The 57,671-nt window shown below is 44.3% G+C and carries 46 protein-coding genes (1 of these 46 running past the window's edge); 30 read left to right on the top strand and 16 right to left on the bottom strand.

What is annotated here, in order from left to right:
• The 4 genes from WJR50_RS18715 to WJR50_RS18700 all read right to left on the bottom strand — a co-directional run.
• Positions 1-264: the start of a hypothetical protein gene (locus WJR50_RS18715; protein ID WP_341294838.1), read on the bottom strand. The gene continues 633 nt to the left of window position 1, outside the view; only the first 264 of its 897 coding nucleotides appear in the window; its start codon is at positions 262-264; its stop codon lies beyond the left edge, outside the window.
• A 121-nt stretch (positions 265-385) separates the two neighbouring features.
• A complete protein-coding gene (locus WJR50_RS18710; RefSeq protein WP_341294837.1) occupies positions 386-1,486 on the bottom strand; it encodes a formylglycine-generating enzyme family protein in 1,101 nt (366 codons plus the stop codon).
• Positions 1,487-1,696: 210 nt separating this feature from the next.
• Positions 1,697-2,386, bottom strand: coding sequence for a response regulator transcription factor (locus WJR50_RS18705; RefSeq protein ID WP_341294836.1), 690 nt, complete (start codon positions 2,384-2,386; stop codon positions 1,697-1,699).
• Positions 2,370-3,722: a sensor histidine kinase gene (locus WJR50_RS18700; protein WP_341294835.1), complete on the bottom strand. Its 1,353-nt coding sequence runs from the start codon at positions 3,720-3,722 to the stop codon at positions 2,370-2,372. The genes WJR50_RS18705 and WJR50_RS18700 overlap by 17 nt, the downstream gene beginning before the upstream one ends.
• Positions 3,723-3,853: 131 nt before the next feature.
• Between WJR50_RS18700 and WJR50_RS18695 the strand changes: the two genes are divergently transcribed.
• The 3 genes from WJR50_RS18695 (at position 3,854) to WJR50_RS18685 (ending at position 7,193) form a co-directional block, all read left to right on the top strand.
• Positions 3,854-5,068 (top strand): hypothetical protein, encoded by a 1,215-nt coding sequence (locus WJR50_RS18695; protein ID WP_341294834.1) that lies wholly within the window; start codon positions 3,854-3,856, stop codon positions 5,066-5,068.
• Between the two features lie 92 nt (positions 5,069-5,160).
• The gene (locus WJR50_RS18690) at positions 5,161-6,099 is read left to right on the top strand and encodes an aldo/keto reductase (RefSeq protein WP_341294833.1); all 939 of its coding nucleotides are present in this window, start codon (positions 5,161-5,163) and stop codon (positions 6,097-6,099) included.
• Positions 6,096-7,193, top strand: coding sequence for a Gfo/Idh/MocA family protein (locus tag WJR50_RS18685; protein WP_341294832.1), 1,098 nt, complete (start codon positions 6,096-6,098; stop codon positions 7,191-7,193). Before WJR50_RS18690 ends, WJR50_RS18685 begins: the two co-directional genes overlap by 4 nt.
• Before the next feature lie 117 nt (positions 7,194-7,310).
• On the opposite strand, the gene WJR50_RS18680 is transcribed toward WJR50_RS18685, so the two are convergent.
• The 4 genes from WJR50_RS18680 to WJR50_RS18665 form a co-directional block, all read right to left on the bottom strand.
• Entirely contained in the window at positions 7,311-8,999 is a 1,689-nt protein-coding gene (locus WJR50_RS18680) for an L-lactate permease (RefSeq protein ID WP_341294831.1), read from the bottom strand.
• A gap of 42 nt (positions 9,000-9,041) precedes the next feature.
• Complete coding sequence (locus WJR50_RS18675) at positions 9,042-11,942, bottom strand: FAD-binding and (Fe-S)-binding domain-containing protein (protein ID WP_341294830.1); 2,901 nt, start codon at positions 11,940-11,942, stop codon at positions 9,042-9,044.
• Between the two features lie 73 nt (positions 11,943-12,015).
• Positions 12,016-13,914 (bottom strand): malate synthase, encoded by a 1,899-nt coding sequence (locus tag WJR50_RS18670; protein ID WP_341294829.1) that lies wholly within the window; start codon positions 13,912-13,914, stop codon positions 12,016-12,018.
• 357 nt (positions 13,915-14,271) lie between these two features.
• The gene (locus WJR50_RS18665; protein WP_341294828.1) at positions 14,272-14,982 is read right to left on the bottom strand and encodes a hypothetical protein; all 711 of its coding nucleotides are present in this window, start codon (positions 14,980-14,982) and stop codon (positions 14,272-14,274) included.
• A gap of 97 nt (positions 14,983-15,079) precedes the next feature.
• On the opposite strand from WJR50_RS18665, the gene WJR50_RS18660 reads away from it, so the two are divergent.
• On the top strand, positions 15,080-15,358 hold the full coding sequence (locus WJR50_RS18660) for a type II toxin-antitoxin system RelE/ParE family toxin (RefSeq protein ID WP_341294827.1): 279 nt from the start codon (positions 15,080-15,082) through the stop codon (positions 15,356-15,358).
• A gap of 18 nt (positions 15,359-15,376) precedes the next feature.
• Positions 15,377-15,682 carry a HigA family addiction module antitoxin gene (locus tag WJR50_RS18655; RefSeq protein ID WP_341294826.1) on the top strand — a complete coding sequence of 102 codons (306 nt, stop codon included), beginning with the start codon at positions 15,377-15,379 and terminating at the stop codon, positions 15,680-15,682.
• A 46-nt stretch (positions 15,683-15,728) separates the two neighbouring features.
• On the opposite strand, the gene WJR50_RS18650 is transcribed toward WJR50_RS18655, so the two are convergent.
• Positions 15,729-16,631, bottom strand: a complete 903-nt coding sequence (locus tag WJR50_RS18650) for an NAD(P)/FAD-dependent oxidoreductase (protein ID WP_341294825.1) — start codon at positions 16,629-16,631, stop codon at positions 15,729-15,731.
• A 402-nt stretch (positions 16,632-17,033) separates the two neighbouring features.
• Between WJR50_RS18650 and WJR50_RS18645 the strand changes: the two genes are divergently transcribed.
• From WJR50_RS18645 to WJR50_RS18635, 3 genes are read left to right on the top strand one after another with little or no spacing between them, the layout of a single operon-like run.
• Entirely contained in the window at positions 17,034-17,789 is a 756-nt protein-coding gene (locus WJR50_RS18645) for a (Fe-S)-binding protein (RefSeq protein ID WP_341294824.1), read from the top strand.
• Positions 17,773-19,143, top strand: a complete 1,371-nt coding sequence (locus tag WJR50_RS18640; protein ID WP_341294823.1) for a lactate utilization protein B — start codon at positions 17,773-17,775, stop codon at positions 19,141-19,143. Before WJR50_RS18645 ends, WJR50_RS18640 begins: the two co-directional genes overlap by 17 nt.
• A complete protein-coding gene (locus WJR50_RS18635; protein ID WP_341294822.1) occupies positions 19,136-19,717 on the top strand; it encodes a LutC/YkgG family protein in 582 nt (193 codons plus the stop codon). Before WJR50_RS18640 ends, WJR50_RS18635 begins: the two co-directional genes overlap by 8 nt.
• A 60-nt stretch (positions 19,718-19,777) precedes the next feature.
• Here WJR50_RS18635 and WJR50_RS18630 read toward each other — a convergent pair whose 3' ends face one another.
• On the bottom strand, positions 19,778-21,256 hold the full coding sequence (locus tag WJR50_RS18630; protein WP_341294821.1) for an alpha-L-fucosidase: 1,479 nt from the start codon (positions 21,254-21,256) through the stop codon (positions 19,778-19,780).
• 327 nt (positions 21,257-21,583) lie between these two features.
• Between WJR50_RS18630 and hppD the strand changes: the two genes are divergently transcribed.
• The 10 genes from hppD (at position 21,584) to WJR50_RS18580 (ending at position 37,036) form a co-directional block, all read left to right on the top strand.
• Positions 21,584-22,717, top strand: a complete 1,134-nt coding sequence (hppD, locus tag WJR50_RS18625; RefSeq protein ID WP_341294820.1) for a 4-hydroxyphenylpyruvate dioxygenase — start codon at positions 21,584-21,586, stop codon at positions 22,715-22,717.
• A 69-nt stretch (positions 22,718-22,786) separates the two neighbouring features.
• Entirely contained in the window at positions 22,787-23,944 is a 1,158-nt protein-coding gene (locus WJR50_RS18620) for a homogentisate 1,2-dioxygenase (RefSeq protein ID WP_341294819.1), read from the top strand.
• A 93-nt stretch (positions 23,945-24,037) separates the two neighbouring features.
• The gene (locus WJR50_RS18615) at positions 24,038-25,303 is read left to right on the top strand and encodes a Glu/Leu/Phe/Val dehydrogenase dimerization domain-containing protein (protein WP_341294818.1); all 1,266 of its coding nucleotides are present in this window, start codon (positions 24,038-24,040) and stop codon (positions 25,301-25,303) included.
• A gap of 84 nt (positions 25,304-25,387) precedes the next feature.
• A complete protein-coding gene (locus tag WJR50_RS18610; protein ID WP_341294817.1) occupies positions 25,388-25,681 on the top strand; it encodes a type II toxin-antitoxin system HigB family toxin in 294 nt (97 codons plus the stop codon).
• A 4-nt stretch (positions 25,682-25,685) separates the two neighbouring features.
• Positions 25,686-26,042, top strand: coding sequence for a helix-turn-helix domain-containing protein (locus WJR50_RS18605; protein WP_341294816.1), 357 nt, complete (start codon positions 25,686-25,688; stop codon positions 26,040-26,042).
• 195 nt (positions 26,043-26,237) lie between these two features.
• Positions 26,238-27,482 carry a fumarylacetoacetase gene (gene fahA / locus WJR50_RS18600; RefSeq protein ID WP_341294815.1) on the top strand — a complete coding sequence of 415 codons (1,245 nt, stop codon included), beginning with the start codon at positions 26,238-26,240 and terminating at the stop codon, positions 27,480-27,482.
• Positions 27,479-28,384, top strand: a complete 906-nt coding sequence (locus tag WJR50_RS18595; protein ID WP_341294814.1) for a flavin reductase family protein — start codon at positions 27,479-27,481, stop codon at positions 28,382-28,384. The genes fahA and WJR50_RS18595 overlap by 4 nt, the downstream gene beginning before the upstream one ends.
• A 257-nt stretch (positions 28,385-28,641) precedes the next feature.
• Positions 28,642-31,683, top strand: a complete 3,042-nt coding sequence (locus tag WJR50_RS18590; protein WP_341294813.1) for a SusC/RagA family TonB-linked outer membrane protein — start codon at positions 28,642-28,644, stop codon at positions 31,681-31,683.
• 32 nt (positions 31,684-31,715) lie between these two features.
• A complete protein-coding gene (locus WJR50_RS18585) occupies positions 31,716-33,290 on the top strand; it encodes a RagB/SusD family nutrient uptake outer membrane protein (protein WP_341294812.1) in 1,575 nt (524 codons plus the stop codon).
• Positions 33,291-33,469: 179 nt separating this feature from the next.
• Complete coding sequence (locus WJR50_RS18580) at positions 33,470-37,036, top strand: VCBS repeat-containing protein (RefSeq protein ID WP_341294811.1); 3,567 nt, start codon at positions 33,470-33,472, stop codon at positions 37,034-37,036.
• Positions 37,037-37,110: 74 nt separating this feature from the next.
• On the opposite strand, the gene WJR50_RS18575 is transcribed toward WJR50_RS18580, so the two are convergent.
• The gene (locus WJR50_RS18575; RefSeq protein ID WP_341294810.1) at positions 37,111-38,301 is read right to left on the bottom strand and encodes a PQQ-dependent sugar dehydrogenase; all 1,191 of its coding nucleotides are present in this window, start codon (positions 38,299-38,301) and stop codon (positions 37,111-37,113) included.
• A gap of 282 nt (positions 38,302-38,583) precedes the next feature.
• Between WJR50_RS18575 and WJR50_RS18570 the strand changes: the two genes are divergently transcribed.
• Entirely contained in the window at positions 38,584-39,312 is a 729-nt protein-coding gene (locus WJR50_RS18570) for a hypothetical protein (RefSeq protein WP_341294809.1), read from the top strand.
• A gap of 73 nt (positions 39,313-39,385) precedes the next feature.
• Positions 39,386-39,790: a hypothetical protein gene (locus WJR50_RS18565; protein ID WP_341294808.1), complete on the top strand. Its 405-nt coding sequence runs from the start codon at positions 39,386-39,388 to the stop codon at positions 39,788-39,790.
• Here the strand turns inward: WJR50_RS18565 and WJR50_RS18560 are convergent.
• Positions 39,787-40,890 (bottom strand): endonuclease/exonuclease/phosphatase family protein, encoded by a 1,104-nt coding sequence (locus tag WJR50_RS18560; RefSeq protein WP_341294807.1) that lies wholly within the window; start codon positions 40,888-40,890, stop codon positions 39,787-39,789. The two genes, WJR50_RS18565 and WJR50_RS18560, sit on opposite strands and share 4 nt — an antisense overlap.
• A 156-nt stretch (positions 40,891-41,046) precedes the next feature.
• On the opposite strand from WJR50_RS18560, the gene WJR50_RS18555 reads away from it, so the two are divergent.
• Both WJR50_RS18555 and WJR50_RS18550 read left to right on the top strand, forming a co-directional pair.
• Complete coding sequence (locus WJR50_RS18555; RefSeq protein ID WP_341294806.1) at positions 41,047-43,182, top strand: prolyl oligopeptidase family serine peptidase; 2,136 nt, start codon at positions 41,047-41,049, stop codon at positions 43,180-43,182.
• Positions 43,183-43,272: 90 nt separating this feature from the next.
• Entirely contained in the window at positions 43,273-43,764 is a 492-nt protein-coding gene (locus tag WJR50_RS18550) for a GNAT family N-acetyltransferase (protein WP_341294805.1), read from the top strand.
• A 76-nt stretch (positions 43,765-43,840) separates the two neighbouring features.
• Here WJR50_RS18550 and WJR50_RS18545 read toward each other — a convergent pair whose 3' ends face one another.
• From WJR50_RS18545 to pheA, 3 genes are all read right to left on the bottom strand, one after another.
• Positions 43,841-44,146, bottom strand: a complete 306-nt coding sequence (locus WJR50_RS18545) for a DUF4286 family protein (RefSeq protein ID WP_341294804.1) — start codon at positions 44,144-44,146, stop codon at positions 43,841-43,843.
• A 79-nt stretch (positions 44,147-44,225) separates the two neighbouring features.
• Complete coding sequence (gene hemH / locus WJR50_RS18540) at positions 44,226-45,338, bottom strand: ferrochelatase (RefSeq protein WP_341294803.1); 1,113 nt, start codon at positions 45,336-45,338, stop codon at positions 44,226-44,228.
• Between the two features lie 60 nt (positions 45,339-45,398).
• Positions 45,399-46,472, bottom strand: a complete 1,074-nt coding sequence (pheA, locus tag WJR50_RS18535) for a prephenate dehydratase (RefSeq protein WP_341294901.1) — start codon at positions 46,470-46,472, stop codon at positions 45,399-45,401.
• A 325-nt stretch (positions 46,473-46,797) separates the two neighbouring features.
• Here pheA and glyA point away from each other — a divergent pair, with 325 nt between their 5' ends.
• From glyA to rpiB, 3 genes are all read left to right on the top strand, one after another.
• Positions 46,798-48,087 carry a serine hydroxymethyltransferase gene (gene glyA / locus WJR50_RS18530; RefSeq protein ID WP_341294802.1) on the top strand — a complete coding sequence of 430 codons (1,290 nt, stop codon included), beginning with the start codon at positions 46,798-46,800 and terminating at the stop codon, positions 48,085-48,087.
• A gap of 121 nt (positions 48,088-48,208) precedes the next feature.
• Entirely contained in the window at positions 48,209-49,039 is an 831-nt protein-coding gene (tatC, locus tag WJR50_RS18525) for a twin-arginine translocase subunit TatC (RefSeq protein ID WP_445223477.1), read from the top strand.
• 8 nt (positions 49,040-49,047) lie between these two features.
• A complete protein-coding gene (rpiB, locus tag WJR50_RS18520; protein WP_341294800.1) occupies positions 49,048-49,500 on the top strand; it encodes a ribose 5-phosphate isomerase B in 453 nt (150 codons plus the stop codon).
• Here rpiB and WJR50_RS18515 read toward each other — a convergent pair.
• The gene (locus tag WJR50_RS18515) at positions 49,497-50,921 is read right to left on the bottom strand and encodes a hypothetical protein (protein ID WP_341294799.1); all 1,425 of its coding nucleotides are present in this window, start codon (positions 50,919-50,921) and stop codon (positions 49,497-49,499) included. The two genes, rpiB and WJR50_RS18515, sit on opposite strands and share 4 nt — an antisense overlap.
• A 139-nt stretch (positions 50,922-51,060) precedes the next feature.
• Between WJR50_RS18515 and rbfA the strand changes: the two genes are divergently transcribed.
• The 5 genes from rbfA to gcvT all read left to right on the top strand — a co-directional run bounded on the left by rbfA (position 51,061) and on the right by gcvT (position 57,498).
• On the top strand, positions 51,061-51,453 hold the full coding sequence (rbfA, locus tag WJR50_RS18510; RefSeq protein ID WP_341294798.1) for a 30S ribosome-binding factor RbfA: 393 nt from the start codon (positions 51,061-51,063) through the stop codon (positions 51,451-51,453).
• A gap of 25 nt (positions 51,454-51,478) precedes the next feature.
• On the top strand, positions 51,479-52,711 hold the full coding sequence (locus WJR50_RS18505; protein ID WP_341294797.1) for an FtsX-like permease family protein: 1,233 nt from the start codon (positions 51,479-51,481) through the stop codon (positions 52,709-52,711).
• Between the two features lie 73 nt (positions 52,712-52,784).
• Complete coding sequence (locus WJR50_RS18500; protein WP_341294796.1) at positions 52,785-55,745, top strand: DEAD/DEAH box helicase; 2,961 nt, start codon at positions 52,785-52,787, stop codon at positions 55,743-55,745.
• A 7-nt stretch (positions 55,746-55,752) separates the two neighbouring features.
• Positions 55,753-56,328, top strand: coding sequence for a ribonuclease HII (rnhB, locus tag WJR50_RS18495; protein WP_341294795.1), 576 nt, complete (start codon positions 55,753-55,755; stop codon positions 56,326-56,328).
• 93 nt (positions 56,329-56,421) lie between these two features.
• Entirely contained in the window at positions 56,422-57,498 is a 1,077-nt protein-coding gene (gene gcvT / locus WJR50_RS18490; protein WP_341294794.1) for a glycine cleavage system aminomethyltransferase GcvT, read from the top strand.
• Positions 57,499-57,671 lie beyond the last annotated feature (173 nt).

Below are 57,671 nucleotides of genomic sequence, written 5' to 3'. Positions count from 1 at the left end.
TTCTATCGCAAAAGTATATATTTCTACATCAGTAGTAACATGAGTAGGAACCAGTAAAAAAAGCTCGGTATCACGAGGAAGAGCGCCGTGCCAGCCCAAAGGCACTTCACCACGAATGCCGTATGTAGGAGAATACAGTTTATCGCCTGCTTCATAAATCATACCCGGCCGCATTTTCTCATCATTCTGGGCCAAAACTGAGGTGTGGTGGAGCAGTATAAAAGCGGTGCAAAGGAGTGCCAGCTTAAGGTTGATTGCTTTCATAATAATTTAGGTTCACAGACTGTTTACCTGACCTTATCTAAAATAAGAAATATATGTTTACAGCATCCAAAAGCTACATATTTATACCAAGCTTTTTTTCTTTGCCCCTCAACTCAAGCTTCTACATCTGCGCATTGGCATCTTTGACACAGCGAAAGCCCAAGTGCTCCTGCCCTGAATCAATGGAAGTAGCCATACGGGCACTGGGACGATAGTTACTGCAATACTGCTCACTACACAAAAAAGAACCTCCTTTGATCACTCTCTTTTCGGCATAAGGCTCAGTAGGGTCATAACTGGACTCCGGGCCAGTCGGGTCTTTACAGGCTGCCATACCTGCCAGTTGGTTACGGGCATGCGTATCGGGGCGGTACCAGTCGGAACTCCACTCCCATACATTACCAATCATATCGTACAGGCCATAGCCATTAGGTTTGAAGCTCTTAATGGGGGCCGCTCCGGTAAAGCCATCCTGTCCGTTATTATTGTAAGGAAAATTCCCCTGAAAAAAGTTAGCCAGGTATTTGCCATCGGGCATCAGTTCATCACCCCAGGCGAAAGCTTCGCTACCCTTTCCGCCCCGGGCGGCATATTCCCATTCTGCTTCGGTTGGAAGGCGTTTACCCGCCCACTCAGCGTAAGCCTGGGCGTCTTCATAAGCAATATGTACTACCGGATAATTGTCTTTACCTTCAATGGTACTGCCTGGCCCACTCGGATGCTGCCAGTCGGCACCTGTCTGCCAGGCCCACCAGCGGGAGTAATCATCCAGAGGTACGGCCTGATGAGGGGGAGCAAAAATCAGCGAGCCAGGCTGCAAAGCTTCTTCAGGAGGACGAGGAGTTCCGGGAGGAAGTTGCTTCTTCAGCTCTTCCCAGTCTACCGGACGTTCAGCTATGGTTTTATAGCCAGTTGCTTCTACAAATTCTCTGAACTCGGCATTGGTCACTTCATGCGTATCCATCCAGAAGCCGGAAACCTCTACCAGGTACTCAGGACCTTCAACACGGGTGGCGGTTTCGTCTTCACTGCCCATCGTAAATTTACCTCCCGGTATCCACACCATGCCTTCGGGTTGCTCACCGGGTATAGGCTGACTATGATCAGATGAAGAGGATGTATTGGAAGTCGTTTTGGTTTGTTTTTCTGTAGTAGTAGTTTGAGAATCGCTGCTACAGGCAGCAGTAAAAAATAAAACTGCAAGCAGAGCAGATAATTTCATGAAGTTCATTCCCTCAGTATTCATAGGTCGTATAGCGTTATTCTAGGGCTGCGAAATGTATTTTTCAAAATTCAATGCGTTCAATCTAAGCATTATCCTCTGTTCAGAAAAGATTTTACTTGATGCATTTCGTCCGATTGAACAAGTTACTGACTAAAAACTATAGAGAAAGCGGCTAAGTTCATTCATAAAAAATTTGTGGGAAAGGGTTTAGCCGTTTTCTTCCAGGATAAATCCCTTGCCATGTACATTGATGATTTGCAGCTTAGGATCATGACGCAGGTACTTGCGTAGGCGAGCAATATGGACGTCCATGCTGCGGCGGTTGAAATAATCACTTTTTCCCCAAAGCTTTTTGAGCGTGATGCTTCTATCCAGCAGGCTGTTTTTTTTCTCAAATAGTAACCTCAGCAGTTTCATCTCTTTTTCGGTGAGCTGGGCTTTCTGATTTCCCCATACCAGACTCCGGCTTTGCCAGTGGATGCGATAGATGCCCAACTGATCTACCTCATTCACAGGTATTTTGGGATCGGACCTCCGGAGTACCGCGCGTATTCTGGCTACCAGTTCTTCTTCGTCAACCGGCTTTATAATATAGTCGTCAGCACCGATTTGGAAACCTTTGAGCTTATCCACCTTCATAGATTTGGCGGTAAGAAAAATGACTGGCATATCAGGCTGAGTAGATTTGATATGTCTGGCCAGGGCAAAACCATCCTGCTTGGGGAGCATCACATCTATGATGCAGAGGTCAAAAGCCTGCTGCTGAAATATTTTCTGAGCGACCATGCCATCCTCACAGAGCGTAACTTCTAACTCCTGCATTTGCAGGTACTCTCGCAAAGCATAACCCAGGGTAGGATTATCTTCTACCAAAAGAATATTAGGCTTTGTAGGCATGCACTTGCGGTTGAGGGTGGTACAGAGGAAAAGTAAACATAAAAGTAGTGCCTACACCCTTCTTGCTTTTGAGCTGTATTAAGCCTCCATGCAGCTCAGTTATGAGCTTCACATAGCTCAGGCCCAGCCCGAAGCCTTTGATATCATGTGCATCTCCCTGCGTCACCCGATAGAATTTATCAAAGATATGCTGCTGGTCAGCTTCGCTGATGCCTATGCCTTTGTCTTCTATACTTAATTTTATTTGCTCTCCGGCAAGCTGTGTTTTTATGAAAATCTGAGGAGTATCAGGGCTGTATTTCAACGCATTATCCAGAATGTTTTGCAGTAAGTTGAGCAGATGGCGAGGGTCAGCGTACACAAAAGCTGATGGAGCATTTAGCGCACAATTTATTTCTCCTCCTCTGCTTTTTACCTGATAAGCATATACCGGCAGGCTTTGGCGAATCAGCTCGTGTAAGTCAGTTTTTTCAAACTGTATGGGAAGCTTACCCTCTTCAAAAGAAGCGAAATCCAGTACGTGCTCTATTTTTTGCTTTAGCAGTTGGTTTTCTCTTTCTAATAAATTTAAAGGCTCAGCCAGCTTTTGGTAATGACCAGTCTGCTGATGCTTCTGTATAATCTTGAAAATCACCGAAGAAGCAAATACCGGAGTTTTCAGCTCATGAGCCAGATTGTTGATAAAATCGTTTTTCATCTGTGATACTCTTTTTTGCCTGCCCAATGCAAACAAGGTACTCATGAAGCTACCCATGAGCAGGAGCAGAAAGAGAAATGACAGCACCAGCAGCCATAAAGTCTGTTGAATCAGAAACCAGAATTCATTATGAAAGAATATACCAAAGCGGTACTGCCCTTCACCCAGGGCATTTCTCACACGATAGCCCGCCCTTTCAGAGTATTTTTGAAAATCTGAAAGCTCCTTGGCTTCTGCTGAAGAACTGATGATCAGGTCTTCTTTAACCGTGTGGTAGAAGGCAAAGTCGTAGCGCAGAGAAGAAAGATGAAATGCCTGAAGCACACTGTCCATCATATGCTGCACCCGTTCCCGGCTGCGGTCCACGAGCGTTTGAGGAAGAGGCTCTTGCTGCTGATAAGCCGTAAAAATCTCAATCAGGTCTTCACTGGTAGACTGGCTGTCTTCAATCTGATGATGCATATCCAGCAGCACATCCTGCATGGTATCTTGCAATTTACGCTCCTGTAGCCGCACCTCCACATTGATCCAGTAAGCCTGTATCATCAACAGACCAATCAGCGAAAGACTCACCAGCCAGGTCAAAGCCTGGTGATGATGCTGAGCCAGGCTAATCCATTTTTCTCTAAGGGATATCATCTATGTCGATTTAGCAATAACATCCTCTGATTGCAAGTTTTTAACATTCCATTAACCTATTTAACGCTTGTTTAGCACCCTTTAACCTCCCCTTATCCCAATGTTGTTCACATAATATTTAGCATTGTAACATGAAAAAGTTAATATGCTTTCTGCTTATGCTGATTTATGTGAATGGTGTTTATGCTCAAGAGAGGCTGAATGTCTTTTTAGATTGTGATGACTGTCCCGAGGATTTTATTCGTCAACGGATTGATTTTGTCAACTTTGTGCGGGATCGTAAGGTCGCTGATATTCATGTATTCATCACCCGGATTTCATCAGGAGGAGGAGGCTCTTCTTATGAGCTGAATTTTCTGAGCCTGGATGATGATCTCAAATCAAAAGTAAGCATCCGGGTAGATGCCCTGCCTACTCAAACTGAACTGGAGAAAAATGAACAGCTTCTGCATCATATCAACGCTGGCCTCACACCCTATGTATTTGATTACAGCACTTATGAGCTAAAGCTTGAGATGAAAGACAGGCAGGAGGCTGTAGATGAAAAGTTAATCACTGATCCCTGGAACTTCTGGGTATTTGAGATTGGAGGAGAAGTAGATTTTGCACAGGAATCTAACCAGGCAGAGTATGAACTAGAAGGAGAAATTGATATAGAAAGAACTACTGAGGAGTGGCGAATACGCAGTGAGTATAATATTGCTTACGAAGAAAGAAAAGTAAAGCGGCAGAGTGAAACTTTAATATCTTATCTGAAAGAGTCAGAAGGAGAAGCGTCAATTGTGAAAAGCCTGAATAACCATTGGTCAGCAGGAATATTTGGGCAAATGAGCAGCAGTACGTATAACAATGTTACCTTCGGTACCCGCTGGCAGGCAGCGGTAGAGTATAACCTCTTTCCTTACCAGATGTCGGCCACACGAGAGTTTACCTTCGCTTATATGGTGGGTCCGCAGTTTTTTAATTATGCTGACGAAACGATTTATAATAAAAATTCAGAGCAACGCTATTTACATTCACTGCGGATTATCTATGATACCCGCCAGCCCTGGGGCAGAATAGAAGCCGAACTGGAAGGGGCTAATTACTTTCATGACTGGCGTAAAAACCGTGCAGAACTTGAAGCAGGGATTGCGCTCAGGGTGTTTAAAGGTTTGTTCTTACGTTTGGAAATGGAAGGTGCCATTATTCGCGATCAGTTGTTTTTACCCAAAGGCGATGCCAGCCTGGAGGAAATCTTATTAGAGCGTCGTGCGCTTTCTACCGACTACGAATTGGGTTTTAGCGTGGGCGTAGCCTACACCTTCGGCTCTATCTATAATTCCATCGTCAATACCCGTTTGTAATAAGTTGTGGCTTAATTTAGGGTGAAAAGTATCTACTGATAATTTTTTTATATTAGAGGAAGTAATCAGTTGATATACACAACCTTAAAGAGATGGAAAATGCAGGCCCAGGCCTTTCGCGTAAAGATTTTTTGCGAACCTCCTCGCTTTCGCTGGCAGGGCTGTGCCTAATGCCGAGTCTGACTACTATTGAAGAGAAAGAGCGCATTTTTCGTACGATTCCTTCTACTGGCGAACGTATCCCGGCCATTGGTATGGGCTCCTGGCTCACTTTTGATGTAGGCAGCTCGGAAAGTGAATTAGCCCCCATGCGGGAGGTTTTAAGAACTTTTACTAAACTGGGTGGAGGCGTAATTGACAGTTCACCCATGTATGGCCGTTCTCAAAAGGTCATTGGCGAACTGGCAGAAGAGTTGGGCGTGAAGGATAAGCTCTGGGTAGCTACTAAGGTCTGGACCAATGGAGAACAGGCAGGAAAATCTCAAATTGACGAGTCAGTCAATCTATTCCACAAATGGCCGGCTTTGGAACAGGTACACAATATCCGTGATTTCAGGACACATATCCGTACCTTAAGAGATCTGAAAGAAAAAGGCAAGCTCAAATATGTGGGCGTTACCCATTATGTGGACTCCGCTCATGATGATCTGGCTGAACTGATACGTGCTGAACCTCTGGATTTTATACAGATCAATCTTTCTGTACGGGGCACCGCTGCCGAAGATGAGTTACTGCCTCTGGCCGCAGATAAAGGAGTAGCAGTAATTATCAACCAGCCTTTTGAAACCAAAGCGCTCTTTCGTACTGTTGAGGGCGTACCTTTGCCTCCCTGGGCTAAGGGCTGGGACATGCCCAATTGGGCTTCTTTCTTTTTAAAATATATTATTTCCAATCCGCATGTGACTTGTACCATTCCGGCTACTACGCAGGAAGCACATGTCAGAGAAAATATGGCGGCCGGATACGCTCCGTTGCCGGATGACGTTACGAGAAAAAAAATGACTACATACTATAACCAACATACACAATGATCAACCGCAGGAAATTTTTAGGACAAAGTTTAGCAGGAATGTCGGGGCTGGCACTCAGCACTTCCGCTTTTTCAAACATTATCATTCCCAACCAAAACAGAAAACTAGGTGTGGCTCTGGTAGGGCTGGGTTATTACAGTACAGATCTACTGGCTCCGGCATTGCAACAGACTGAGCATTGCGAACTAAGAGGTATTGTGACCGGAACGCCGGCCAAAGCAGAGCGATGGAAAGCCCAGTACAACATTCCCGACAAGAATATCTACAATTACGAAACGATGGATGAGGTAGCCAACAATCCCGATATAGATGTAATCTACATCGTGTTGCCGCCTTCCATGCATGCCGAATACAGCATTAAAGCAGCCAATGCTGGGAAGCACGTCTGGTGCGAAAAACCCATGGCGATGACGGTAGAAGAATGCCAGAGCATGATTGACGCCTGCAACAAAAACAAAACCAAGCTGAGCATCGGCTACCGCCTGCAGCACGAACCTAATACCCAGCAGATCATTCAGTTTACCAAAAACAAAACCTACGGAAAAGTAGAAACCGTAAGCGCCGCAGCCGGTTACCGTGAAGGCAGAACCGACCACTGGAAGCAGAAAAAAGAAATGGGAGGCGGTGCGATGTACGATATGGGCGTGTATCCTCTGAATGCTGCCCGATATTCTACCCAGATGGAACCCATTGCCGTCACTGCCCGTGCTTCCACTACCCGCCCTGAGATTTACCACGAAGTGGAGGAAACCATGGAGTTTGACCTGGAATTTCCCGGAGGTGTTACTGCGGACTGTATCACCAGCTTTGGCAAAAGCATGAACAGCCTGATGGTCAATTGCAGTGAAGGCTGGTACAAGTTAGAACCTTTTCAGGCGTATAGCGGCATACAGGGTGAAACCAGTGATGGCAAAAAGCTAAATGAAAAGTTACCCAATATGCAGCAGGCCAAGCAGATGGACGATGACGCCCTGGCGATACTCAACAACAAACCCATGCTGGTGCCCGGCGAAGAAGGCTTAAAAGACATCCGCGTTGTAGAAGCTATTTACAGATCAGTGGCTCAAAATAACGATAAAGTAGCAATTTCTTAAAAAATCAGCTATAGAAGGCGGCTTTCGGGCCGCCATTCTTATGCAATTTTTAAAGCCTCATGGTAGAGAAGTGCTGACATGTATCATCTGACAAGGGAAGCAAAGTTAAACCCTCAGTCAAAGCGGATGATTACCTCCAAAAAAACTTAAGAAAATCAGTCCCAAAAGTCCAACCACGATCACATAGTAAAGCGTAGGAATAATGGTTTTCCGAAGGATAAGTCCTTCCTTGCCCAGATAACCAACGGTGGCCGAGGCCGCTACTACATTGTGTATGGCAATCATATTTCCTGCCGCAGCCCCTACCGCCTGCAGCGCGACGATGAGGGTGGTAGGCATGGCCAACCTTTCTGCCACGCCAAACTGGAAGAAACTGAACATGAGATTGCTCACCGTATTGCTTCCTGCAATGAAGGCTCCCAAAGCTCCGATGGATGGCGCAAACAATGGGTATACCTGACCTACATGAGCGGCTACCCATTCTGCCATCACGATAGGCATACCCGGAATATCCAATGGGTTGATACCGGAATTGATATAGATGCGCACCATGGGTACAGTAAAGATCAAAACAAATCCCGCCCCCAGCACCATTCGCCCACTTTCTGACAAAGCGGCTTTGACGTCAGGCAGTTTCATGTGGTGCAGAAATAGCGTAATCAAGCCTACTACCAAAAGGATGGTTCCCGGCAGATACAAAGGCGTACTGCTGGCGGAAATACCTGTGCCCAGGATTTCTTCATAACTGATGGCTACGCTGGTCAGGAGGGTTTTGAAAGGCAGCTGGGGTAAGCGGCTCAACACCAGCAATCCGGCTGCAAAAAGATATGGTGCCCAGGCTCTTATAAGCGAAAATGAAGTATCCTCCTTTTCATCGTCCAGTTGGATATCCAGGGTACCCATCCATAACTTAGGCCAGCTTTTTCTTTCGGGAAAGTCCCAGCTTTCTTTGGGCAGCAGAAAGCCTCTTTTGGCAGCCGTCACTACAATAGCCATCCCTACCAGTGAACCCAGTAAAGAAGGGAACTCTGGTCCCAAGAAAATTCCGGTCAGCACATAAGGAATCGTGAAGGATAAGCCTCCAAACAGTGCGAAGGGAAATAAAGCAAGCCCTTCCTTCCAGCTTTTCTTTGCTCCGAAAAAGCGGGTCATCATGCAGATCATAAACAAAGGGATCAGCGTACCGGTGATCGCATGCAATATCGCTGCGTTGGTCGTGACCAACTGTATGTAATCCGAAAAGCTGAGGCTTGCTGCCTGCAGTTGTTCTTCTACATAAGCCCCTTCTAATCCTCCTCTCACCCCCACCAGTATGGGTGTACCCACTGCCCCAAAGGTGACCGGAGTGCTTTGCACCATCATACCCAGCATCACGGCAGCCATAGATGGAAAGCCCATGGCTACCAGGAGAGGCGCGGTGATCGCTGCTGGAGTGCCAAAACCTGCCGCCCCTTCAATAAATGACCCAAACAACCAGACGATGATGACTACCTGTACCCGCCGGTCCTGGCTGACACCGGCAAAGCCCTGCCGTATTACCCGGATAGCTCCGGAATAGTTGAGCAGGGTAAGCAGCAGGATAGCACCAAAGATGATGTAAAGAATGTCAAAGGTGATGAACAAACCCTGTATGGTGGAGGCTAAAATGCTGGTGAGGGGAAAATCCCAGGCCAGGTAGGCTACTACTGCGGTGAGCACAAAACCCAGCGGCATGCTGGTCCTGGCAGACAGGCGAAAACCTACCAAAAGTACGGCTACCACCAGGATGGGCAAAAGAGCAAGAAAGGACAATAAAGAAAGTGACATAGTCTGATCTGGATATGGTTAGTCTTTAACGAAGGCCTGAGGTTAACTTCCTGAATTTTCTACCTCTTCAGATGAAGAAACAGCCCTGATCACCTCAACCCAATGCTTGGGCTTGACGCCGGTAAAATGTTCAATCTGATGACGACAACTAAATCCGTTGGCTACCAGCGTAGTGCCTTTCTCCATAGACCTCACCGCAGGAAAAAGAATGCTCTCCCCAATTTTGGCAGAGATATCATAATGCTCTTTTTCGTAGCCGAAGGAACCAGCCATACCACAACAACCGGAAGGGATTTCTCCCACTTTTTGACCCGTATGCCCGCAGATGGATTTCATGGCTTTGGTGCTGTAAAGCGCTTTCTGATGACAGTGCCCGTGAATGAGCATATCACCGGCTACCGCTTCAAAACTTGTTTTTAAGTTTCCTGAGCCCATTTCTTTGGCCAGAAATACATCAATCATCATCACCTGAGCTTTGAGTTGCTTGGCCAGGACTTCATCTTCCAGCAGGTCGGGCAGGTCATCGTTGAGGGCGGAGGCGCAACTGGGTTCACATACCACGATGGTCAAACCCTGATCCAGATAAGGTTTCAGCTTTTCAATAGTTTTGGCCCCTTCCTTTTTGGCGTCTCTTAAAAAGCCGTGGGAGATTTTGGGGCGCTGGCAGCAACCGACATTGGCGAGTATCACCTCATAGCCGCAGGAATTGAGCAATTCCAGGGCAGAAATCCCGATCTGCGGTTCATGAAAATTCAGGTAAGTATCAGCAAAGAGAACGACTTTTTTACTGCTCTTGTACTTATGATTGTTATTTTCAAACCATTGATAAAAAGGTTTTTTGGCGTATTTGGGCAGCGTTCTCCGCTTGTCAAAACCCGCCAGACTTTGCATAGCAGACCTGAACACAGCCGATTGCTGGATCGCATTTACACCCTGGGAGAGCGTACCTGACAGAAGCGCTGCTGCTTTGGAAGAATCCCTGATCAGGCGGTCGCGTAAAGTGATGCCATGTTCATCGTAGTAGATTTGGGTTACATCGCTTTTCATCTTTGCCATATCCACATTGGAGGGGCATTCTGATTTACAGGCTTTGCAGGACAGGCACAAATCCAGCACCTGATGCAGACGTTTACTACTCAGCCCCTCCTGATCCAGTTGGCCGGACATCGCCAGGCGCATGGCGTTGGCCCTGCCCCGGGTGGAGTGTTCTTCATCACGGGTGGCTTTAAAACTGGGGCACATGGTGCCTCCCAGCATTTTCCGGCATTCCCCTACACCCGTACACATATGCACCGCTTCTCTGAAGCTGTTTTCAAAACGATACTGAAATTCAGTTTTTACGGGTTGATCAGCGTATTTTGTGCCATAACGAAGATTGTGTTCTATGGTCTGGGCCTCCACGATCTTACCGGGATTCATCACATTTTCCGGATCAAATAGTTTCTTGATATCCCGGAATGCCTGATAAAGTTGCGCACCAAAAAAGCGCTCATTGAAGGCGCTTCTTACCAACCCATCCCCATGCTCTCCGCTCCAGGAGCCGCCGTAGCTGACCACCAGTTCAAAGGTTTCGTTGGCAATGTTTTTCAGGTTTTCTATATCCTGCTCCTGCCTCAGATCCAGGATAGGCCTGACATGAATAACACCCACGCTGGCATGCGCATACATGGCCACTTTGGTATGATGTTTTTCACAAATCTTCAGCACCTTGTCAATGTATTCGGGCAGTACTGCTACCGGTATCCCGGCATCTTCAATAAAGGGCAGAGGCTTTTTTTCTCCTTTGATGCCCAGCATCAGCCCCAGACCCTTTTTTCGTACAATCCACACATCATCATACTCTTTTCCTTCCGGAAAAAGCGGATAGGCGTAGCCAATTTTCTTGCTTTTCAACACTTCAATCATCGCCTGAGGACGCTGCATCACATCTTCAAGGGTTTCTCCGAAGAATTCTACGATCAGGATAGCGGCAGGCTCTTTTTCAATGAAATGGCAGTGTTGTTGGGTCATGAGGTTTTCCTTGCTCAGCTTCAGCACAGTTTCATCTAAAATCTCAATGGCCGAAGGCTGGAAGGGAAGCATAGGCTGCACCGCCTGTATGGCTTCTGCCAGTTCAGAAAAATGCACTACGGCCACCGATTTGTATTTGGGCAGAGGCTCCAGATTGAGTTTAAGTTCCAGAGAGATTGCCAGCGTGCCTTCGCTACCGGTAATGAGTTTGGCAAGATTCCAACGGTCAGTGTATACAAATTCATCCAAGTTGTAGCCACCAACCCGGCGCATTACTTTGGGAAAACGTGCTTTGATTTCAGCCTCCTGCTGTTGAATGGTTTCCTGAAAGCCACGATAAATTTGCCCTTCCCTGTCGTTTTGCTGAGCTTTCTCCGCATAAGCTTCAGGACTTAGTTCGTGCAGGTACAGTTCGGTGTCATCGGCGAGCAAGACTCTGGCCGCAAGTACGTGGTCCACCGTTTTGCCAAAGAGAATACTTTTGGTGCCGGAAGAATTGTTGCCTACCATTCCCCCAACGTTAGCCCGGCTGGAAGTAGCCGGATCGGGCGCGAAGTGTAAGTTGTAAGCTAACAGCACCTCATTAAGCTCATCTCTGACCATGCCCGGCTGCACCCTAACCCATTTTTCTTCGGTATTGATCTCCAGAATTTTGTTCATGTACTTGGAGAAATCCAGCACCAGCGCATCAGCTACTGTTTGTCCGGCCAGGCTGGTTCCACCTCCTCTGGGCAAAAGCTTCATTTTATGTTTTGCCGCAATTTCTACCGCTTTTTTTACATCGTTTTCATTTTTGGGTAAGATGATGAGCAGGGGCTTGATCTGATAAATACTGGCATCGGTAGCGTACATGCCTAAGGAATATTCATCTTCCAGAATGTCTCCTTTGATGCACGCTTTTAACTGTGACAACACCGCTTGTTTGCCATCCATAGAGTAATTAGTTTAGGTTGTTCGCAATGATCCGCTATCAAAACGCTCAATGCCTTTTGAATATACTGATTCGCTACTTCTCAGGCAGCATAAAGTCAAGGTTTTCCGTAATACGGGTACCATCTTTTTCAAAGGCCTCCTTGTACTGCCTGATTCTCTGCTTGGCTACATCCAGATTCTGGTTGTTGAGATTGATATTCAGCAGGTCAATGAACCAGGGTAATTTTACTTCGCTGAGCGTATACACTTCCACAATTTCTCTTGAAATGGGCAGGGTAGTCGTTTTAGAAGAGTCGTACACATCTTTATCTCTGGCTTTCAGCAGTTTTTGATATTCTTCTTCCAGCAGCTTCTCAAATAAGTATTTGCTGAATACATCTCCTGCTTTAGTGCCAGTCTCAGAATCAACTTCAGTAAGTTTTGCTCCTTTATGAATCCACTCCCATAGGATGCTTACCCTGATTTCACCGGTAGCCATATCTTCCATCAGGTACAATACATCATCATTGCCAAAAAAATCTGCGGGCTTCAGTGCTGCTGCCTGCATTCCCTGTCCGAAGGCATTGCCGTATTGCAAAGCCACGCTGATCAGGTTGCGTGCTCCCCGAATGGTGGTTGGGGCGGGTTCCAGTAAGATCAGACCATCTGCTGCCTGCTGGTTGTAGGTAAGAGGAGAAAACTTTCTGCCTAACTGATTTGCCTCTCCCACTTTTTCCCATACCGGTCTGATGATGTGCACCATTTTCCAGTGGGCTACCCATTTGCCACTGGCACCTTCCCGCTGTTCGCGTTCGGCACCGGCCAGCGCTTTTTTCATGCTGGCCGAAACGCCTTCTTCCGATCCTACTGGGATATTTGGCTCCATGCCTCCCTGCCATAAAGCAAAATTTCCATTGAGATCAGGCGTATTGACAGCCCGGCGTACCCGATCTTCGTAATTGCGCATATATCCGTAAGTCATACCAATGGCTTCAATGTCAGGATTGATGAAGCTTGGGTCCCAGGCCATGGCATCGGCCACACTGTTGATATAATCCCAGCGGCCAGTATTGTATCCTACAAAATGCTTTCCCAGGGCCGCCCGGATTTCCATGAGCTGATAAGTGGCTTCCAATTGCTCCACCAGCACATACACTTTGATAGTTCCCTGCTCAAGACCGATATGCTCTTCCAGCGCATCCATCATCGCATTCCATACGGCTGCTTCTTCGGCAGTCTGGATTTTGGGTAAGTACAACACTATGGAAGAGTCTGCTTTTTGCAGTGCCGGATGATTATTTACTACGTATAGAGTCAGGTCTGCAATAGAAGCTGCCAGTGCATTACCTTCAACATCCCTGATGTGGCGGTCATCCAGGTGCAGGCCGCGGGCGCGGAATATTTTGGTGGTGAAATTGAGCTGCTCTTCCCAATCCGTAACAATGTCCTTGCCGAAGAAACTCTGTGCCCAGCGGTTCATTTCTGTGGCTACCTGTTGGGCAACTTTCAGGAACAGAGGGTCTTTACTAATGGCCAGCTTTAAATTCCGCTGATTGTCCAGCGACATGGTATGGGTTTGTCCCAGGGCATCTTCTCCATCAAACATCCAGCCATCGGCTCCGGAAAGCAGCGCATAGGCTACATTGCGAATGCTGCTCTCTAGTGGAGCATCAGGCTTTGCTGCAGGGCCGGTACCCTGTATCCACTGCCTTTGCAGATCAGGAGGAATTTCAGTGCCTTCAAACTTACCCTCACGGGCATCCTGCACTTTGATCTGAGTACGGGGAATCAAACGGTCGGGATCTAAGAAGCCAATCTTTTTTTTCTGTTGCTGCCGCGCTGTTCTTCTTTGGATACGGGAAGCCATGACTGCTTTGATATCACTGTTAAAGTGAGCCATGGAGGCAAGCGCAGAAAGTGCCTCAGGGGTATATACATCGCTATATGTTTCCTGAAGGTTGTCCCGAATGTTTAGGTGCTTGTTCGTCATCATTGATATTTAGGTTGTTATAGATTCCATTGCGCTTTGCAGTGAAAAAAATTAGTATTAGCTGAATCCTCGCATCAGATTGCGGCCTTTGACAAGCGGAATAAGGAGTTTAGTGAGCCAAAGTCGTCTTTGCTCAAGATATGCATTAGCAGCGATGAGAAAAAGCTGAATATCAAAATTCCTATCCGGTAGGCTAGCGAGATAGGTGATGACAGTAAGTATTAATTATAAGTTTTTATAAATTGTCTGGCGAAGGATTTTACTAAAAATTAAGGTTGTGGACGCTTTCTAATATTCTGTAGAGCGGCATTATAGCAATGTTTAAAAGCTACTTACATAAAAACAGAAATATGTAAGCTCTTACTTAAAGCCAAATACATAAACAGGGTATGGTCCAGACTCTTCTAATAGTTGAAAATATAATTGAGCTTTAATATTTGGTTTTATAGGAACAGGAGAAGGGGAATACGTCTCTTTAAGTGGAATACTATATTCTACGTCAATATTTCGTATAGACCCAGTACCATTTTGTATATTATCCACAGGTAATACAATATCTACCACATCTCTCTTTCTATCTATCTTTACTTTTAACGTATTCCAGTTTACATCATATATACTTTCTAAGTTAGCAGATGCAGGTCCCTGAAATATTGAATCGGGATATTTTACGCCAATTAACTTAAATCCGTAAGGATATCTGTTTTCTAAAATTTCAGTTGATCCATCGTATTTGAAATCAAAAACCTCCCCACTTCCACCATTGAACTCATAAATAATTTTATCTCCTTTTTTACTGTCATCTCCTGTATCAAAATAAACAAATACACTAAATACGAATGCTATTATTGCAGTTATTTGGAAATAAGGGCTAGAAAGAATTCTCTTTATTATATTCTCCTTTTCAAGACCTAGCGTTTGAGCTAAAAGTGTTGGATCAGCTTCGGATTTTATCTTTTTAAATAACTGCTTTTTATTTAAGGTATAGTATCCTTTTAGCTTTGCTCTTTTTGCTATAACTAACAGTTCGTTTCTGCTTTTGCTTCTTAAAGTATTTTCTATTTCACTCATTTACATAAAATAAGTTGGAATGCATAGCATTAAATTAATAAAAAGGAGTTATATATCTACTAGTTGATACTTGTAACGTTTCGTGTTACATTTGAAAATGATTGAAAGTATCAGACATAAGGGCTTAAAACGACTCTTTGAAAAAAATGATAGTTCAAAGTTGCCAGCTGAGCACTTACGAAAGATACGGATGATTTTAGGCATTATGCATAGGGCAAAATCATTGAATGATATCAATTATAGTGGTTCTGGTCTTCATAAATTGTCTAGTGATTTGGCTGGTTTCTTTGCAGTTAAGGTTTCAGGCAATTATAGAATAATATTTCGTTTTGAAGACGGTTCTTTTCATGATGTGGATTATGTAGATTATCATTAAAATTTAACATAAAAAATTATGCTGAAAATGGGAATGCACCCCGTGCATCCGGGGGAGATATTAAAGGAAATGTATATTGATCCTTTAAATTTGACTATTACAGATACGGCAAAAGCTTTAGGAGTGGCTCGTAAAAATCTATCAGCGATTGTAAACGGGAAAATGGGAATTAGTGCAGACATGGCAGTTCGCTTGTCAGAAGCATTTAACACTTCTGCAGAATTATGGGTTGGCTTACAGAAAGATTATGATCTATGGCACTCAGAACAAGCTATTGATCGGAAAAAAATAAAACATCTTTATCAGGAACAGGCCTTAGACTAAGCTTTCTTAAGATGTCTATACTGTAAGTCTCGACTGGACTTTGACCCTACACAAACTCCTCCTCGCACAGTTTATGATTCACTGCGGCTCCGGCAGTGGTGCCGCTGGCTACTGCGACAGAAACGGCACGCATACTGCAATTATCTCCGCAGGCAAAAACACCTTCCACAGTAGTTCTTTGCAAATTATCTACTTTGATCAGACCCTGCTCACTCAGTTCACAGCCCAGTTTTTCAATAATATCTGAGCTTTGTATAAAATCCGGCCGGGCATACATCGCCTCTACCGAAGCTTGAGACCCATCATGAAAAGTCACTGCCTGAATTTTCCCATCCTGATGTGCTATGCTTTTAATCTCTTTTTCAATCATCTCAATATGATGACCTCGGATGATTTGGGTTTGTTCCACGCTCAGGGTAGATTTCCCATTGGTAAAGAGGATGAGGTCTTCTGTCCAGTTGGAGATTAATTGCACAAAGTGAAATCCCATATCCCCATTGGCCAGGAGGCCGGTTTTCTTATGCCTTACCTCATAGCCGTGGCAGTATGGGCAATGCAAAATAGAAATGCCCCAGCACTCTGCAAATCCGGAAATATCAGGCATGATATCTTTGAGGCCGGTGGCAAAGATTAATTTTTTTGCAATAAAACTTTCTCCTGACTGTGTCTCAATCTCAAAACCCTCATCAGTTTTTTTGCCACTTACAGCCTGCCCTGCATAAAAGCTGACAGTATCATATGCCTGTACCTGCGCCCTGGCTGCACTTGCAATTGCTGCCGGCGTTTTTCCGTCCTGAGTGATAAAATTATGCGAATGAGGGGTTTGCCGGTTACAAGGCAATCCACTATCTATTATCAAAGTATTCCTCAGAGCCCTACCTAGACTCATTCCTGCTGAAAGTCCTGCGTAGCTACCTCCAATGATGATGACCTCAAATGTATTGCTCATATCCATTTTTTCTGTTTATGTATTTCAGCAAATGTAAAGATAAATTTATTTTTTGCAACATTGTTGCATTAATTATGAAGTGTGGTGCAAAAGCTTTAGTGAAAATTTTATCAACCTCTGGAGGCTTTTTCTAACAAATTGGAAGAAGTATGGTATATCTACTGAAAAGTAGCTGTTTAGCCATATCTGGGTAATATTGGCCTATGCAAAAGTATAATCTGCCAAAAGTAAAACTGTAAAAAGATAGTGCAGGACAGTGCTTTCATCCGTATTTTGTAGGTTGTGAAAAATTAGTTAGTGTTTATGGTATGATGCATATAGAGAAAATATTAGTGTATTATGTGATCCCTATCACTTGTGATAAGTGACTAACCTGCAACTTTTAACCTTCAACCTATTCTCATGCATATCGGCCTATTTGTTCCTTGTTATGTAGATCAGTTTTATCCTCAGGTAGCCATTGCTACCCTGGAGCTTCTGGAGAAGCTTGGTCATAAGGTAAGCGTACCCCCCGACCAGACTTGTTGCGGGCAACCCATGGCTAATTCCGGCTACGAAAGATACGCTAAGCAGACGATGGAAATGTTCGTTAAGAACTTCTCTGAGTTTGACTATGTGGTAGCGCCTTCCGGAAGTTGCGTATATCATGTCCGTAAGCACTTTGACACCATTGAGCAGACACTTGAGGTGCAAAAGATCAGAGAAAAAACGCTGGAAATCTGCGAATTTTTGGTCAACCATAATGCCCTTGACACATTGCAAAGCAGCTTCCCTTATCGGGTAGGCTTACACGAGAGTTGTCACGGACAGCGGGGCTTGCGCTTTGCTAAATCTTCCGAACTCGTAGGTGAGCCCTTTTCTATCATCCGCCAACTGTTGGAAAAGGTGGAAGGGATTGAACTCGTCAACCTGCAACGCTCTGATGAATGCTGTGGCTTTGGCGGTACTTTTGCCGTGGCCGAAGAAGCCGTATCCGTGAAAATGGGCAAAGACCGTATTCAGGACCATATCCTCAATGGCGCTCAGGTGATCACCGGCACCGATATGTCCTGCCTCATGCACATGGAAGGCATCATCAGAAGAAGAAAGCTGCCTTTACGGGTTATGCATATAAGCGAAATTTTAAATCATACAGAGCAACATGAGCCATCCGTCTGAAGCACAGAAGTTTGTAAAAAACGAAAACCGCGTTAACTGGCATGATCAGTCGCTCTGGCATGTCAGACAAAAACGAGATAAGACCGTCAACCTTTTTCCGGAATGGGAGCAACTGCGGGAAAAAGCGTCCCAGATCAAATCTCATTCCCTCTCCCGCCTTGACTATTACCTGGAAGAGTTTGAGAAAAACGCTACTGCCAATGGCATTAAAGTACATTGGGCCAGTGACGCTATTGAGCATAATAATATTGTGTATAAGCTTTTTCAGGAACATAGTGTCAAACGTATTGTCAAGAGTAAATCTATGCTGACCGAAGAGTGCCATCTCAATCCTTTTCTGGAAAAGCATGGCATAGAAGTAATTGACTCTGACCTGGGAGAAAGGATAGTGCAGTTGGCTAAGGAAACGCCCTCGCATATTGTGATGCCGGCCATCCATAAAAAGAAGATTGAAATAGATGAGCTTTTTCAGAAATATCTGCACACTCAACCCAGTAATGGGGATGCAGATTACCTGACTGCTGCTGCCCGTGAGCATCTGCGCCAAAAATTTATGAAAGCTGATGCCGCATTAACTGGGGTAAACTTTGGCATAGCTGAGACGGGAGAATTTGTAGTTTGTACCAACGAAGGCAATGCCGATATGGGCGTGCATTTGGCTCCTTTGCATATTGCCAGCATGGGCATAGAAAAAATGATTCCCCGCTACGAAGATTTGGGGGTATTTATCCGTTTACTGGCCCGCAGCGCTACCGGTCAGCACGTTACTACCTACACTTCTCAGTTTCGTAAGCCTCGCGAAGGTACGGAGTTACATATTATTTTGGTAGATAATGGCAGAACCGTACAGCTAGGCAGAGAAAAGTACAGGAGATCGTTGCACTGTATCCGATGTGGTGCCTGCATGAATACCTGTCCGGTCTACAGACGTAGTGGTGGACACTCTTATCAGTCGGTGGTACCCGGTCCGATAGGTTCTATTCTCTCTCCTGGCATTGACATGAAAAAACATGCTTCACTGCCTTTTGCCTCTTCGCTTTGCGGTTCATGTTCAGATGTGTGTCCGGTCAAGATTGATATTCATAAACAGCTGTACTCCTGGCGACAGGATATTACCAGAGAGACCAATGAGGAGCCTGCCAAGAAATTCTCCATGAAAATGGCCGGATGGCTATTTACGCATCCTAATCTTTATAAGAAAGCCGGGAAATTCGGGAGAAAAGTTTTAAATATACTGCCCCGCTGGATGGTCTACAATTCGCTCAACACCTGGGGCAAACAACGGGAACTCCCTGAGCCGCCCAAGCAGAGTTTTCAGGAATGGTATCAGCAAAACAGACAAAAAAATGGGTAAAGCAGATATTCTCAAAGCGGTAAAAAAGAACAAACCGGAAGAGCTTCCTCTTCCATCTCTGGACTTTCCGACTTCCAATGGGCAGGATTTGAAATCCCTTTATCAGGAAAGGTTGACTGCCGGAGGTGGAGAGGTAGTCTCTGCTAAGGATAAGGTAGAGGCGGAATGGATTGTCAAAGAACGCATGGGCGATTATCAGTATGTAGCCGGTGCTTTTGAAAACCTGAATACCATGGACCTCTCAGCCATCAGTGATCCGCATGAGCTGGAACTGCTGGATATGGCAGTTTTTGAAGGTTTACTAGGGGTGGCAGAAAACGGTGCTATCTGGGTCAATGAAGAGGCATTGGTTCATAGGGCAGCTCCATTCATCACCCAGCATCTTGTACTGCTCATCCGTGAAGATCAGCTGGTAGATAAGATGCATGAGGCCTATAAAAGATTGCGCAGCCAGGATTATGGACATGGTGTATTTATTGCCGGTCCTTCTAAAACGGCTGATATTGAACAATCACTCGTCATTGGCGCCCATGGCCCCAAAAGCCTGCTGGTGATTATGCTCCCCCCCGCATAAAAAAAGTCTGCCATTATTAGACAGACCTTTTTGTGCACTTATGAGAATTTAAAATGTCAGTTATGAAGTAGCTTCATTGGTACTAAGTCTAAAAGTATAAGCAGGCAATTCTCCCCAAGCTTCAGGAAGCTCTATAGTAAGGTTTCCATCCTCAAGCTGATAAGTGATATCTCGATTATTTTGTAGAGCACTTAGCGCATTGATTTTTGGCAGCGAGATGTCAGAAATAGTAATGCTATTTCCTTCTGGCTCATCAAGAATGATCATATAGATAGCATCTTCTTTTTGCGTAAACCTGACTCTTCCTCCCTCTGTAGTAGTGGCTTCCGCCTGCGTCCACGGTCGGCTACCAAAAATAGCTTCTCCGTTGGTCTCAAGCCACTCACCCAATCCTTCCAACCTAACTCTTTGCCCTTCAGGAATAGTACCATCTGCTTTAGGGCCTACATTGAGCAGCAGATTGCCATTTTTACTAACTATATCTACAAAGGAATCTACCAACTCATCTACTGAAAGAAATTCACTTACATCCTCGGTCTGGTTGTAGCCGAAGGATAAACCTATACCCCGGCAGGTTTCCCACTTCTTTTCAGCGATAGAGTCCAGTACCTGATATTCAGGAGTGGTAAAATCATGATGTAAAGCGGGTGTTGTATCGGTGGGAAGCTGAAACTTATGGCGGTTATTCACCACCCCTTCAGGGTTTTTATTATAAAAGTCAGCGATAACAGCTTTGGCATCAAAAACTTGAGGGCTGCCGATATCTGCCCAGAGGATCCAGGGGTTATAACGCTCCATCAGTTCACGCCAGTGGGCATCAATATATTCGGCATATTCTTCCTGCTGAGGAACGGCCTGAAAGAGGTCAGGAAAATTTTTGATCACATGATCATTAAAAGTCCAGTCCAAACCACTGGAATAGTAAAGTCCCATCTTCATGCCCTGCTCGGTAACGGCCTTGCTAAGTTCACCGACTAAATCACGGCTGGCATAGTAATTTTCTTTGTAGGGGTTGGGGATGTTGCTGGGCCAGAGCAAGAAGCCATCGTGGTGTTTGGTTGTAAGTACTACATATTCAGCTCCTACATTCTTAAAGAGTTGTGCCCATTCCTCAGGGTTCCACTGTTTAATTTCTTCATTAAACTGAGGCACAAAGTCATAATAGCTAAAATTCTCACCGTAAGTTTCATGATGGTGCTTTTCTGTACTACTTCCTTCTATCCGGAGAGAGTTCAGGTACCATTCAGCATAAGGATTATTGGCAAACCACTCTTCGCCAGCAGTATTTGCCAGTATTTCTTCAAGGGGCTTTGTGGTGCCTTTCGCCCAGCCAGGTACGGAGTACAAGCCCCAGTGGATAAAGATGCCAAGTTTAGCATCCTGATACCATCCCGGCAAAGGGTGTTGAGAGATAGATGCTTCAGTGGGTTGATAAGAAATGGCTGTAGATACAGAAGATTCTTCCTCCTTATTTTCTTCTTGAGTGGAGCAGGCATAGCTTAGACAGCTAACTATAACAAATAAAATTAATCTAGGCATAGCAGGGTTTAGCTTGGAATGCTTGTGTAGACTCAAAGATTTAATTAAAGCTATTATAATCAATAAAAGACAAATCTATACTATTGGGTGAAAATTTGTAAAGAAATAATCAAAATAGTATAAATATCGTTTATTGATAAAAAATAAGTCTGCTTTGAAGATAATATTAAAAATATTTAAAAATAAAATCAAAGCCAGAGCGTAGGTATTAATTGTCTGAAAATATTATTTTTTTAATAATAGTTGAACTGTTAGACCTTGGCGAATAAGGCTATGTTTTGGGCAACTATTTACTTTTTGAACTTTCAACATAAACCCAAGAAGCATATGCATACAGATTCCTCTTTATCTAAAAAAATTACTGCCGAAGAAGATATTTTACCCATACAGGGCACTTACTATGTAGAGTTTTATGTGGGGAATGCACGGCAGGCTGCTTACTATTATCACTATGTATTCGGCTTTGATATCATTGCTTACCGTGGACCGGAGACTGGGCAAAAAGGATCGGCCAGCTATCTGCTGGCTCAGAATAAATTGCGCTTTGTTCTCACTTCTTCCCTTACTCCTGATAGTCCGATTGCAGCTCATATTCATCAGCATGGGGACGGCATCAAAGATATTGCCCTCTGGGTTGAGGACGCTCGCAAATCTTTTGAGGAAACGGTGAGCCGTGGTGCTCAGGCAGTTCATGAACCTTATACACTAGAAGATGATAATGGAGAAGTCGTAATGGCTTCCATTGCTACCTACGGTGATACTATCCACACTTTTGTAGAAAATCGGAACTATCAGGGACTGTTTCTGCCGGGCTTCCGTGCCTGGAAAAACGAAAACCTGACCAATCGTTCAGTAGGTCTAAAATACGTGGACCACATGGTTGGCAATGTAGATCTGGGCGATATGAACAAATATGTGCAGTTTTATGCTGACGTGATGGGCTTCAAGCAACTGGTCTCATTTGATGACAAAGATATTTCTACCAAATACACGGCTCTGATGTCCAAAGTCATGTCTAATGGTAATGAGCGCATCAAGTTTCCGATCAACGAACCGGCACCCGGCCTGAAGAAGAGCCAGATTGATGAATACCTGGAATTTTATCGGGGAGCAGGCGTGCAGCATATCGCCATTGCTACGGACAATATCATACAAACGGTTAGCCAGTTGAGGAATAACGGATTGGAGTTTCTGCGTGTACCGGATACTTATTACGATACCCTCAAAGAAAGAGTCGGTGACATTGAAGAACCGGTAGAGGAACTCAGAAAACTAGGCGTGCTGGTAGACCGGGACGAGGAAGGCTATCTGCTCCAAATCTTTACCAAGCCTGTGCAGGACCGACCGACGGTATTTTATGAAATCATTGAACGCAAAGGCGCACGTTCCTTCGGTAAAGGCAACTTCAAAGCCCTATTTGAAGCGATAGAAAGAGAACAGGAACTTAGAGGTAATTTGTAATGAATAATGATGAATGAATGGTGAACTTGGCATTAATCATTATTCACTCATCATCAATAATTAAGAATTATGGCTTATTATATACAGAGTGGAAAGATTCCGCCCAAACGACATACGCAATTCCGAAAAGAAGATGGTTCGCTTTATTATGAAGAAGTGATCGGTGCGGAAGGCTTTAGTGGTATTTCTTCTGTTGCCTATCATCTACATCCCCCAACTTCCATTGAAAAAGTAGGCGAAAACAGAGAGTATGCCGTGCAATATGCCGAAAGCAAAAATATGCAGCACCGCCACCTGAAAGGAGCTAATCTTTCTTCAGGAGGCGACTGGCTCAGTGGACGTAAGTACATCATGGGCAATGAGGATGTGAAACTGGCCATCTGCCAGCCTACGGAAAATATGAACTACTTCCTCCGCAATGCCACCGCTGACGAACTGGTGTATGTGCACGATGGGGAAGGTGAATTGTGGAGCCCTCTGGGAAAGGTGAAGTTTGTGGCTGGCGACTATGTGCATATTCCCCGCACCATCACCCACCAGTGGAAAATCAATCTGGACAAGCCCAGCCGTTTTCTGGTGATTGAAAGTAATTCGGAAGTACGTTTCCCCAAAAAGTACCGCAACCAGTTTGGTCAGTTGTTGGAACATAGCCCTTACTGCGAACGGGATATCAAAGCACCACAGGCGATAGAACCAGTAGACGAAAAAGGAGCGTTTGAAGTCAAAATTCTCAAGCATGGCCAGTTGCACAGCTTTCTCTACTCCTACCACCCCTTTGACGTAGTGGGCTGGGATGGATACATGTATCCCTATGCCATCTCTATCCATGACTTTGAGCCGATTACCGGGCGCATCCATCAGCCGCCTCCGGTACACCAGATGTTTGAGGCGCGTAACTTTGTGATCTGCTCCTTCGTGCCCCGCCTGTTTGACTACCATCCTCAGTCTATTCCTGCGCCTTATAGCCATTCCAACATAGATTCTGATGAAGTGCTATTTTACGCAGAGGGCGATTTTATGAGTCGTAAAGGAGTGGAACGGGCTTCTTTTACCCTGCACCCCGGTGGTATGCCGCATGGCCCGCATCCGGGAACGGCAGAAGCCTCCATTGGCAAGAAAGGCACCGAAGAACTGGCGGTGATGGTGGATACTTTTCGGCCGCTAAAACTCACGCAACAGGCACTGGAAATAGAAGATCAACAATACATTTATTCGTGGAAAGTGTAATTTGTCCATAGTCATTTGTCAATGGTATTTGTGAAAATGAATTACGAGTAACTAAAAGCCAAGGACAAATGACCCCGGACTAATGACTACAATATGAAGAAGCTATTAAAGGAATTTGAAGAGAAGAAACCTGAAATTGTATTTGAATGGAATGACCCGGAAACGGAAGCCGAAGGCTGGGTAGTGATCAACTCGCTGAGGGGAGGTGCTGCCGGTGGAGGTACACGTATGCGCAAAGGCCTGAACCGTCATGAAGTGGAGTCGCTGGCCAAAACCATGGAAATCAAATTTACCATCTCCGGACCGGCCATTGGTGGGGCTAAGTCAGGTATCAACTTTGATCCGGATGATCCCCGTAAGGAAGGTGTACTGCGTCGCTGGTACCGTTCTGTTACACCTCTGCTGAAGAATTATTATGGCACTGGAGGAGATTTGAATGTGAACGAAGTGGAAGAAGTGATTCCCATCACTGAAAGCTATGGACTCTGGCATCCGCAGGAAGGTATCGTCACCGGTCATTATCTGTCTTCCGATCCACAAAAGATAAAGCAGCTAGGGCAACTCCGTCAAGGAGTTTCCAAAAAACTGGAAGACACTCATTTTACGCCTTCTTTAGGCCATAAATATACTGTGGCTGACATGGCGACCGGCTATGGCGTAGCCCAATCCGTCATCCATTACTATGATTTGTGGGAAGGAAAAACAACCGGCAAACGGGCTATCATTCAGGGCTGGGGAAATGTTGGCGGTGCAGCGGCTTATTACCTGGCTAAACACGGCATACAGATCGTAGGCATTATTGATCGCAATGGTGGACTGATCAAGACGGAAGGCTTTCGCTTTGAAGAGATACGGGACTTGCTCCTGAACAGAGTGCAGAACACTTTGACGGCAGAAGGAATGTTATTGTTTGAAGAGGTCAATGAAAAAATATGGCAGGTAGGCGCCGAAGTGTTTATTCCTGCCGCATCCTCACGGCTGGTAACACAGGAACAACTCAGCAGCATGATAGCACATGGGCTGGAAGTGATTGCTCCGGGAGCCAATGTGCCTTTCAGGGATCAGGAAATCTTCTTTGGCCCCATTGCAGAATACGCCGACCAGCACATTGCCCTTATCCCTGATTTCATTGCCAATTGTGGCATGGCGCGGGTATTCGCCTACCTGATGGAAAGCGAAATTGAAATCACCGACGAAGCCATCTTTCATGATGTGTCGCAAACCATCCGGAAAGCGCTGGAAAGAATCCACCGGCAGAACCCTCAATCTGTCAATATTGCCAAAACCGCTTTTGAAATCGCCCTGAAAGAGCTGCTGCAGAAAAACCAGCAAGCAGAGAAAGAAATTTTGGTGAAGTGATGCGCTACGAGAGATACAAAAATTTGCATAATTACCATTTTGGTAACTTTTTATTATCTTTGATCGTAGATTATAACAAAATGTATGAGAGTAATTGCCAAAAAGATACTTCGGGACTTTTGGAAAAAACGCGCTGACTCAGAGGAGCAGTTAAAAACCTGGTTCAAGGAAGCCTCCAAAGCAGATTGGAAAAGTCCTATGGATATCAAAGCTGCATATGCAAATGTAAGTATTTTGAAGAGCGGGCGTGCTGTATTTAATATTTGTAGCAATAAGTACAGAATAATTGTGGACATCAATTATGTCAGACAATGGATATTTATTCGGTTCGTTGGAACTCACAATGAGTACGACAAAGTAGACGCTGATAAAATTTAAACTCATGGAAATTAAGGTTATAAAAACTGAGGAAGATTACAATCAGGCAATTAAAAGGCTTGAAAAGATATTTCATGCTCCAACTGACTCAAGAGAGGGAGATGAAGCTGAAATTTTATCCATACTGATCGAGAAGTACGAAGATGAACATTATCCGATTGACGCTCCGGATCCGATTGAGGCAATTAAGTTTAGAATGGAACAAATGGGAATGAATAATAAAGATTTAGCTGATATTATTGGGTATAAGAGTAGGGTATCGGAGATTTTTAGTCGAAAAAGAAAACTCACACTCAAGATGATAAGAAATCTTCATGAGAAATTGAAGATACCTTACGAATCATTGATTGCTGACTATTAAAGCAAAATTTGCTGATAAAGCTTCAATGCTGATTGAGGTGAAGAGTGAAAGTCCTCTGCTTTTTGTCCGTCTTAACCATCAGTTCTATAAAACCAATCATTGAAAAGAAAGACTAACTTCCGATTTACTGAGGAAGTATTTGCTGAAATGTTAAAAGCTGCCGGATAAACTTTTTTTTTGATAAAAATTATTTTTATGCCTCAATCCCCCTGGCTCAACATATCGGAAAATAGTGACTTTAGTATTCACAATTTGCCCTATGGCGTGTTTTCTACAGCATCCCGCAGGCCCAGAGTAGGTGTAGCCATTGGAGAACATATCATTGACATGGCAGCAGTGGCGGGCAGAGGTAAATTTCATGACCTTAAAATTCCTCTGGAAGTGTTTGAAGAATCCAGTCTCAATGCCTTTATACGATTGGGAAAAGCTAGCTGGAAAGCGGTTCGTCAGCGATTGGTGCAGTGGATTAGCCAGGAAAATTCTCCCTTAGAACAGCTTAAAAACGAATGTCTAATACGCCAGTCGGAAGCACGGATGTATCTGCCCGTACAGATTGGTGATTATACTGATTTCTACGCCAGTGAAGAGCATGCCACCAATGTGGGGACGATGTTCAGGGGTAAAGATAATGCGCTCATGCCCAACTGGAAGCACATGCCCATCGCCTATCATGGCCGGGCTTCATCCATTGTAGTCTCCGGCACAGATATCCATCGGCCTAAAGGCCAGATCATGCCTGCCAGTGCGGAAACACCGGTGTTTGCAGAAACTCAAAAGCTGGATTTTGAACTGGAGATGGCAGCAGTGATGGGTAAAGATTCTCAGTTAGGTCATCCTGTTTCCACCGAAGAAGCGGAAGACTATATCTTTGGCTTCGTGCTGTTTAACGACTGGTCGGCCCGCGATATTCAGAGGTGGGAATATGTACCGCTAGGACCGTTTTTGGGTAAAAATTTTGCCTCTTCTATCTCCCCCTGGATTGTACCGCTGGAAGCTTTACAAGCCTTTCAGACAGATGGCCCTGAACAAATCCCAGCTCCTCTGCCTTATCTGCAAAAAGCCAATCCACGCAATTTTGATGTCCAACTGGAAGTGAGCCTACAGCCTGAAGAGGGAGAAAGCCAGACCATCAGCCAGACCAATTTCAGCCATATGTACTGGAGCATTCATCAGCAAATTGCCCATCATACCATCAATGGATGTAACCTGAGGGTAGGCGACCTGCTGGCTTCGGGCACGATCAGCGGTAAAACGCCCGGCAGCCAGGGAAGCATGCTGGAACTGAGCTGGAATGGTGAGCATCCCCTTCGTCTGAACAGTGGACTCAGCAGATCGTTTGTAGAAGACGGTGATACCATTCGCATGAGAGGATTTGCCAAAAAAGAAAACATGCGTATTGGATTCGGCGAAGTAACCACCAAAACATTGCCTGCTTTATGAAGTCCATTTACCCTGCCGATGTCAGTGCTCGTGATTTTTACAGTTATATGGTCGGTGCGGTAGTACCCCGCCCCATTGCTTTTGTCAGTTCCATAAGTGCGGATGGGAAAGTGAATTTGAGTCCTTTTAGCTTTTTTAACGCGGTAAGCGCCAAACCTCCCATCCTCATCTTTGCTCCGGTGAACAGCATGAGAGATAACAGCACCAAAAATACCCTGGATAATGTACTGGAACAAGATGAGGTGGTGATTAATATTGTCAATTATGCTATTTTAGAGCAGATGTCTCTGGCCAGTACGGCTTATCCCAAAGACGTGAATGAGTTTGCCAAATCCGGCCTGACAGAGGTGCCTTCTCAACTGGTGAAGCCACCCCGCGTCGCAGAGGCTCCAGTGGCCTTTGAGTGCAAAGTAAAGCAGGTCATTGCTTTGGGTGAAGAAGGAGGAGCCGGTAATCTGGTCATTTGCGAAGTGCTGCTGGTACACATCAGTGAAGAAATTCTGGACGAGAAAGGGAATATTCATCCGCAAAAGCTGGATGCTGTTGGGCGTATGGGCGGAAACTTCTACTGCCGCGCCAGCGGTGATGCTGTTTTTGAAGTGATACGTCCAGTCAAAGCGCATGGAATAGGCGTAGATCAGTTGCCGGAAGCTATTCGAAAGAGCAGCATTCTGACAGGTAGCAATCTGGCTAAACTGGCTAGTGTTTCAGCTATTCCTGATCGTGAGCATAGCCAGCAGTACATCTCTGATCCGGCTACACAACAAATCTTAAAGCAGCATGAAAGTAATCCTGAAAAGTTGACTGAAGCGATGCACAGGCTGGCTCAGCAATTTCTGGACAAAGGAGAAATTGAGAAAGCCTGGGGCGCTTTAATCCTTGCCCTAGTACATACCAAATGATTTTTAAAAGGGTGTAAAGTGTAAGAAACATTGAATTAGTTCAGTAATTCACCCTCCTTTTCATCCAGATGTCATCTCTAATATTAAAAGTTCAAAAAATAAATGTTGTAAAACAGTAAAAATTACTAAATTCTTAAGGATTAGTCAAAATAGTATTGATTTATGTAAAATGAAGGGTAGCTAGATGGTGAGCAGAAAGAGTACATTTAATATTATAGTACCAGCATCAGTTTTTTTAACAACAACTCTCGCTATATATGAGCTACTACTACAACAACTTTTCAAAATTACTACTGGGCATACTGATACTGTTATTTATTAGTTCAAAAGCTCAGGCCCAGGAGCGGACAGTCAACGGTACGGTGAGTTCTGAAGAGGAAGGAGCCCTTCCCGGAGTAAATGTACTGGTAAAAGGTACGACTGTAGGAACTGTCACGGACATCAATGGAAACTACAGTATTTCTGTTCCTGAGGGAGAAAGCATCCTGGTCTTTTCTTCTATTGGCTATACTACTGAAGAAATCAATATCTCTGGCCGTAGCACGATAGATGTCTCATTAGTACCGGATATCCAATCACTTAGCGAAGTGGTGGTGGTAGGATATGGTACACAAAAGAGGGCTGATGTGACGGGTGCCGTGTCTTCTATTAAAGCGGAGGATATCAACAATATCGTAACCGGAAATCCTACTCAGGCACTACAAGGGCGTACTTCAGGTGTGAGGGTAGAAGTGAACGGCGGATCCCCCGGGGCAGGTGCCAATGTAATCATCCGCGGAACGGGTACGCTATCCAGTGTGGACCCACTGTATGTGATTGACGGAGTGTTTTCTGAAAGTATGGACTTTCTCAACCCGGCAGATATTGAGTCTATAGAAGTATTGAAGGATGCTTCGGCAGCGGCTATTTATGGTGCGCGTGCCGGCCAGGGTGTGGTGATCATTACCACCAAAAGAGGTTCCCAAAACCAGGAAGTACAGATAGAACTTAATGCCAGCTACGGTTGGCAAAACGTATACCGGCAGATGGATTATACCAATGCTCGTCAATATGCGGACTTCAGAAACCTGGCCAATGACAATGACGGCGTTCCCCGGGCCCCTGCTAATGATGCAGAGTTTGATCCCAGCATTGACTCTGATGTACAAGACTTGTCATTAAGTACTGCTCCTGTACAAAACTATGGAATCAGAATATCTGGTGGGGGCGAAAATACTACTTACAGCGTCTCGGCCAACCGACTAGACCAGGAAGGCATCGTGGTAGCCTCTCGTTTTCAACGTAATTCTCTCAGCGTCAATACGGGTGTAGAGAAAGGAAGATTTAAACTTACCGAGTCTCTTTTCTTGTCCAATACTATCAATAACCCTAATACCGACTTCGGCAGCGAATATGGACATATTCCTACCGCTCCTATTTTTGACGAAACCCGTGACGGAGGTTATGCAGCAGGAAATACGGTTTTCCACGGTATTTCCCGTTCAACCAATTACTATGGCATTGCCCGCCTCAAGGATGCAGTCAATACACGAGATAATGTTTTGGGAAGTCTGAATGCTGAGTATGAATTTCTGGAAGGACTTACTTATAACCTGCGACTTTCAGTAGATTATGAAAACGGTCACAATTACCTTTTTACTCCTACCTATAATATCAGTAATTCTGATGTAGGTCAAAATCCTGTAGCTGACCTGGATGACTTGCGCTACCGGGATATATCTACCATCATAGAGAATATTCTGACATATGAAAAAATCATCGGAGGGCATAGTATCAACTTACTAGCTGCCTATTCTCAGCAGAAAGACAACTATGAATCATTATCGGTTACCGGACAGGGATTTCCCAATAATAACCTGAGAGTGATATCTGCCGCCAATGATATAGCCGGTAGAAGTGGGGTAAGCTTACCTCGCAGGATACAATCTGTTTTTGGTAGAGTTAATTACTCTTACAAAAGCAAATATCTGTTTTCCGCTACCGTTCGTAGGGATGGTTCTTCTAACTTTGGCCCTGAAAATCGCTATGGTGTATTCCCGTCCGTATCATTAGGGTGGAACCTGGCTCAGGAAGAATTCTTTGATGTAAGCTGGATAGATAACCTGAAGCTCAGAGGTAGTTATGGCGTACTAGGATCAGACAACCTTGAGCCTTTCCAGTTTACGCCCGTGCTTAACATCAACAGTTCCTATACTTTTGGACTCAGCCAGACCAGGGTGTCCGGTGTATCACAAACAGCTTTTGCCAATCCTGACGTGCGCTGGGAAAAAACCACTACGACCAATATTGGTACGGACATAGGCCTTCTGGAAGGTAAACTTAGCCTGACGATGGACTACTTCCAGAAACGTTCAGAAGATATTCTGGTAGCGCTGGACATCAACCCGACTTCGGGTACCAACCAGTCGGTAATTCGTAATGCAGCTACTATTGATAACCGGGGCTTTGAATTCCTGGCCTCTTATCGTGAGTCTTTTGGTGATTTCAAGTACAATATCAGTGGTAACTTTACCATTCTGGAAAACGAAGTAGTTGACCTGGGCGAAGGCGTAAATCCAATCCGGGCAGGAGGCTTCACCGACGAATCTTTTGCCGCCACCCGTACTGAGGCCGGGCGGCCAGTAGCCAGTTTCTATGGATTCCTGGTGGATGGCCTTTATCAGACGCAGGAAGAAATTGATGCTGAAGGACTGGAGGGGCGAGATATATCTCCCGGCGATCTCAAATTTGTAGATCGGGATGGTGACGGAGAACTGACTATCAACGACCAGACGTTTATCGGCAGCCCAATCCCTGATTTTGAGTACGGTCTTAACATGAGCGGCTCGTACAAAGGCTTTGATCTTGCTCTCTTTTTCCAGGGCATAGCAGGCAACCAGATCTGGAACGGCCGTAGGTTTGAGGGTGTCTTCGCTCAGAACGGTAACAAACTGGCGATTGTCAACAATGCCTGGACGCCTCAGAATACCAACACTGATGTCCCACGTCCAACCGCAGTTGACCCCGGTGTAAACCGACGTGAGTCAGAGTTTTACGTAGAAGATGGTGCCTACTTCCGCCTGCGAAACATGTCTTTCGGATATACTTTACCTACTAGCCTGATAGAGACCATCGGTCTGAGCAAAACGCGCCTCTATCTGAACGTAGAGAATGCATTTGTAATTGATAATTATTCAGGCTTCTTCCCTGAGATCGGGCGTAACATAAGCCGGGGAAATGATCTCTTCAACCGAGGGGTGGATGAAAATACTTATCCTGTACCTCGCACCCTGATATTGGGCATACAGGTCAATTTTTAAGGAAAATGTCGATTACGAAAAAACAAAGTCTGATGAAAAGATATAACCTAATACTTCCTAAAATATTCTTTACTATTCTGGTACTGTTCCTCACCGTCACCAGTTGTGATGACTCTTTTCTGGAGCCAGTCAATGAGAATGAGCTTTCACCGGATACCTTTTGGCAGTCAGCCGATGATGCCCGTAAGGCAATTATCGGTGCTTATAGTCCTTTATCTACTGTATTTGGGTGGGGGCGTATGATGATACTGCATACTGTTTACCGCTCAGATGTGGTAGATCCTTTTGCCTTCCAGGGCACAACTACCGACGCGAGTAATTTTTCCATCAACCCTAATTTCGGACGATTGATTGAGATATGGGGTGAGTTTTGGAAGACCATTTTCAGAACCAACCTGATCTTTGAAAATCTGGACAATATAGAAGACCCTTCCTTTAGCGAGGAAGAGAAGAGTACTATCCGGGGTGAAGCTCACTTCCTGAGAGCGTTTCAGTATTTCTATCTCATCACCATGTTCAGAAATGTGCCTTTGCTCACCGAGCCACCGGCTGGTCTGGAAGAAATCACTGCTGCTCCGGCTGATCCTGCTCAGGTCTGGGAGCAGATTATTTCCGATTTGCAGCAAGCACAACAACTCCTGCCCCCTAGCTGGGAGGCTGATAATGTGGGGCGTGCCACTTCATGGGCTGCTACTGCCCTGCTGGGTAAAACCTATCTCTATCGTGCCGGTATAGAAGGTTCATCAGGAGATTATGCACTGGCAGCAGCTGAACTCAAAAAAGTAATAGACTCCGGCCTTTTTGATCTGGTTGAAAATTATGCAGACAACTTCAACGCTGCCGGTGAGAATAATGTAGAGTCTATTTTTGAAATCCAGTTTGATAATAACGGACTGGCCTGGGGCGCTGATAATCCTGAGACGCTAAGGGCTGCGGCCTGGGAGCCAGATATGGCACCTCCGCCATTTACCAGCCAGAATGGCTTTGAAATTAACGATTGGGCTTTTGAGCGTTTTCTGGATACTCCGGACAATGATGGTAATATTGACATAAGGACTTATTCTACATTCATCTGGAATTATCCAGGTGCCCGAATCTATCAGGATGCATTTGCCGAGGCCTATGCTACTAACCTGGATTTTGTGGGTGGACGTAAGTATCTGGATTTTGAGACGCCTGACAAACCACAATCAGATTTTGGCTTTGCAGGTTTTCCCTCTGTCATCAACTGGAGGATAATTCGCTTTGCCGATGTCTTACTCATGTATGCTGAGGCAGAAAACGAGGCCAATGGCTCCTCTGCCGCAGTGCTTGATGCGCTGAACCGGGTGCGTGAGCGTGCTAATATGCCTACGTTTACGTTACAGGATCAGGCGACAATGCGGCAGATCATCCGGGATGAAAGAGTGCTGGAACTTTCTCTGGAAGGTAGTCGCTATTATGATCTGCTGCGGTGGGGACTAATTCCTGAAAGGTTTGTTGATAATCCGGAATTTCGCGAAAATACCGGAGGTGTCTTTTACCAGCCGGGACGAGAATATTTGCCGATACCTCAGAGTGAGATTGCTACCAACCCTCTCTATCCTCAGAATCCCGGTTACATATAGTAACTGCAAGTGAGTCGGCAGGTGCTTGGTCTGCTGACTTCATTTTTTTCCAGCATGACTTTTCGCTGAAAATGCTGTAGGTTTATACCCCTGCCCTGTTTCGGCATAAGTCAATACTATGCTTTGTGCCATATGGCTGTTCCAGCAGGTATTGTGAGCAATTAAAGATGTGTATATTGATGAGAACCTGCCCATACATTTCACTTTCATTCCTCTGTCTGGTATGCTTACTCAGCGGCTGTAAGCAGGGCTCGCATAGTGATAATTCCTCTCAGCCCGGATTCACCATACTTACTCCTGAAGAGACAAACATTACTTTTAATAATCAGATAGAAGATTCAGACACTTTCAACCTGATGACTTACTACTACCTGTATAATGGTGGTGGAGTAGCTGCCGGTGACCTTAACAGGGATGGTCTGGATGACCTGGTTTTTGCAGGAAACCTGGTCCCTTCAAGGCTATATCTCAATCAGGGGAATATGCAGTTTGAGGATATTACAGTATCCTCAGGGTTTGAAGTAAGCGAATGGGTGATGGGAGTAAGCATGGTAGATATCAATGCTGATGGCTGGCTGGATATTTATCTTTCTGTAGGCGGACCTGATTGCCCGCAGGCTTGCCGTAACCTGCTCTATATCAATCAGGGATTTTGTGAAGATGGACAGCTTTGCTTTGAAGAAACTGCTGAGGCTTATGGTCTGGCAGGCCCTTCTTACAGTGTACAGGCTACTTTTCTGGATTACGATCTGGATGGTGACCTGGACATGTTTCTGCTGACCAATATTGTTAATGAGGTCAATAAGTCTATCATCATTGACAAAAGCATTAAAGTTAACAAGGGTAAAAATATTGATAAGCTTTACCAAAACCACTTTGATCCAGAGAAAGGGCATCCGGTTTTTACAGATGTGTCGGAGCAAACAGGCATCATTCATGAGGGATATGGCCTTGGAGTGGCAGTAGATGACATCAACCGGGATGGATGGCCGGATATCTATGTCGCCAATGACTTTATGGATAATGATTATCTATACATCAACCAGCAGGATGGCCCGGATGGATATCCCTCCTTTGAAGAAGAGGCTGATCAATATTTACGCCATCAGAGTTACAACAGCATGGGGGTAGATATTGCAGACATCAACAATGACCTACTGCCAGATATTGCTACCCTGGATATGCTGCCGCCCGACAATTATCGTCAGAAGATGATGCTGACATCAATCAATGAAGATAATGAAACGAAGCGTCTGCAAAGCGGATATTCAAGACAATATATCAGGAATACGCTGCAACTCCACCAAGGAAAGAATGGCTTTAGTGAGATTGGACAACTGGCCGGTATCGACGCTACTGACTGGAGCTGGGCAGTGTTGATGGCAGATTTTAACCAGGATGGTCAGAAAGATATGTTTGTGACCAATGGGATTGTCAAAGATATGACTGACCTGGATTTTGTGACTTATCGCAGTGGACAAAGCTTTTTTGGCAGTAATGAACGTAAAGAAGAAAAGATTCGCCAACTGGCCAAGCAGATGAAAGGAGCCAAAACCTCAAACTATATTTTTCTTAACAATAAAGACCTGACTTTTAGTGATTTTACAGAAGCATGGGGGATCAAAACACCTTCTTTTTCCAATGGTGCGGCCTATAGTGACCTGGACAATGATGGCGACCTTGATCTGGTAGTCAACAATATAAATGATCCGGCATTTGTATTGAGGAATAATACATCGGAGCAAACCAAAGCGCCTTATCTTAAGCTTAAACTTGAGGGCAAGGCTGATAATCCTCAGGCGATTGGCAGTCGCGTTTATCTTTATCAGGGTAATTCAAGCCAATATGTTTATCACTCTCCTCAGAAAGGCTATCTCTCTTCCGTTACACCTACTCTTCATTTTGGCCTCGCGGATAGCAGTAGAATAGATTCATTGCTAATCGTATGGCCTGATCAGAAAGAGCAGATACTAAAGAACATTACCCCTTCGCAAACCCTGCATATTGCTTACCGCCCCAACCATAATGCAGCATTCTTGACACAGGGATTATCCTCTCCAATGCGCGATGTAAGTGACTCCTATAATTTATCCTTTCAACATCAGGAGAATCTGTATAATGATTTTAAAAGTTCTCCTCTGCTACTTCGCAAGTACTCCTCTCTGGGGCCGGGGATAGCGGTAGGGGATGTGAATGCTGATGGACGTGAAGACTTTTTTATGGGAGGAGCATTGGGACAAGCCGCTTCATTTTTTGTTCAACAGGCAGATCAGACTTTTATTCAACAGCCATTTCCCTTTGACTCGCTCTATGAAGACACTGGCTGCCTGCTGTTTGATATGGACGGGGATGGTGACCTGGATTTGTATGTAGTAAGTGGTGGGGTAGAATGGGGTGCTCAAAAGGAGATGTATCAGGACAGAATATATCAGAATGACGGTAAAGGGAATTTCAAAAGATTAGAAAATGCTTTGCCTGAGATACGCAGCAGTGGTTCCTGTGTCGTCGCTGCTGACTATGATCAGGATGGTGATCTGGACCTGTTTGTTGGAGGGCGGGTAGATCCTGCTCGCTATCCGAATGCCCCGCAGAGTTATCTGCTTAGCAATGAAGGCGGCAGGTTTAAGGACGTTACAGAGGAATTGCTACAGGCTTCAGGAGAGCTGGGAATGGTCAGTGCAGCGCTCTGGACGGACCACAATCAGGATGGAAAAGCGGATTTGCTGATCGCTTCAGAATGGCAGCCGCTTCAGCTTTACCTTAATAATGGGGGAAATTTTAGCAAGGTAGCAGAAGAAGAATTTTCAGAATCCTCCGGCTGGTGGAATAGCCTCTATGGAAGTGATCTGGATCAGGATGGTGATATTGACTATGTGTTAGGGAATCATGGACTTAACAGCCGATACAAAGCCAGCGAGATAGCGCCAATGAAGCTGTATGCCAAAGATTTTGACCGGAATAATGAAATAGATCCTATAGTCACTTATACTGAACATGGCACTGAATACCCCTATCCACCACGGGATGCCTTGTTCAGTCAGATTGTAGCCATGCGCAAACGCTTTGGAAGTTATGATGCGTATGCCAAAGCTCCCTTCAGCCAGGTGTTTACCCCTCAGGAGCTGGATGGCGCAGGGGTATGGGAAGTGGATGAGTTACGGAATGTACTGCTTATTAATCAGGGAAAGGGGAATATGAAACACCAGGCACTTCCAAACGTTCTGCAACTATCACCTATTACAGGTATCCAACAGCTATCCTCAGGGCAGGGTGTCAGGCTGATGGTGACAGGGAATTTCTTCGGAGCGGAAACAGCGCTGGGCCCTTATGATGCTTTTAATGGAGCAGTAATTGAGCTTGAAGAAAAAGAGGGAGAACTCAGGGTGCAAACCGAAAACCTGAGCATAGCAGGCGATAATCGAGCATTGGTGGCTGTCAGGATAGGCAATCAACAGGAAGGTTATATTGTGGGCAGAAATCAGGCAGGGTTAATGTTATGTGAAACTACCAAGGAGGAAAAAGGTGCCTTACTTCCATTACAGGCAGATGATTTTTATGCAGAGGTCAGATTACGTAATGGAAAAAGATATCATCAGGAATTTTATTATGGCGCGGGCTATCTCTCACAGTCTTCGCGTAACTTTTGGGTGCCAGAGCAGGCAGAAGAAATAATCATTTACGATTTTCAGGGTAACAGCCGGAAACTCAAAACCGAGGTATTCTTTCTTTCCAAGGATTCAAACTGATTATTTGAAAAAAGAAAAGAGCAGCCATGCCGTCTCCATGTGCTGCTCTCCGTGTTCGCTACTGCTCACAAAAATTACTTCCCTACATCCTCGTAGCTTACTTTATAAATGGCTCCACTGCCATCGTCTGAAATAAAAAGCGAACCATCTTCAGCCAGGGCCAATCCGCATACTCTTCCTAAATATTCCTGGTTTCCATTGACCAGAAATCCTGTGATAAAATCTTCATATCCGGTAGGCTCTCCGTTTTCGTCAAAATTGATCATTACGACCTTATAGCCGCTGGGTTCGGCCCTGTTCCAGGAACCATGCAATGTGGCGATAGCCTTTCCGCGATAGTTTTCAGGAAACTGCTCTTTGTCATAAAAAACCAGATCCATAGGGGCAGAATGGGCCGGTAGCGTCAATACTGGAAAACTGGTTTGTTCAGCATAGGCTGCATAGCTCATGCCATTTGGCGGTTGGTCCGCTGGATTAGGCTGTCCATCCTCATATACATAAGGCCAGCCATAGTTATTACCTTCTTCCAGACGGTTCAGCTCTTCCTTCTGGGTAGTATCACCCAGCCAGTCTATCCCATGGTCTAGTCCATACAAGGCATTGGTTTCAGGATGCCAGTCAAAGCCAATCGTATTACGCAGTCCTTTGGCATAAATTTCACGTCCACTTCCGTCATCGTTTGATACAATCATCGTGGCGTTTTCCTTACTGGTTTCGTCGCAGGCATTGCAGGTACTGCCTACCGAAATATACATTTTGCCATCAGGACCAAATTCTATGGTACGGTTAGGGTGCTGACCGCCTTCCGGCAAATTTTCCATGAGCAATTGAGGCTCTCCCAGTTTACCATCTTCCTTAATATCGGTTTTGTACACCTCAGTGACGGTGATCATATAAAGCTGATTATCCTTAAGGGCAAGACCATGTACCTGATCCAGGGTAAGCACTGTTTCGTTGATATCAGCCTGTCCGTCATCATTGGTATCTTTAAGCATACGCACATCTCCCTGCCTGCGGGTGACATAGACTGTACCATCTTCAGTGACAGCCATCATACGGGGTTTTTCCAGCCCTTCGGCAAATTTCTGGATAGTAAAACCATCCGGAGTTTGGAGGCCTGATAAGTCAGCAGAACTTGCCAGCTTAGGTTTGAATATATGTCCATCTACACTTGCTGTGATGGTAGTATCTCTTTCCTGAGCCAATACATCTTTTTCATCAAATACAATGAAGATGAGAATAAGTAAAAAAATGAGTTTTTTCATGCTTAAAAAATTTAGAATACAATATTGTGTTCAACTCAGTTTCGGGAGAATAGTTATGAACGATTGGTAGATAAGGAAATATAATAATTGTGCGAGTTTAATGGTTGAAAAGGCTTCAAATGAAAATCTGAATGAAATGGCTGGATAAAGAAAAATATTGTAACACATAAAATGTGGCAGGAATACTTCCATTTAGTAAGCTGAGTGGGGGGAATAAAATGGCTTTAGTGAAGTCAATTTGCTATCTTACTATGGTTGATAATTGGATAATGAGCGATTCAAATGAAAAGGATCTTTTTATTTATCTTTTCTATAGCTGTTTTTTCCTCCTGTAGCCAATACAAAGTGCAGGACCTGTATGGTGCCTGGCAGATAGATAAAATACTGCTGGACGGCATGGACAGAACCGACTGGCCTATGCTGGAATTTCCCTGGGGAAGTGGTATGGAAATTAAGGCTGATGGAAAATTCCGAACCAACTTTCCGCAGGAAGAGATGGGTAAAGGCAACTGGAAAGTCAGTTCGGATGGGAAAAAATTGCGGCTTCATTTTTCTACAGATAAAAGTTCTCAGTTTGAAGTTACCCTTAGTCAGCAGTATCTGGTCCTCAAATCTCTCCGCTGGCAGATATTTCTTTCGCGTGTAGAAGCGCTTCCTAAGCCTGCCAAAAAAGAAGTACACCTGGCGAATAACCTCCCGGGCAGATGGTACTTTTATGAGATGAATACCAAAGATAGTCTGGTGCAGTATCCACGGGCTAAGAAATATGCACACTGGGTACACATTGATCCGGCGGGCTACTACCGCAGTGGTGAGGGTAAGCATGAGTCATTTCATGGGCGCTGGGTGTTGAAAGAAGATACACTTACTTTTAGTGAGCTGGACCGGGCTTGGAAAGAACAATGGAAAGTACGGGTAGAAGGTAATATGCTTTATTTTGAATCTTTGGGTGCAGAGCAGGAAAAGTGGTACGAGGTAAGCCTGGTGCACGAAACCCGCCTAAACGATTAAGTTTCCAAGTATTTCTTCTTTATTGTTGTTTACAGCCCAATGTTTATAGCTTTGCAGCGCAGAACAATAGTCTATGAAATTTAAATTACAGCACGTTATTGCTTTAGCAGTGATAGCCATAGCTGCCTGGTTTGTAATAGAGGCTACAACCCAGCCGGGAGTAAGTGGTCTGGCAGGAGAGCCCGAAGAACTGGCTTTTGTCCGTAATGAAAATAATACCGGACCGGTAAAAAGAGTCTATGCTGTAGCTATTGAAGATTCGCTCTGGCAGGAAATGCAGAAGTACGGAAGCTATATGCCCCACAACAAGTACGGCAATACGCAGGTCTTTTTTTTTCTTAAAGGTGAGCCCGCTCCTAAAAATTTGACATTAGAAAATCCTGTAGAAAGTCATCTTCAGCAGTATTGTCTGGCCCGCTATGAAAAGGATGCGATGGGAAATGAACACTTTACCAAATATCCTTTCTCAGCAGACTAGCGCTTCATTTCATCTATATGTGGTAAGCCAGGGTTGGGAAAAACACTGCGATTTTTTTGATTGATGATCTCCTGAGCATCTTGCTGTTCTTCTTCCACCAGATCGTACAGGTTTTCGTAATAGCTATCCGGCTCATAACTTAGTTTGACATAAAGGGGAAAATGATCGGAATGTATGTATCTCTCCCGCCGTATTTCCAATAACCTGAAATGCCCGGTGAAATTGATGAAATCCAGCGGATAACGGAAGAGGGGAAATTTAGCATTAAAGGTGTTATAAAAGCCTCGCCCTCTTCTGGGGTCTATCATATTGCTCAGGTTACGGAACAGTATCAAAGCTTTTGACCAGGGCACGTCATTCAGATCACCTGCCATAATTGAGGGAGCATCATTTTTCCCTATCAGTTTGCCTACATACACAATTTCCGTATCCCGATCTTGTGTATGTGAGCCAATCTCGGGAGGCTTGGGGTGGATGGCATGCAGGTTTATGCTTTCCCCATTACGCAGCTTGAGCTGTAGATGTATGGAAGGAACACCATCCTCGCATAAATGCGCTACCTTCTTATCTTTAATTTCCAGGCGAGAGTACAAGAGCATACCATAGGTATTTTCCTGAGGTAGCAGTACGTGGTAGGGATATTCATTTTTCAGGTACTCCATTTGCTCATGCCAGTATTGGTTGGTTTCATGCATAATCACGATGTCTGGCTGCTCTTCTGCAAGTAGCTCCTTAAGCCGGTCAGGTTTGCGGTTCTTTTGCCTTACATTGGCGTTGAGAATACTTAGCTGTCTGTCAGGATCATCCTTTTGAGGCGGCAGCGTGGATGTTTCTACAAAAGGAAAATAGCGATATAGCTTAAAGGCAGCGGCAATCAAGGCCAGTATGGTACCTATTAGCATTACCAGACTCCATCCTTGAAAGGGTTTTTCGTCCATAAATAAATAAGCAATACACAGCATAGCAAGAAAAATAGTATTGCTCAGCAAAGGAAAGTCAAAGACACGTACAAACCAGTAGGGTTTGTTGATGTAGGATAAAAAGGCCCCTAAAGTAAAGAATACGATTAAGCAGGTGATGATCACTTTGACAACATCCATTGTTAGAAGGATTAGTAATAGTTGAAAAAATTAGTGTGTTTCCTGAAAGCGGAGAACTTCTAAGCTCCCTATAAGATTAAGTATTCAGCACTTTTCTTGTTTTACCTGCTACTAAAAAATTTTACTTTAGCGCACATAAAAACCATTAGCAAAAAGATGAAATCAAAAGCTTTAGTATTGCTGAGCAGTGGAGTATGGCTGGCCTGCGACAGCTCACAAACCAATGAAAATATGAACATACAATATCCTTCTACACAAAAAGTAGAGCAGACAGATACCTATTTTGGCACCGAAGTAGCCGATCCTTACCGCTGGCTGGAAGATGACCGTTCCGAAGAAACGGCTCAGTGGGTAGAAGCACAGAATGAGGTGACATTTAACTATCTGGAAAACATTCCTTTTCGCAAAGGGATAGAGGACCGACTGACCGAACTCTGGAATTATGAGAAGTACTCTGCTCCTTCTAAAAAAGGAAACAAATATTATTTCTACAAAAACGATGGGCTGCAAAACCAGAGTGTGATGTATGTGCAGGAAAGCCTGGAGGCTGAACCTGAAGTCTTTTTAGATCCTAACAAGTTCTCCGAAGATGGGACAGTAGCCCTGAGCGGAACCAGCTTCACCGAAGATGGTTCTCTACTGGCCTATTCTATCTCCGAATCCGGCTCCGACTGGCGCAAAATTATGGTGATGGATGTAGAGAGCCGCAAACTGGTAAGCGACACGCTGAAAGACGTAAAGTTTAGCGGTATCTCCTGGAAAGGTAAGGAAGGCTTCTATTACAGCAGCTACGACAAGCCGGAGGAAGGTAGCGCACTTTCGGGAGTGAATATGAATCACAAGCTGTATTACCATAAACTGGGTACATCGCAGAGCGAAGATGCATTAATTTTTGGTGGAGAGCAGACACCCCGCCGTTATGTAGGCGGTAGTGTTTCAGAAGATGATCGCTTTCTGGGGATCACCGCAGCCAATGGTACCAGTGGCAATGAGCTTTATGTCAAGGATCTGAGCAAAGATGGGGAGATTATCCAGATCATAGACGACTTTGAGCATGACAACTACCTTGTGCATAATGAAGGTGATCAGCTCTACATCCTGACCAATCTGGATGCGCCTAACAAGCGGATCATTACTGTAGATGCTGCCAATCCTAAGCCAGAAAACTGGAAAGATCTGATTCCTGAAAAGGAAGAAGTGCTGGAAAGTGTCTCCTTTGCCGGAGGTAAAATGTTTGTCAATTACCTAAAGGATGCCTCCACCCGCATTGAGCAGTATGACCTGCAAGGCAATTTTGAGAAAGAAGTAACACTACCTGCCATTGGCACTGCCGGTGGATTTGATGGCAAAAAAGAAGACGAAACCGTATTCTACTACTTCACTTCATTTACTTATCCCACAACTATTTACTCCTACCACATTCCTAGTGGTGAGTCAAAAATATTTCGCCAGCCCGAAGTAGATTTTGATCCTGAAGCCTATGAAACGAAGCAGGTGTTTTACCAGAGTAAAGATGGTACGGAAGTGCCTATGTTCATCGTACACCGCAAAGGGCTAGAGATGAATGGGCAGAACCCTACTTATCTTTATGGCTATGGTGGTTTTAATGTGAGTCTGACGCCTGGATTTAGTGTAGCCCGTTTGTACTGGCTGGAGAATGGCGGTGTATTTGCCATGCCCAACCTCCGGGGTGGTGGGGAATACGGAGAAGCCTGGCATGAGGCAGGTACACAGATGAACAAGCAAAACGTATTTGATGATTTTATCACTGCTGGTGAGTATTTGAAGCAGGAAGGATATACTTCTACTGAAAAACTGGCCATCGCCGGTGGCTCCAACGGAGGTTTGTTGGTAGGTGCTACCATGACTCAGCGACCTGACTTATGTAAAGTGGCTTTACCCGCCGTAGGCGTGTTGGATATGCTGCGTTACCATAAGTTTACTGCCGGAGCAGGCTGGGCACCCGACTACGGCATTGCCGACAGTAGTCAGGCCATGTTTGATTATTTATACGGCTATTCACCTCTACATAATATTAAGGAAGGAGTTGAGTATCCTGCTACGCTGGTAACTACCGCTGATCATGATGACCGGGTGGTTCCTGCGCATTCATTTAAGTTTGCTGCCACCTTGCAGGAAAAGCATGAAGGAGAGAACCCAGTGCTGATTCGTATAGAAACCAAAGCCGGACACGGAGCAGGTAAACCTACTTCCAAACAGATAGAAGAGTGGGCAGATAAATATGCTTTCACCTTCTACAATTTGAATGAAATCCCTGAAAACCTAAGATAGATTACTACAGATCTGGTAAGTCTTCAAGATTTGCCAGATCTACTAAATTCCAATACCTAATACCTAATACCTAACCACCCAATATCTACTATGAGCATTATCATCCGTCAAGGCATCAAAGCAGACCTGCCGCAGGTCATGGCATTAATCCAGGAACTGGCAGAATTTGAAAAAGAACCGCACGAAGTAGAAAACTCAGTAGCTCAACTGGAAGAAGATGGCTTTGGAGAGCAGCCGGTCTTTGAGTTTTTTGTAGCTGAAAATGAAGAAACAAAAAATATCCTTGGGCTGGCGCTTTACTTCTACAGCTACTCTACCTGGAAAGGCAAGTGTATTTATCTTGAAGACCTGATCGTTACCCAATCTGAAAGAGGAAAAGGCATCGGAAAAAGGCTGCTGGACCGCATTATTGTAAAAGCCAAAGAAGCGAATTGCTATCGCGTAGTATGGCAGGTGCTGGACTGGAACGAACCCGCCATCAAATTTTACAAATCGCTGGGTGCGGATATTCCCAAAGAGTGGCTCACCTGCCGCCTCGTCAAAGAGCAGATAGATAATTATGTGCCGATGGATGGGGAATGAGGAAGAAGCATTAAAAATACTTGGATAGATAAGCATGTATTGCTAATACGCTTCAGAATAATCTTCCAAAAATCTATCAGACCTCCTTCATCAAGGTGCGGAAACTAACGGCTTTGCCTGCGTAACGGCTTTCATGCCCCTGATCTAGCGCAGGCTCATATTTGAGTTGGTAAATATCCAGATGCTCTTTGGTTTCGGCATGTAACTGTAAAGCATAAGTTGCCGTGCCTTCAGACTCTTCTACATCCAGTAGGCGAAAAAGACGGGCATTGATAAACATGCCGGTAGCAAGTATATCAGGAATCTGTTCTTCTTTCATCCAGTTGAGCCACTCACTTTCTACGCTGCTCTCTATATTGATGGTCTGATTGTACTGTATCATTGGGCACAAAATTAAAAAAAAAGACACGTAGTAATCGGCTACGTGTCTTTTAAATTAACCAAAACCAAACATTTAGCTATTACAGCCTCTGTCTGCTTATAGAACTACTAAGTTCGTCTGAGGTTTTTTTATTAGGTATTTTTTCTTCGGAAATATCAGCATTAGCGTCGTTTTGTAATACCAAATCTTTCAAACATTCAATCCAGATAGGATGATCGTTCAAACTTTCTACCAGATCCCAGACTTCACCTCCTGCATCCAGAAAATCATGCTTATATTCTTCTCCTACTTCCAGTGTAGTTTCCAGGCAGTCGGCCACAAATGCCGGAGACAATGCTAAAACTTTCTTTTTGCCTTCTTTAGCAAGTTCTTCCAACACTTCGTCGGTATAAGGTTTGATCCAGGGCACAGGGCCAAGACGTGACTGGAAAGAAACGGTATACTTTTCTTCAGGAATGCCTAGCTTTTTGGCAAGCACTCGGGAAGTTTGAAAACATTGTGCCCGATAGCAATATTGATTTCTCTTCCCGTACTTATTACAGCAGGACCCAACCTGGCAGTAATCACCATAAGAGGCTTTCTTGATCTGGCTTACCGGCACACCATGGTAACTGAACACATAATGATCGTATTCCTGCTTATCCATCAGCTTACGGGCACGATCGGCATGTGCTTCAATGAAAAGAGTATGGTCAGGAAACTGGCTGATGAACTTAAGTTCAGGAATCACCTGCCAGTTGCGGGTAATCTCCATCACTTTGTCAATCACCGATCCGTTGGTAGCTGAAGCATATTGCGGAAAGAGGGGAATACAAATAATGCTGCTCACCATTTCTTGCTGTAATTCTTCCAATACGCTTTTAATGCCAGGCTTCTGATAACGCATGGCAAGTTTCACTACATACCGTTCTCCCAGGCTGTCCTGCAATAGCTGGGTGACATCTTCTCCATAAAACTTAAGCGGTGAACCGCGGTCCTGCCATAGCTTTTGGTATTCTTTGGCAGATTTAGGTGCCCTGAAAGGAGCAATGATCAGGTTTACCAGCATCCAGCGAGGGATCAGCGGATAATCTACCACACGCCAGTCCATCAAAAACTCACGTAGGTATTTTCGTACATCTCCGGTTTTCGGGCTATCAGGGGTTCCCAGGTTTACAAGTAGTACACCTACTTTATCATGAGGCTTTTTCATATTATGCTACTATTCAAAAATGGCTAACAGTAGAACGTGAGCTAGGATTATATTGTTCTCTTAAATCAGTTTCACATAGCTGCCCAGCCACTTGATCTCGGATTTGTACTGTTTTACTACTCGCTGTACTTTTTCATCATGAAAGTGACCTTCAAAATCAATAAAAAACCAATATTTAAAGCTGCGCCCTTTTTTGGCCGGCCGGCTTTCAATCTTGGTCATGTTGATTTTTTCATTATCAAAAGCCTGTAAAAAATTGACTAAGCTACCTGGTTCGTCAGAATGGGCCAGTTTGACAAAAATGGATGTTTTATCATTACCACTGGGCTGGTTAATAAAATCTTTGCTGAGGATAAAGAAGCGTGTCTGATTATCGCCGGAGTCTTCAATATTTTCAAAAAGTATAGGCACATGATGATCCTGGGCAGCTATATGAGAGCAGATGGCGGCACTTTTCGGCTCATTCGCCGCCATACGGGCTGCCTTTGAGGTAGACTCAACTGGGATAAGCTCTACATCAGGATTACTCACTACATTTTCAATAAAATTGCGGCACTGCCGGAAGGCAATGTCTTTGGAATAAATTTTCTTGATCTGGTGCAACTGATCCGTTTTACTGGCAAAAGCGAAATGAATAGCCATAGGTACTTCAGCTACGATGTGCAGGTCGTACTTCGCCAGACAATCGGCAGTTTCGGGCACCATACCTTCCTGATTATTTTCAATAGGTACTACGCCAAAACGGGCCATGCCAGTATTCACCGTTTCAAAAATCGCTTTGATACTACCGATGGCCATATATTCACTCATGGCACCGAAGCGGCTTTCGGCAGCCTGATGAGAAAAACTTCCACTTGGCCCCAGGTAAGCGATGCGTTCAGGTAACTCAATATTTCGGCTTACAGCAAAGATTTCTAAAAAGATCGCCTCTATAGCCTGAGCATTCAGCATGCCTTTATTTAGCTTATTCAGGCGGTCTAGTATGGCTTTCTCACGTTCAGGACGATAAATGATGGCATTGGTAGAGCGTTTGAGTTCTCCTACCTGACGTACTACATCCATACGTTCGTTGAGGAGTTCCAGCAAATGATTGTCTATGCTATCAATTTTTTGTCTCAGATCGTCTAAGGTAATCTTGCTCATGGCGATAAATCGGTAAGTAGGCTTATAAAGGTCAAAACTACGCTTAATCCAAATCAAAGCAAAAAGAAAGGCGGGTACATCTTCTGTGCTTTTCGTTAAAAGCTGTATTTTTGGAGCTTAGGCAGTTTCAGGAACTTATACTAAGCTATCTTCATTTAGCATTGTGATTGTCTGCCACTTGATGTAATTTTGACGAATAAGGCACCAATGCCTCAGGCCATGTGCTTTTATACAGGCTACTAAAAATGCTAATCGGTTTTTATGGCTACGAAAGCCATATTACTTAAGCACATAATACTCATAAGCACTACATTTTATGCAAAGAGACCAGGAAATTTTCGATTTAATTCAGCAAGAGAAAGAAAGGCAACAGCGTGGCATAGAGCTGATTGCCTCTGAAAACTTTACTTCGCCTCAGGTGATGGAAGCTATGGGGAGCGTACTTACCAATAAATATGCGGAAGGACTACCCGGCAAGCGTTATTATGGTGGATGTGAAGTAGTAGATAAGGTTGAGCAACTTGCTATTGACCGTGCAAAAGAACTTTTCGGAGCAACCTGGGCTAATGTACAGCCTCACTCCGGTGCTCAGGCCAATGCAGCAGTAATGCTGGCAGTACTGAAGCCCGGTGATAAAATATTAGGCTTTGACCTGTCTCATGGAGGCCACCTGACACACGGTTCTCCGGTTAACTTTTCCGGTAAACTGTATCAGCCCTTTTTCTATGGTGTAGAAAAAGAAAGCGGTCTGATTGACTGGGATAAGGTAGAAGCTACAGCCTTGCAGGAGAAACCCAAATTGATCATATGTGGTGCTTCAGCCTATAGCCGCGACTGGGATTATGAGCGTCTAAGAGCTATTGCAGATAAAATAGATGCTTTTTTACTGGCAGATATTTCTCACCCGTCAGCACTTATTGCCCGTGGTATGCTGAACGATCCGCTACCCCACTGCCATTTTGTAACCACTACTACGCACAAGACATTGAGAGGCCCCAGAGGAGGTTTGATTATGATGGGTGAAGACTTTGACAATCCTTTTGGCGTTAAGCTGAAAGGTAACATTCGTCCTATGTCAGCTTTGATGGACATGGCTGTCTTTCCCGGAACCCAGGGAGGGCCTCTGGAGCATGTGATTGCTGCAAAAGCAGTAGCTTTTAAAGAAGCACTGTCTGATGAATTTATGGAATATGTGGTGCAAGTAGCCAAGAACGCTAAAGTGATGGCAAAAGCGTTTATGGATAAAGGCTATCATGTGATTTCTGGCGGTACGGATAATCACGAAATGCTGATAGATTTGAGGTCTAAGGACATCACCGGCAAAGAGGCAGAAAAGGCTCTTGGCCTGGCAGACATTACGGTGAACAAAAATATGGTCCCTTTTGATGATAAATCACCTTTTGTGACTTCTGGTATACGCACAGGGACTGCAGCAGTGACCACCAGAGGAATGAAAGAAGCAGAGATGGAATCCATTGTAGAGTTTATGGACGTAGTATTAAGTAAGCCTGAAGATGAAAACCGCATCGCGGAGGTGAAGCAGGCAGTAAATGACTTAATGAAGCGTTTTCCTTTATACAGTAGTTTAGAAAAAGTAAGTGGATAATACAGAAGATCAAAATCCGGAAAATAATAAGCTGGATCAGCAACATCATGATAATGGCTTAGAAGAGAGAAGAGAGGATGCCGTAACGCCTTACGATCCCTATGAACAAGACGCTTCGCAGATGTCTTTTCTGGATCATCTTGAAGAGCTGCGTTGGCATCTTATCCGTTCACTGGGGGCTATTATGGTGTTCGCCATTGCCGCTTTTTTGCTGAAAGACTTTGTATGGGGAGTGCTCCTTTTAGGGCCTACTAAGCCTGACTTCTGGACTTTCCAGATGTTTTGCAAAGTGAGTTCGGCAATCGGATCAGATGCTTTCTGCTTTGATGAAATGCCCTTCATCATCCAGAGCCGGAAAATGACCGGGCAGTTCTCCATGCATATTGTCTCCTCTGCGGTAATAGGTCTGATCGTAGCCTTCCCCTATGCTTTCTGGGAGATTTGGCGGTTTGTTAGTCCGGGACTATACGAGAATGAGCGCAAGCTGAGCCGGGGGGCAGTGTTTTTTGTGAGTTTATTATTTATGTTAGGAGTGCTTTTTGGGTATTTTGTCGTTACTCCTATTTCTGTAAATTTTCTGGGTAACTATCAGGTGGATCCTACCATCATGAATGAGTTTGATATCACCTCATACATTTCTATTGTAGTGACCCTGGTACTGGCTTGTGGATTATTATTTCAATTGCCTATTGTTGTTTACTTCCTGTCTAAGGCAGGGGTGATATCACCCGAAATTCTGGTTAAGTATCGTAAGCATGCCATTGTTGTGATTCTGATTATTGCAGCCCTGGTTACTCCGCCCGATCCTATTACCCAGCTATTGGTTACTTTCCCGCTATTACTCCTGTATCAGGCAAGTATCTATATATCAAAAATGGTAGTAAGAAAAGAGGCAAGAAAAGAAGCAATGAAAGAAGCAGAAGATGCAGCGCAAGACAGCACTAAAGACTAACACACATCATGAAGGATTCAATCGTAGCATCAGAGACTATTGCCCTGGGGGCCGACCATGCGGGCTTTCATCATAAGCAGAAAATCAAGGCTCATTTGGAGAAATTGGGCTTTACAGTAAAAGATTTTGGCACTGACTCACCAGCCTCAGTTGACTATCCAGACTTTGCTCATCCTTTAGCTGAGGCAGTAGGAAGCGGAACTTGTCGCTTAGGCATCTTGGTGTGCGGTAGTGGCAATGGAGTAGCCATTACTGCCAACAAGCATCCTCAGGTCAGGGCAGCTATTTGCTGGAATGGAGAGTTGGCCGCATTGGCACGTCAGCATAATAATGCCAATGTACTTTGCGTTCCCGAACGTTTTGTAAGCGAAGATCTGGCGCTGGAGATGGTAGATACTTTCCTGAAAACGGCTTTTGAAGGAGGTAGACACGAGCGCAGGGTATCTAAAATACCCTGCTAATTTTCTTCTTCCTGCCTTAACCTGTAAACATTTCCCGTGTTACTGGCTGCCTGATAAGCGTTTTCCAAAAGGGGAATTCTGCTTTGTAGCTGGGGCATCACACTTTCCAGGTCTATGATCACTTCCGGCATATCCTGACTGAAATTATGGTATACTTCGGTGAGGTTTTCAAAATAATCTACTGAAGATAAAGACCTCTTGGAAATTTGCCAGTCAAGATAAGGGGTAGCTAAAGTAGCCTCACGATAAATGCTCAGCTGATCACCCAGGACCAAAATCTTTTTCCCTCTTACCTCATCATCATAAGGAGTCTCCTGAACCATAAGATTGCTAATGTTAAAAATGCTGTGCAAAGAGAAGAAACCATACAAGAAAGCATAGCCATTAAAAACCAATACAATAGCAAAAAGCGCAGTAGTGAGCTCAGCAAAAATGAATCTGCGGATAGAGAGCAGAAAGTGAGTGACAAAAAAGGCTACTGGAGGTACAAAAGGCAAAAGATGATAAGGAGCAAGGTCATTGACAAAGAATAGGGTAATGGTAGTAGCCACAATCTTGATAAACATGATTTGCTGCAACTTGGACTGCTGGTTGGTAAACCGGCGAATCTGACTGACCTTATAAAGTGATACAATCAGGAATATCAGTGGAATAATACTGATATAAAGCAGAGAAAGAGGTTGAATTAGGAGCTGTCTGCTAAGAGTTCTGAATGAAAGCAGGTACTGCGTGATGAAGCCATCCAGTCCATCCACAAGAAAGAAATAAGTTAGCGCAATGAGTATTGGTAGCGCGGCCCCGTACAGCAAAAGTAAGTAACGACGGATAGAGACATTGGCAAACAGCATATAAGCCATTATAGTAGAGAGGAGAAAAAAGATGCTGGGCAGATAACAAAGTGTAGCTAAGCCTAAGTATATGCCGGTGCCTAGTATACGATTATCTTGCGAGCGGCTTTCTATACGGTAAAATACATTGCGAAGGGCCAGGAGTATCCAGGTGAGGGAGATCAGTACTGGAGAGAGTATATAAAAATCAAAAGAGAAACTACTTAGGATAACGTAAACAAAGGCCGGAACGTAAGTGTTCTCGTTAAATGCTTTCTTGTTGAGAAGGAAATTATTAAAAACCAGGCTCTGATAAGTAGTGAGTAGGATAGCCAGTAGTGCATACGTTGTTTGACTTCTGGTAAAAATAAGCTCAATCAGACTGTAGATGAGTGCTGCTAAGGGGCCTATGTTATCCCAAACACCAATGTAAAGGCGACTTCCTTCAGCAAGTTTTTCTCCTACTAACATCCAGTTGAGTTCGGGTATGCTAAGCGAAGTGCCCGAAATAAGAAAGGGTAGCCTGATAAGAATTAACAATACGAAGACCCCTAGCATGCGGTAAGGATCATTCACTCTAAAGTAACTTAGCAAAGGGTTTAGAATTTAAGCTTATGAAGGAACTTAAGTGCTATTCGCAAAAAAAGTAATACGCTTTGGTATTAGCAATGATCTGTACTATTTTATGAAATTAGTGATAATTTGTCATATTTAGACGTAATTTGGCAGCGATATGAAAGAGAGTAAAAGGCAGAAACAATTTTCAAGTCTGATACAGAAAGACTTGAGTGAAATATTTCAGAGAAATGCAGCCTCTTTGGTAGGCTCTCACACTTTTATTACGGTTACCAAAGTAAGTATGAGTGCCGACCTGAGCGTAGCTAAAATATACCTTAGTTTTATGTTGAGCGAGCATCAGCAGGAGCTGCTGGATACCATCAATATGAAAAAAGGAGAAGTACGCCGTCAGCTGGGTAATCGCATTGGTAAGCAGGTAAGAGTAGTTCCAGAACTGATCTTCTATCTGGATGATAGTGCTGATCATGCTGCCCGTATTGATAAAATATTGTCTGAACTGGATATTCCGCCTGAAGAGGAAGGAAGCTCAGATAGTAAAGAGGACTAATGTTTAACCAAGAGTTATTAAAGTATTGAACCTGTCATTACTGATTGCGAGGCGGTATTTTCGTTCTAAGAAGAAGAAAAACTTCATACAGGTTATATCCAATATTTCAATGGTGGGAGTAGCCATTGGCACGATGGCACTGGTGGTAGTGCTCTCCGTCTTTAATGGTCTGGAAGATCTCATTCGTGAGTCTTATAATACGTTTGACCCCGAGATTAAGATTGTTCCTCAGCAAGGAAAGACCTTTGAGGTTAGTGATTCACTGATCAATAAAATAAGTCAGGTAGAAGGTGTTTCAATTGTAACAGAAGTAATTGAAGATAAGGCACTGCTGGGTTATCAGGATGCACAGATGGTAGTGACTCTGAAAGGTGTGAGCGACAATTTTATTGATCAAAACCGCCTGAACAAGGCTATGGTGCATGGTGAGTTGGTCCTCAAAAAAAATGGTAAAAGCTTTGCCATATTGGGAAGAGGAGTACAGTATACTCTGTCTGTATCTCCCTCCAATGACTTCTATGCCCTGCAGGTTTTTAGCCCTAAGCGAGAGACAGACACAGGTTTCAACCCTGACCCGATGACGCGTTACTTCAAAAGGCGTAATATCATGCCCGGAGGTGTATTTGCGATTGAGAAACAGTTTGATGCCAACTATGTGATCGTTCCTCTGGACTTTGCTGCTGGTCTGTTTGACTATGTAGGAAAAAGGACAGCGCTGGAAATCAAAACCGCCGAAGGCATAAAAATTAACCGGGTACAGGAAAATTTGCAGGAAGTACTGGGAGATCAGTTAAAGGTACTCAACAGTGATCAGCAGCATGAGAGCTTGCTGAGAGCGATTAAAATAGAAAAGCTTTTTGTGTACCTTACATTTTCGTTTATTCTCGCGGTAGCCTCCTTTAATATTTTCTTTTCACTATCCATGTTAGCCATTGATAAGAAAAAAGATATTGCCATGCTCATTGCCATGGGGGCCAGCAAAAAAGTAGTACGTTCTGTATTCCTTTATGAAGGAGCTATTATAGCTTTTATAGGCACAATTAGTGGCTTGGCAGTAGGCTTACTGGTCTGCTGGACACAGCAAACTTTTGGCATGGTTTCTATGGGTATGCAAACTGCCATTGTAGATGCCTATCCGGTAAAGATGCAGTTCACGGATTTCTTTTATACCGCAGTGAGTATCACAATTATTACTTTTTTAGCATCATATCGCCCGGCTAGCATCGCCGCACGTACAGAAGTCAAAGATTTTTTGTAGATTTATAAATTAAGTAAAAGTGCATGCGTACTTTTACTATTTGTTTGCTATCAACCTTGGCCACTTTTTTTATATGAAAGTTTCCACAGAACGACCATTTAGAATCATATATTCTCTTTATCTCCACGAGTATCTGGGCTATCTTTTTGAATCCTTTGCCGTGCAGCTTGACGATCAGGGAGAGTTCACTTTTGAGCATCAGAATATCTCCTCCAAAAATGCGCACGAATTTGCCTGTGAGCTTTCGGAAGAAGACTATGAGTTGATCCGGCTTATGGATGTGATGCAGCAGGAAGTTGTGATCAATAAGTTTCATAAGAAAAAGATCAAGACACATGAGTTTTTCTATAAGATTTATGAGGGCAGCACCGAAAAAAGTCAGCAGATCCGTCAGGAGATAGATGAATATCTGGAAGAAATTCGTACGCAAATACTTCCTCTCCTCAAGGGCAAACGCCTGTTTGAGATGAGTAATGACGGAGAACCGGTAGGTAAGGAAGTGGAAGTACTTAAAGAAAAAGCCACTGTACTTTTTCATTTTCGCCGCAATGAGGACAATACTCACTATTTCCCTACTATCAAGCACAATGGGGAGAAGGTAGACTTCCAGTATAAAAACGCTTACATCATATGCAAGCAGCCAGCCTGGATGGTGCTGGAGAATAAGCTGTATAGCTTTGAGAAAGATGTGGATGGTAATAAGCTTCAGCCTTTCCTCAACAAGAAGTTTATCATGATTCCCCGTAAGGTAGAAGACTCTTACTACCGCAAATTTGTAGCTCCCCTGGTCGCATCCTTTGATGTATATGCCAAAGGTTTTGAAATTCAAACCGAACGCTTTCAGCCGGTTCCTCATCTGAATTTTTATGAGCTGTATCACAGTCAGCCCGAACTGGTGGAGGCTGACAGAAATGTGTCACAGGGGGATCTTCCCGACTCTGATAAGATATGTTTTGAGCTCTCTTTTTTATACGGCGACAATTCTTTCCAGACCTCACAGGATGACGCGGTAAGCGTCGTAGTGGAGAAGCAGCAGAATGATTATGTCTTTCACCGAATTGTAAGGAATTGTCAGCGTGAGCAGGAAGTATTGCAGTTTTTTCAGAATAAAGCTATAGAGTTCAGCAAGTCAAAAGCAATACTGGATAAGAGCAAGGCTTTTGAGTGGATCAACCAGTACAAACAAACATTAGAAGAAGAAGGTATTATTCTTAATCAGCAGAGTAATACAGATAAAACTTACTTTCTGGGCGAGTCTTCTATTGATATAGAGGTAAGAGAAAATATAGACTGGTTTGATATTTATGCCAAGGTAAAGTTCGGCCCTTATGAAATTCCTTTTCAGCAGATACGCGAGTTGATACTGAATAAGCAGAGAGAACTTAAACTGCCTAATGGCGAAATCGCCGTCATACCTGAAGTGTGGTTTACAGAATACTCAGAGCTGTTCGCCTTCAGTGAAGAGAAGAGCACAGATGAAGGAGAAAGTGTACAACTCAAGAAGTATCACTTGGCCCTGGTACAGGATCTACACACAGGTAGTCTGGCTAAAGTGACTATGGATCGTAAACTGGACCGTCTTCGTGAGTTTAGCAAGATTGAAGATCAGCCGCTACCGGAGGACTTTAGTGGAACGCTGCGCCCTTACCAGAAAGCTGGGTATAACTGGATGAACTTCCTTAACGCTTATAATTTTGGAGGGTGCCTGGCCGATGACATGGGATTGGGAAAAACTGTGCAAACCCTGGCATTGCTGCAAAAACTAAAAGAGCAGCGGCAGCAGAATGGCAGTGTACAAGCTCAAACTTCATTATTGGTAATGCCTACCTCTCTGATCTACAATTGGGAGATGGAAGCTGCCAAGTTCACTCCCACCCTTAAAGTATTCATTTATACCGGCACCAATCGGGACAAAAATGTAGAGCAGTTCCAGGATTATGACCTGGTGCTTACCTCCTATGGTATTGTTCGTCTGGATGTGGATATTCTGAAAAAATACTATTTCAATTATGTAATCCTGGACGAGTCTCAGGCTATTAAAAATCCCGATTCCAATATTGCGCAGGCAGTACAGGAGCTAAATTCAAAATTCAGGCTTATTCTTACGGGTACTCCCCTGGAAAATAGTACGCTTGACCTTTGGTCTCAGATGTCATTCATTAATCCGGGATTACTAGGCTCTCAGACATTTTTCAAGAATGAGTTTGTGCAGCCTATAGAAAAGAGAGGTGATCTGGGTAAAACCGCTAAGCTCTACTCTATCATCAAACCCTTTATCCTGCGTAGGCAAAAATGGCAGGTGGCCAAAGAACTACCTGAGAAGGTAGAGAACATACAATACTGTACCATGACGGAGGAGCAGGAAGCCTGCTACGAAGAAGCTAAATCCTTCTATCGTAATGAAATTCTGAATCTGATAGAAAGTAAAGGTATCAACAAATCTCAGATGCTTTTGCTGCAGGGACTTACCAAGTTGAGGCAAATCGCCAATCATCCCAGAATGGTGGATGAGCACTACAATGATAGCTCAGGGAAAATGGAGGATACGATGCATATGATGCTCAATGCCATCAGTGAGGGGCATAAAATATTGGTTTTTAGTCAGTTTGTGAAGCACCTAGGATTGCTACGCGAAGAACTGGATAAAAAGAATATTTCTTTTGCTTATCTGGATGGTAGCACCAAAAACCGTAAGGAACAGGTAGAGCGTTTTCAAAATGATGACTCATTGCGGCTTTTCTTAATATCACTACGAGCCGGAGGGGTAGGCCTTAACCTGACCAAAGCAGATTATGTATTTATCATGGACCCCTGGTGGAACCCTGCCATTGAGCAGCAGGCCATTGACCGGGCACACCGCATAGGGCAGGAAAACCGGGTGTTTACCTATAAATTTATCAGCCGCAATACGGTAGAAGAGAAAATTCTGAAATTGCAGCATAACAAACTCAAGCTGGCTACTGAGCTGATCTCTACCGAAGAAAGCTTTGTGAAAAAGCTGACCAAAGAAGACATTAGCGCGATACTGGAGTAATTATCTTATGCTAAAAGCATCTTTTACGCATGATCTGATAGAAGCCGGTTGCGACGAAGTGGGGCGTGGATGCCTGGCAGGTCCGGTAGTAGCTGCGGCAGTTATTCTTCCCAAAGACTTTTCACATCCGCTGCTGACCGATTCTAAATTGCTGAGCCTGGAACTAAGGAAAGAGATCAAAGAAGAAATCAAAGAAGTAGCTTTAGCATATGCGATTGCAGAGGTAGATAATCAGAAAATAGATGAAGTCAATATTCTGAATGCGTCTTTCCTCGCTATGCACCGCGCAGTGGAGCAATTAGATATGCAGCCAGAATTACTGCTTATTGATGGTAACCGCTTTAATCCCTATCCTTTCATTCCGCATCAGTGTATCATCAAGGGAGATAGTAAATTTTATTCCATTGCGGCAGCATCTGTGTTGGCCAAAACTTATCGGGATGAGCTGATGCAGCGGCTGGCAGATGATTTTCCTCAGTACGGATGGCAAACCAATGTAGGCTATCCTACGCCAAAACATAGAGCAGCAATTGCTGAGCATGGGCCTACCCGCTGGCATCGTAAGTCTTTCCGGCTAATGTGAAACAATCGCTGAGAAGGCGGGGTTAGGCTTGAGCAAAAGTTTATTTTTCTCGTAACTTGCGGGCCAAAATAGAAAACACAAATTTTTTAAGATATGAAAAGGACTGCCTTATACGACAAGCATGTGGAATTAGGTGCTAAAATGGTGCCTTTCGCCGGTTATGAAATGCCCCTGCGCTACAGCTCGGATATAGAAGAGCATATGACAGTGAGAGAGAGTGTAGGAGTGTTTGATGTATCGCATATGGGTGAGTTTTTTCTGCGTGGTCCTAAGGCTTTTGACCTGGTGCAGCGGGTGAGTAGCAATGATGCTACCAGACTTTATGACGGCAAAGCGATGTACGGTTATCTGCCCAACGAAACGGGAGGAATAGTAGATGACCTGATCGTTTACCGCATCAGTGAAGAAGAATATATGCTGGTGGTCAATGCTGCTAATATTGAAAAAGACTGGAACTGGGTAAGCAAGTACAATACCGAAGGTGTAGACATGGAAAATGCTTCAGATAAAATGTCCCTTTTCGCGGTGCAAGGCCCTAGAGCCATGACGGTAATCAAAAGACTGACCGATGCTGATGTGGACAGCATGAAGTTTTACACTTTTCAGAAAGGCACTGTGGGAGGCGTAAAAGATGTGATTATTTCTGCGACAGGTTATACCGGTGCCGGAGGCGTTGAGTTATACGTAGATAATGAACATGCTGAAGCCCTCTGGGATGCGTTGTTTGAAGCAGGTGAAGAGGAAGGCATCAAACCTATTGGTCTTGCCGCTCGGGATACTCTTCGTTTGGAAATGGGTTACTGCCTGTACGGAAATGATATTGATGATGCTACCTGCCCTATTGAAGCCGGCCTGGGATGGGTCACCAAGTTTAATAAAGTGTTTACTAATTCTGAGCATTTACAGAAGCAGAAAGAAAGCGGTGGAAAGCAAAAGCTGGTAGGTCTCCTCATGGTAGAAAAAGGTATTCCCCGGAAAGATTATGAGATTTTTAATGCAGAGGATGAAGTGATTGGAAGAATTACTTCCGGTACACAATCACCGGTACTCAAGCGCGGAATCGGTATGGGCTACGTGAATAAAGATTTTTCCAAAACAGATACCGAGGTGTTTATTGGAGTACGCAACCGCCGATTGAAAGCTCAGGTCGTTAAGCCTCCTTTTGTTTAATATTAGTGTTAGAGTGTTTTGGTTCTTAGTGTTATGGTGTTATAGATTTCTGTATATTTTCTTAAGAATACCGTAACCTTTCCTCGTAAAAAGTGTGCACCCTAACACCCTAACACCCTAACACCCTAACACCCTAACACCCTAACACCCTAACACCCTAACACCCTAACACC

The sequence above is a fragment of the Catalinimonas locisalis genome, from assembly GCF_038039535.1.
Classification (GTDB): domain Bacteria; phylum Bacteroidota; class Bacteroidia; order Cytophagales; family Cyclobacteriaceae; genus Catalinimonas.
The sequence above is the reverse complement of the archived record's forward strand: the minus strand, read 5'-3'. Positions and strand labels throughout refer to the sequence as shown.

What these genes read in the sequence shown, in the direction of transcription:
- WJR50_RS18710 (WP_341294837.1), bottom strand. Translation starts at nt 1,486, where the DNA reads ATGAAATTATCTGCTCTGCTTGCAGTTTTATTTTTTACTGCTGCCTGT.
- WJR50_RS18705 (WP_341294836.1), bottom strand. Translation starts at nt 2,386, where the DNA reads ATGCCTACAAAGCCTAATATTCTTTTGGTAGAAGATAATCCTACCCTG.
- WJR50_RS18700 (WP_341294835.1), bottom strand. Translation starts at nt 3,722, where the DNA reads ATGATATCCCTTAGAGAAAAATGGATTAGCCTGGCTCAGCATCATCAC.
- WJR50_RS18695 (WP_341294834.1), top strand. Translation starts at nt 3,854, where the DNA reads ATGAAAAAGTTAATATGCTTTCTGCTTATGCTGATTTATGTGAATGGT.
- WJR50_RS18690 (WP_341294833.1), top strand. Translation starts at nt 5,161, where the DNA reads ATGGAAAATGCAGGCCCAGGCCTTTCGCGTAAAGATTTTTTGCGAACC.
- WJR50_RS18685 (WP_341294832.1), top strand. Translation starts at nt 6,096, where the DNA reads ATGATCAACCGCAGGAAATTTTTAGGACAAAGTTTAGCAGGAATGTCG.
- WJR50_RS18680 (WP_341294831.1), bottom strand. Translation starts at nt 8,999, where the DNA reads ATGTCACTTTCTTTATTGTCCTTTCTTGCTCTTTTGCCCATCCTGGTG.
- WJR50_RS18675 (WP_341294830.1), bottom strand. Translation starts at nt 11,942, where the DNA reads ATGGATGGCAAACAAGCGGTGTTGTCACAGTTAAAAGCGTGCATCAAA.
- WJR50_RS18670 (WP_341294829.1), bottom strand. Translation starts at nt 13,914, where the DNA reads ATGATGACGAACAAGCACCTAAACATTCGGGACAACCTTCAGGAAACA.
- WJR50_RS18665 (WP_341294828.1), bottom strand. Translation starts at nt 14,982, where the DNA reads ATGAGTGAAATAGAAAATACTTTAAGAAGCAAAAGCAGAAACGAACTG.
- WJR50_RS18660 (WP_341294827.1), top strand. Translation starts at nt 15,080, where the DNA reads ATGATTGAAAGTATCAGACATAAGGGCTTAAAACGACTCTTTGAAAAA.
- WJR50_RS18655 (WP_341294826.1), top strand. Translation starts at nt 15,377, where the DNA reads ATGCTGAAAATGGGAATGCACCCCGTGCATCCGGGGGAGATATTAAAG.
- WJR50_RS18650 (WP_341294825.1), bottom strand. Translation starts at nt 16,631, where the DNA reads ATGAGCAATACATTTGAGGTCATCATCATTGGAGGTAGCTACGCAGGA.
- WJR50_RS18645 (WP_341294824.1), top strand. Translation starts at nt 17,034, where the DNA reads ATGCATATCGGCCTATTTGTTCCTTGTTATGTAGATCAGTTTTATCCT.
- WJR50_RS18640 (WP_341294823.1), top strand. Translation starts at nt 17,773, where the DNA reads ATGAGCCATCCGTCTGAAGCACAGAAGTTTGTAAAAAACGAAAACCGC.
- WJR50_RS18635 (WP_341294822.1), top strand. Translation starts at nt 19,136, where the DNA reads ATGGGTAAAGCAGATATTCTCAAAGCGGTAAAAAAGAACAAACCGGAA.
- WJR50_RS18630 (WP_341294821.1), bottom strand. Translation starts at nt 21,256, where the DNA reads ATGCCTAGATTAATTTTATTTGTTATAGTTAGCTGTCTAAGCTATGCC.
- hppD (WP_341294820.1), top strand. Translation starts at nt 21,584, where the DNA reads ATGCATACAGATTCCTCTTTATCTAAAAAAATTACTGCCGAAGAAGAT.
- WJR50_RS18620 (WP_341294819.1), top strand. Translation starts at nt 22,787, where the DNA reads ATGGCTTATTATATACAGAGTGGAAAGATTCCGCCCAAACGACATACG.
- WJR50_RS18615 (WP_341294818.1), top strand. Translation starts at nt 24,038, where the DNA reads ATGAAGAAGCTATTAAAGGAATTTGAAGAGAAGAAACCTGAAATTGTA.
- WJR50_RS18610 (WP_341294817.1), top strand. Translation starts at nt 25,388, where the DNA reads ATGAGAGTAATTGCCAAAAAGATACTTCGGGACTTTTGGAAAAAACGC.
- WJR50_RS18605 (WP_341294816.1), top strand. Translation starts at nt 25,686, where the DNA reads ATGGAAATTAAGGTTATAAAAACTGAGGAAGATTACAATCAGGCAATT.
- fahA (WP_341294815.1), top strand. Translation starts at nt 26,238, where the DNA reads ATGCCTCAATCCCCCTGGCTCAACATATCGGAAAATAGTGACTTTAGT.
- WJR50_RS18595 (WP_341294814.1), top strand. Translation starts at nt 27,479, where the DNA reads ATGAAGTCCATTTACCCTGCCGATGTCAGTGCTCGTGATTTTTACAGT.
- WJR50_RS18590 (WP_341294813.1), top strand. Translation starts at nt 28,642, where the DNA reads ATGAGCTACTACTACAACAACTTTTCAAAATTACTACTGGGCATACTG.
- WJR50_RS18585 (WP_341294812.1), top strand. Translation starts at nt 31,716, where the DNA reads ATGAAAAGATATAACCTAATACTTCCTAAAATATTCTTTACTATTCTG.
- WJR50_RS18580 (WP_341294811.1), top strand. Translation starts at nt 33,470, where the DNA reads ATGAGAACCTGCCCATACATTTCACTTTCATTCCTCTGTCTGGTATGC.
- WJR50_RS18575 (WP_341294810.1), bottom strand. Translation starts at nt 38,301, where the DNA reads ATGAAAAAACTCATTTTTTTACTTATTCTCATCTTCATTGTATTTGAT.
- WJR50_RS18570 (WP_341294809.1), top strand. Translation starts at nt 38,584, where the DNA reads ATGAAAAGGATCTTTTTATTTATCTTTTCTATAGCTGTTTTTTCCTCC.
- WJR50_RS18565 (WP_341294808.1), top strand. Translation starts at nt 39,386, where the DNA reads ATGAAATTTAAATTACAGCACGTTATTGCTTTAGCAGTGATAGCCATA.
- WJR50_RS18560 (WP_341294807.1), bottom strand. Translation starts at nt 40,890, where the DNA reads ATGGATGTTGTCAAAGTGATCATCACCTGCTTAATCGTATTCTTTACT.
- WJR50_RS18555 (WP_341294806.1), top strand. Translation starts at nt 41,047, where the DNA reads ATGAAATCAAAAGCTTTAGTATTGCTGAGCAGTGGAGTATGGCTGGCC.
- WJR50_RS18550 (WP_341294805.1), top strand. Translation starts at nt 43,273, where the DNA reads ATGAGCATTATCATCCGTCAAGGCATCAAAGCAGACCTGCCGCAGGTC.
- WJR50_RS18545 (WP_341294804.1), bottom strand. Translation starts at nt 44,146, where the DNA reads ATGATACAGTACAATCAGACCATCAATATAGAGAGCAGCGTAGAAAGT.
- hemH (WP_341294803.1), bottom strand. Translation starts at nt 45,338, where the DNA reads ATGAAAAAGCCTCATGATAAAGTAGGTGTACTACTTGTAAACCTGGGA.
- glyA (WP_341294802.1), top strand. Translation starts at nt 46,798, where the DNA reads ATGCAAAGAGACCAGGAAATTTTCGATTTAATTCAGCAAGAGAAAGAA.
- tatC (WP_445223477.1), top strand. Translation starts at nt 48,209, where the DNA reads ATGTCTTTTCTGGATCATCTTGAAGAGCTGCGTTGGCATCTTATCCGT.
- rpiB (WP_341294800.1), top strand. Translation starts at nt 49,048, where the DNA reads ATGAAGGATTCAATCGTAGCATCAGAGACTATTGCCCTGGGGGCCGAC.
- rbfA (WP_341294798.1), top strand. Translation starts at nt 51,061, where the DNA reads ATGAAAGAGAGTAAAAGGCAGAAACAATTTTCAAGTCTGATACAGAAA.
- WJR50_RS18500 (WP_341294796.1), top strand. Translation starts at nt 52,785, where the DNA reads ATGAAAGTTTCCACAGAACGACCATTTAGAATCATATATTCTCTTTAT.
- rnhB (WP_341294795.1), top strand. Translation starts at nt 55,753, where the DNA reads ATGCTAAAAGCATCTTTTACGCATGATCTGATAGAAGCCGGTTGCGAC.
- gcvT (WP_341294794.1), top strand. Translation starts at nt 56,422, where the DNA reads ATGAAAAGGACTGCCTTATACGACAAGCATGTGGAATTAGGTGCTAAA.